47 protein-coding genes, 1 pseudogene and 1 riboswitch (1 of these 49 cut by a window edge) are annotated in these 57,671 nt (G+C 61.6%); of the genes and pseudogenes, 26 read left to right on the forward strand and 22 right to left on the reverse strand.

Features of this window, described 5'->3' with window-relative positions; all coding sequences use genetic code 11:
• Nucleotides 1–258 precede the first annotated feature (258 nt).
• Both P3T23_RS17180 and P3T23_RS17185 read left to right on the forward strand, forming a co-directional pair.
• The gene (locus tag P3T23_RS17180) at nt 259–1,050 is read left to right on the forward strand and encodes an SDR family NAD(P)-dependent oxidoreductase (protein ID WP_429317356.1); all 792 of its coding nucleotides are present in this window, start codon (nt 259–261) and stop codon (nt 1,048–1,050) included.
• Nucleotides 1,051–1,113: 63 nt separating this feature from the next.
• Nucleotides 1,114–1,413, forward strand: a complete 300-nt coding sequence (locus P3T23_RS17185) for a hypothetical protein (protein ID WP_429317357.1) — start codon at nt 1,114–1,116, stop codon at nt 1,411–1,413.
• 24 nt (nt 1,414–1,437) lie between these two features.
• Here the strand turns inward: P3T23_RS17185 and P3T23_RS17190 are convergent, their stop codons facing one another.
• Nucleotides 1,438–2,397 (reverse strand): GlxA family transcriptional regulator, encoded by a 960-nt coding sequence (locus P3T23_RS17190; protein ID WP_429317358.1) that lies wholly within the window; start codon nt 2,395–2,397, stop codon nt 1,438–1,440.
• A 281-nt stretch (nt 2,398–2,678) separates the two neighbouring features.
• Nucleotides 2,679–3,401, reverse strand: a complete 723-nt coding sequence (locus P3T23_RS17195; protein ID WP_429317359.1) for a hypothetical protein — start codon at nt 3,399–3,401, stop codon at nt 2,679–2,681.
• Between the two features lie 621 nt (nt 3,402–4,022).
• On the opposite strand from P3T23_RS17195, the gene P3T23_RS17200 reads away from it, so the two are divergent.
• On the forward strand, nt 4,023–4,697 hold the full coding sequence (locus P3T23_RS17200) for an HAD family hydrolase (RefSeq protein WP_429317360.1): 675 nt from the start codon (nt 4,023–4,025) through the stop codon (nt 4,695–4,697).
• Nucleotides 4,698–4,979: 282 nt separating this feature from the next.
• Nucleotides 4,980–5,357, forward strand: coding sequence for a DUF2917 domain-containing protein (locus P3T23_RS17205; protein WP_429317361.1), 378 nt, complete (start codon nt 4,980–4,982; stop codon nt 5,355–5,357).
• Between the two features lie 63 nt (nt 5,358–5,420).
• Here the strand turns inward: P3T23_RS17205 and P3T23_RS17210 are convergent, their stop codons facing one another.
• Nucleotides 5,421–6,122 (reverse strand): aspartate/glutamate racemase family protein, encoded by a 702-nt coding sequence (locus tag P3T23_RS17210; RefSeq protein WP_429317362.1) that lies wholly within the window; start codon nt 6,120–6,122, stop codon nt 5,421–5,423.
• Between the two features lie 194 nt (nt 6,123–6,316).
• Here P3T23_RS17210 and P3T23_RS17215 point away from each other — a divergent pair, with 194 nt between their 5' ends.
• The 6 genes from P3T23_RS17215 to P3T23_RS17240 all read left to right on the forward strand — a co-directional run bounded on the left by P3T23_RS17215 (nt 6,317) and on the right by P3T23_RS17240 (nt 12,117).
• Nucleotides 6,317–6,988 (forward strand): TetR/AcrR family transcriptional regulator, encoded by a 672-nt coding sequence (locus P3T23_RS17215; RefSeq protein WP_429317504.1) that lies wholly within the window; start codon nt 6,317–6,319, stop codon nt 6,986–6,988.
• Nucleotides 6,985–7,950: an HlyD family secretion protein gene (locus P3T23_RS17220; RefSeq protein WP_429317363.1), complete on the forward strand. Its 966-nt coding sequence runs from the start codon at nt 6,985–6,987 to the stop codon at nt 7,948–7,950. Before P3T23_RS17215 ends, P3T23_RS17220 begins: the two co-directional genes overlap by 4 nt.
• Nucleotides 7,947–8,936: an ABC transporter ATP-binding protein gene (locus P3T23_RS17225; protein ID WP_429317364.1), complete on the forward strand. Its 990-nt coding sequence runs from the start codon at nt 7,947–7,949 to the stop codon at nt 8,934–8,936. Before P3T23_RS17220 ends, P3T23_RS17225 begins: the two co-directional genes overlap by 4 nt.
• The gene (locus P3T23_RS17230) at nt 8,933–10,084 is read left to right on the forward strand and encodes an ABC transporter permease (RefSeq protein WP_429317365.1); all 1,152 of its coding nucleotides are present in this window, start codon (nt 8,933–8,935) and stop codon (nt 10,082–10,084) included. The genes P3T23_RS17225 and P3T23_RS17230 overlap by 4 nt, the downstream gene beginning before the upstream one ends.
• 12 nt (nt 10,085–10,096) lie before the next feature.
• Nucleotides 10,097–11,596 (forward strand): efflux transporter outer membrane subunit, encoded by a 1,500-nt coding sequence (locus P3T23_RS17235; RefSeq protein ID WP_429317366.1) that lies wholly within the window; start codon nt 10,097–10,099, stop codon nt 11,594–11,596.
• A gap of 89 nt (nt 11,597–11,685) precedes the next feature.
• Nucleotides 11,686–12,117 carry an HIT family protein gene (locus P3T23_RS17240; RefSeq protein WP_133666801.1) on the forward strand — a complete coding sequence of 144 codons (432 nt, stop codon included), beginning with the start codon at nt 11,686–11,688 and terminating at the stop codon, nt 12,115–12,117.
• A gap of 69 nt (nt 12,118–12,186) precedes the next feature.
• Here the strand turns inward: P3T23_RS17240 and P3T23_RS17245 are convergent, their stop codons facing one another.
• Complete coding sequence (locus tag P3T23_RS17245; protein WP_429317367.1) at nt 12,187–13,665, reverse strand: RNA polymerase factor sigma-54; 1,479 nt, start codon at nt 13,663–13,665, stop codon at nt 12,187–12,189.
• 328 nt (nt 13,666–13,993) lie between these two features.
• Here P3T23_RS17245 and P3T23_RS17250 point away from each other — a divergent pair, with 328 nt between their 5' ends.
• Both P3T23_RS17250 and P3T23_RS17255 read left to right on the forward strand, forming a co-directional pair.
• Complete coding sequence (locus P3T23_RS17250) at nt 13,994–14,332, forward strand: BON domain-containing protein (protein ID WP_429317368.1); 339 nt, start codon at nt 13,994–13,996, stop codon at nt 14,330–14,332.
• Nucleotides 14,333–14,655: 323 nt separating this feature from the next.
• Nucleotides 14,656–15,216: an FUSC family protein gene (locus P3T23_RS17255; RefSeq protein WP_429317369.1), complete on the forward strand. Its 561-nt coding sequence runs from the start codon at nt 14,656–14,658 to the stop codon at nt 15,214–15,216.
• Nucleotides 15,217–15,305: 89 nt separating this feature from the next.
• Here P3T23_RS17255 and P3T23_RS17260 read toward each other — a convergent pair whose 3' ends face one another.
• Nucleotides 15,306–16,355, reverse strand: a complete 1,050-nt coding sequence (locus P3T23_RS17260; protein ID WP_429317370.1) for an aldo/keto reductase — start codon at nt 16,353–16,355, stop codon at nt 15,306–15,308.
• 177 nt (nt 16,356–16,532) lie between these two features.
• On the opposite strand from P3T23_RS17260, the gene P3T23_RS17265 reads away from it, so the two are divergent.
• The gene (locus tag P3T23_RS17265; RefSeq protein WP_429317371.1) at nt 16,533–21,035 is read left to right on the forward strand and encodes a DEAD/DEAH box helicase; all 4,503 of its coding nucleotides are present in this window, start codon (nt 16,533–16,535) and stop codon (nt 21,033–21,035) included.
• Nucleotides 21,036–21,348: 313 nt separating this feature from the next.
• A complete protein-coding gene (pdeR, locus tag P3T23_RS17270; protein WP_429317372.1) occupies nt 21,349–23,352 on the forward strand; it encodes a cyclic di-GMP phosphodiesterase in 2,004 nt (667 codons plus the stop codon).
• A gap of 45 nt (nt 23,353–23,397) precedes the next feature.
• Here the strand turns inward: pdeR and P3T23_RS17275 are convergent, their stop codons facing one another.
• The 3 genes from P3T23_RS17275 to P3T23_RS17285 all read right to left on the reverse strand — a co-directional run bounded on the left by P3T23_RS17275 (nt 23,398) and on the right by P3T23_RS17285 (nt 27,742).
• Nucleotides 23,398–24,285, reverse strand: a complete 888-nt coding sequence (locus P3T23_RS17275) for a crotonase/enoyl-CoA hydratase family protein (protein WP_429317373.1) — start codon at nt 24,283–24,285, stop codon at nt 23,398–23,400.
• Nucleotides 24,286–25,075: 790 nt separating this feature from the next.
• A complete protein-coding gene (locus P3T23_RS17280; RefSeq protein WP_429317374.1) occupies nt 25,076–26,197 on the reverse strand; it encodes a malate/lactate/ureidoglycolate dehydrogenase in 1,122 nt (373 codons plus the stop codon).
• 81 nt (nt 26,198–26,278) lie between these two features.
• Nucleotides 26,279–27,742 (reverse strand): M20 family metallopeptidase, encoded by a 1,464-nt coding sequence (locus tag P3T23_RS17285; protein WP_429317375.1) that lies wholly within the window; start codon nt 27,740–27,742, stop codon nt 26,279–26,281.
• Nucleotides 27,743–27,897: 155 nt separating this feature from the next.
• On the opposite strand from P3T23_RS17285, the gene P3T23_RS17290 reads away from it, so the two are divergent.
• From P3T23_RS17290 to P3T23_RS17300, 3 genes are all read left to right on the forward strand, one after another.
• On the forward strand, nt 27,898–28,227 hold the full coding sequence (locus P3T23_RS17290) for a superinfection immunity protein (protein ID WP_429317376.1): 330 nt from the start codon (nt 27,898–27,900) through the stop codon (nt 28,225–28,227).
• Between the two features lie 29 nt (nt 28,228–28,256).
• On the forward strand, nt 28,257–29,411 hold the full coding sequence (locus P3T23_RS17295; protein ID WP_429317377.1) for an epoxide hydrolase family protein: 1,155 nt from the start codon (nt 28,257–28,259) through the stop codon (nt 29,409–29,411).
• 44 nt (nt 29,412–29,455) lie between these two features.
• Nucleotides 29,456–29,550: riboswitch (ZMP/ZTP riboswitch) on the forward strand.
• Nucleotides 29,551–29,584: 34 nt separating this feature from the next.
• Nucleotides 29,585–30,217: a LysE family translocator gene (locus P3T23_RS17300; RefSeq protein ID WP_429317378.1), complete on the forward strand. Its 633-nt coding sequence runs from the start codon at nt 29,585–29,587 to the stop codon at nt 30,215–30,217.
• Between the two features lie 123 nt (nt 30,218–30,340).
• Here P3T23_RS17300 and P3T23_RS17305 read toward each other — a convergent pair whose 3' ends face one another.
• The 4 genes from P3T23_RS17305 to P3T23_RS17320 form a co-directional block, all read right to left on the reverse strand.
• Nucleotides 30,341–30,628, reverse strand: a complete 288-nt coding sequence (locus P3T23_RS17305; RefSeq protein ID WP_429317379.1) for a YodC family protein — start codon at nt 30,626–30,628, stop codon at nt 30,341–30,343.
• Between the two features lie 660 nt (nt 30,629–31,288).
• A complete protein-coding gene (locus P3T23_RS17310) occupies nt 31,289–32,764 on the reverse strand; it encodes an MFS transporter (protein WP_429317380.1) in 1,476 nt (491 codons plus the stop codon).
• 68 nt (nt 32,765–32,832) lie between these two features.
• Complete coding sequence (locus P3T23_RS17315; protein WP_429317381.1) at nt 32,833–33,459, reverse strand: TetR/AcrR family transcriptional regulator; 627 nt, start codon at nt 33,457–33,459, stop codon at nt 32,833–32,835.
• Nucleotides 33,460–33,582: 123 nt separating this feature from the next.
• Nucleotides 33,583–34,008, reverse strand: a complete 426-nt coding sequence (locus P3T23_RS17320) for an OsmC family protein (RefSeq protein WP_429317382.1) — start codon at nt 34,006–34,008, stop codon at nt 33,583–33,585.
• A gap of 383 nt (nt 34,009–34,391) precedes the next feature.
• On the opposite strand from P3T23_RS17320, the gene P3T23_RS17325 reads away from it, so the two are divergent.
• From P3T23_RS17325 to P3T23_RS17335, 3 genes are all read left to right on the forward strand, one after another.
• Nucleotides 34,392–34,703, forward strand: coding sequence for a DUF4148 domain-containing protein (locus P3T23_RS17325; protein WP_429317383.1), 312 nt, complete (start codon nt 34,392–34,394; stop codon nt 34,701–34,703).
• Between the two features lie 233 nt (nt 34,704–34,936).
• Nucleotides 34,937–35,308: a helix-turn-helix domain-containing protein gene (locus P3T23_RS17330; RefSeq protein ID WP_429317384.1), complete on the forward strand. Its 372-nt coding sequence runs from the start codon at nt 34,937–34,939 to the stop codon at nt 35,306–35,308.
• On the forward strand, nt 35,308–36,615 hold the full coding sequence (locus P3T23_RS17335; RefSeq protein WP_429317385.1) for a type II toxin-antitoxin system HipA family toxin: 1,308 nt from the start codon (nt 35,308–35,310) through the stop codon (nt 36,613–36,615). Before P3T23_RS17330 ends, P3T23_RS17335 begins: the two co-directional genes overlap by 1 nt.
• A 76-nt stretch (nt 36,616–36,691) precedes the next feature.
• Here the strand turns inward: P3T23_RS17335 and P3T23_RS17340 are convergent, their stop codons facing one another.
• The 7 genes from P3T23_RS17340 to P3T23_RS17370 all read right to left on the reverse strand — a co-directional run bounded on the left by P3T23_RS17340 (nt 36,692) and on the right by P3T23_RS17370 (nt 45,281).
• Complete coding sequence (locus P3T23_RS17340) at nt 36,692–37,246, reverse strand: carboxymuconolactone decarboxylase family protein (protein WP_429317386.1); 555 nt, start codon at nt 37,244–37,246, stop codon at nt 36,692–36,694.
• A 161-nt stretch (nt 37,247–37,407) separates the two neighbouring features.
• Entirely contained in the window at nt 37,408–38,268 is an 861-nt protein-coding gene (locus P3T23_RS17345) for a MurR/RpiR family transcriptional regulator (RefSeq protein WP_429317387.1), read from the reverse strand.
• A 104-nt stretch (nt 38,269–38,372) separates the two neighbouring features.
• Nucleotides 38,373–40,655: an amylo-alpha-1,6-glucosidase gene (locus tag P3T23_RS17350; protein ID WP_429317388.1), complete on the reverse strand. Its 2,283-nt coding sequence runs from the start codon at nt 40,653–40,655 to the stop codon at nt 38,373–38,375.
• 278 nt (nt 40,656–40,933) lie between these two features.
• Nucleotides 40,934–42,238 carry a citrate synthase gene (gene gltA, locus P3T23_RS17355; protein WP_429317389.1) on the reverse strand — a complete coding sequence of 435 codons (1,305 nt, stop codon included), beginning with the start codon at nt 42,236–42,238 and terminating at the stop codon, nt 40,934–40,936.
• Nucleotides 42,239–42,440: 202 nt separating this feature from the next.
• The gene (locus tag P3T23_RS17360; protein ID WP_429317390.1) at nt 42,441–43,238 is read right to left on the reverse strand and encodes an alpha/beta fold hydrolase; all 798 of its coding nucleotides are present in this window, start codon (nt 43,236–43,238) and stop codon (nt 42,441–42,443) included.
• 114 nt (nt 43,239–43,352) lie between these two features.
• A complete protein-coding gene (locus P3T23_RS17365) occupies nt 43,353–44,399 on the reverse strand; it encodes a rod shape-determining protein (protein WP_429317391.1) in 1,047 nt (348 codons plus the stop codon).
• Between the two features lie 222 nt (nt 44,400–44,621).
• On the reverse strand, nt 44,622–45,281 hold the full coding sequence (locus tag P3T23_RS17370; RefSeq protein WP_429317392.1) for an alpha/beta hydrolase: 660 nt from the start codon (nt 45,279–45,281) through the stop codon (nt 44,622–44,624).
• Nucleotides 45,282–45,556: 275 nt separating this feature from the next.
• Between P3T23_RS17370 and P3T23_RS17375 the strand changes: the two genes are divergently transcribed.
• On the forward strand, nt 45,557–47,158 hold the full coding sequence (locus tag P3T23_RS17375; RefSeq protein ID WP_429317393.1) for a DHA2 family efflux MFS transporter permease subunit: 1,602 nt from the start codon (nt 45,557–45,559) through the stop codon (nt 47,156–47,158).
• Between the two features lie 27 nt (nt 47,159–47,185).
• On the opposite strand, the gene P3T23_RS17380 is transcribed toward P3T23_RS17375, so the two are convergent.
• Nucleotides 47,186–47,935 carry an AraC family transcriptional regulator gene (locus P3T23_RS17380; protein WP_429317394.1) on the reverse strand — a complete coding sequence of 250 codons (750 nt, stop codon included), beginning with the start codon at nt 47,933–47,935 and terminating at the stop codon, nt 47,186–47,188.
• A 135-nt stretch (nt 47,936–48,070) separates the two neighbouring features.
• Here P3T23_RS17380 and P3T23_RS17385 point away from each other — a divergent pair, with 135 nt between their 5' ends.
• From P3T23_RS17385 to P3T23_RS17405, 5 genes and pseudogenes are all read left to right on the forward strand, one after another.
• Nucleotides 48,071–48,985 (forward strand): glutaminase, encoded by a 915-nt coding sequence (locus tag P3T23_RS17385; protein ID WP_429317395.1) that lies wholly within the window; start codon nt 48,071–48,073, stop codon nt 48,983–48,985.
• Nucleotides 48,986–50,167: 1,182 nt separating this feature from the next.
• On the forward strand, nt 50,168–50,377 hold the full coding sequence (locus P3T23_RS17390) for a hypothetical protein (RefSeq protein ID WP_429317396.1): 210 nt from the start codon (nt 50,168–50,170) through the stop codon (nt 50,375–50,377).
• A 433-nt stretch (nt 50,378–50,810) separates the two neighbouring features.
• Nucleotides 50,811–51,221 (forward strand): annotated as a pseudogene (locus P3T23_RS17395) (transposase); the annotation flags it as partial.
• Between the two features lie 375 nt (nt 51,222–51,596).
• Entirely contained in the window at nt 51,597–53,096 is a 1,500-nt protein-coding gene (locus P3T23_RS17400; protein ID WP_429317397.1) for a P-loop ATPase, Sll1717 family, read from the forward strand.
• Nucleotides 53,097–54,197: 1,101 nt separating this feature from the next.
• Complete coding sequence (locus P3T23_RS17405) at nt 54,198–56,345, forward strand: ATP-binding protein (RefSeq protein ID WP_429317398.1); 2,148 nt, start codon at nt 54,198–54,200, stop codon at nt 56,343–56,345.
• Here P3T23_RS17405 and P3T23_RS17410 read toward each other — a convergent pair.
• Nucleotides 56,318–57,022 (reverse strand): response regulator transcription factor, encoded by a 705-nt coding sequence (locus P3T23_RS17410; protein WP_429317399.1) that lies wholly within the window; start codon nt 57,020–57,022, stop codon nt 56,318–56,320. The two genes, P3T23_RS17405 and P3T23_RS17410, sit on opposite strands and share 28 nt — an antisense overlap.
• 626 nt (nt 57,023–57,648) lie before the next feature.
• On the reverse strand, nt 57,649–57,671 hold the 3' end of the coding sequence (locus tag P3T23_RS17415) for a lipocalin-like domain-containing protein (RefSeq protein ID WP_429317400.1). 424 nt of this gene lie beyond the right edge of the window; only the last 23 of its 447 coding nucleotides appear in the window; its start codon lies off the right edge, out of view — the gene reads right to left on this strand; it ends in the stop codon at nt 57,649–57,651.

Here is a 57,671-nt window from a genome sequence, read left to right on the forward strand (position 1 = left end):
TGTCTCCAGCGGGGCCGGCCGCGGCAGTCAGATGGCCGAACCGGATGCAGTGTCGCGACACTGTACATTCGTACAGGAGTTTGCGCAAACGTTCCAATAAAGGGGGTGTATCGGCTACGCCACGCCCAGTCACGTCCCACGCAGCCCGTTTTTCATGGGCGCGAGCCACCCCCATCGGCCGGAAAATCAGTGCAGAATCGGGTGTCTCGTCGGGGATGGAACGCAAACCGACCTGCCAATCAATCAGGAGACAAACCCATGGACCTGAAACTGCGCGGCAAGGTCGCCGTCCTGACGGGCGCGAGTGTCGGTATCGGACTCGCGGTGGCGGAAGCTTTCGCAGCGGAAGGCGTGAACCTCGTGCTGGCCGCGCGCCAGCACGACCGGCTGGCCGCGGCCGTGAACCAGATCACGGCAAGCTACGGCGTGCAGGCGATACCTGTTGCGTGCGATGTCGCGACAGTCGCGGGAGTCGACGAGCTGGTGCACGCGACAACCCAGGCCTTCGGCGGTGCGGACATCCTGTTCAACAATGCCGGCACCGGCAGCAACGAAACCATCATGGACGCGCCCGACGAAAAATGGCAGGCGTACTGGGACCTGCACGTGATGACGGCGGTGCGGCTCGCGCGCGGCCTCGTGCCGCCCATGAAGCAGCGCGGCGGCGGCGCGATCCTGCATAACGCGTCGATCTGCGCAGTGCAGCCGCTCGGTTACGAGCCGATCTACAACGTGACCAAAGCCGCACTGATGATGTTCTCGAAGAACCTCGCGAACGAACTCATCAAGGACAACATCCGCGTCAACACGATCAATCCGGGTCTGGTGCTCACGCCCGACTGGATCAAGACAGCGAAGCAACTGACGCAGGATTCCGGCGGCGACTGGGAAGCCCACCTGCAGCAGGTCGCCGATGAGCACGCACCCATCAAACGCTTTGCGAGCCCGGCGGAACTGGCCGATTTCATCGTTTTCCTGTGCTCGGAACGGGCGTCGTACAGCGTCGGCGCGACCTATTTCGTCGACGGCGGGATGCTGAAGACGGTGTGAAGCGCAGCGTTGCGCATGACGTAGAATCGTCGAACGCGCGAAACTCCCGACAGGAGGTGAAGCATGCCGAGCCCAACCGGATCGGTCGTGGCGATCAGTTCGGCCGCATCGACTGTGTTTTCGATCGGTATTGTCTTCCTCGGTTACTGGGGCGTCCACGAGGATACCCGCTGGTCCGCCGTTGACATCTTGATCGCCACGATTGCGCTGCTGGGTTTCGTGTGCCTCGGCCTCGTGCCGTGGATGGCCACGAGTCCCGTGGAGCCCGACACCAGCGACGCAAGGATCAGGGTCGCCCGCCGCCTGTTTCTGGCGGGAGTCAGCGCAATCTGGCTGGCCGTCGCGACGTCGATTGTGCTTTGAGCCGGAGCGAAGGCGCGACGCGGTTCAACCCGAGCGGAACCGCTCGCGATACTGCATCGGCGTCACACCAAGACGGCGCGCGAACACCATCCGCATCCGATCAGCCGTGCCGAATCCACATTCCCAGGCGACCGTCTTGAGCGGCGCATCGCTGCTTTCAAGCTGTTTGCGCGCGGCGTCCACCCTTGCCCGCTCGACGAATTCATGCGGCGTGATGCCGGCCTGCTGCACGAACACCCGCGCGAAGGTGCGCTCGCTCATGCCGGCAACGTCCGCCAGTTCCTTCACCGTGAAGCTGTCGTGCATGTGCTGCATCACGTGCGCCTGGACCTTTGCGACCGGCGACGTTTCGTCCGCCGGGGCAGTGAGGTATGGGCTGAACTGCGACTGGCCGCCCTGCCGCTGCGCGAACACGACCAGCCGCTTCGCGACCGCGAGCGCAACCTGCGGACCCTGATCTTCGGCGACGAGCGCAAGCGACAGGTCGATGCCGGCCGTCACGCCCGCCGATGTCACCAGCCGTTCGTCGCGCAGATAGATCCGGTCGAAATCGACACGCGCCTGTGGAAACTGCTCCGCGAGTTGCTGCGCGTGCTGCCAGTGCGTCGTGACCTGCCGTCCGTCGAGCAGCCCAGCATGGCCAAGGGCGAACGCGCCCGTGCAGATCGAGCCGTAGCGTTCGCAACGTGACGCCACGTTGGCCAGCCAGTCGACGAGCCTCGCGTCGGGCGCGCCATCGGGCAATGACGGTCCGCCCGCCACGAGTGCAAGATCGAAACCAGCGTGAGCATGATCGAACGTGTCGTCGGCGGCGATCGACATGCCGTTCGATGCGCGTACCGCCCCCTCCTCTGCACCCACCAGCGTCACGCGATAGCGGCGCTCCGGTGCAACGAACTGATTGGCTTCGGCGAAGACATCGACGGGGCCCGCGACATCGAGCGCCTGCACGCCAGGGAAGATCGCAATCGCGACGGTATGCATCGACCAGCCTCTTTGAAAACGTATTCTGATTGCCTGCGGACTCCAGCACAGCGGGTCAGTGTCGAAAACGCGCCGCGCAGCGAGAAGGACGAAGGTGAACACATTACACCCGCCCGATCTCTCCGCCCTCGCAAACCATGCGCGAACCACAGTGCCGCGCGTGGCCGTATCGGCCACGCGCGGCTTCTTTTCTCCCGGGTCGATCCCGATGACTTCGTGCGTTGCGCGCAGGCACGTGGCCGCTGCTGACGGCGGACCGGACGGGATGGTCGTATCCAGCGTCAGACGGGTCGGCGCAGACCGGTCGTTGTGGTGCGCTCCGTGTAAGTGGTCGTCGTGACAGGCACGGACACCTGTTCGGCTACTTCCTCCTCGACCCGCGGTTGATGCCGGAAGCCGAGTTGCCCCGCCGCGCTCGCGATGATGGCGCCGAGCACCAGCAACGCGAACGACCACCACGTAGCACGCGCAACCTGTCTTGCGGCCGAATCCGCGTTTTCGCGCATCTGCGTATCCGATTGCGGCGCGGTAGACGAAGGAACGTTGATACCGTGCTGCTGCAACGTCTGCTTTGCGGAATCGATCAGCGAGTTGGCTGCGTTCCCGACGCTGCTATTGCTGGCCGCGGCCGTTGCAGACGCCGCGACATTGCTCACCGTGCTGACCGTGTTGCCGACGACAGAGCTGGCCACGTAACCGATGAAGAGCACCACTACCGCCCACGCAAGCACGCCGTGCAACCAGCCGAGCACAGGCGCGCAACGACCCGCGAAGTAGGAGCCGGTGAGCACGGCCGCAACTGTCATGAACACCATCCAGATGCCGGTGCCGAAGGCGAAGCCGTGCGTCGGGTCCTGGTACTTCAGCGGCGCGAGCGCCGATGCGCCGATCGCGGCACCCAGCACGCCTAGCGCCAGAAACACGACCAGCGAAAGAATGATGCCGGCGAACACTGCGCCCCATGAGATACGGGGAAGCCGGTCGTGCGTAACAAGAGTCGTCATGGTTGCCTCGCTACAGTGAAAATCGTGATTCGTTCACGACTTGAACGCGGGCGCTGTATCGGGCACCTGCGCGTTTGACCATTCGTAGAGCACTGGAGCACGACCGGAGGTTTGCCAGGCAACGGTAATCCGGACCGGTCGGCATGGGGTGCATCAGTGGAAAAGCAGATACAGCAACACCAGCACGATCAAAGGGACACCAAGGAACCATCCAAGGATGTACGGCATGATCACTCCTCCATCTCGGGTTTATTTCGATATGCTCGTCCGTCGTCGCGAACCAAGCCCATGACGAGGATTGCGCAATAAGCGTGCCGCACAGCAAGCGCCCTTGGCGGGTAAGGGTTTCGCGGTCGTGAAGAGCAAAGATGTGGCGCTGCGAGCGCCTGGAATATCGCTGTGACACGTCGCTTTTACGTGTCGTGGGCAAAACTTCCATTGCTGCGGTGCCAGGGCTCTCTGCCCGTTCCTGCGCCGCGAGACCGGTTGTCAAAAGAGGCGCGTCCGCAAGAACAGGGCAGGGTTGCCGTGCCGCACGGTTCGATCGATACTCACCCGTGACAGCCGTCATCCCCTCGCCACGAGGCCTTGCCTCGACATCCCCCTGCGCCGGAGAACATCATGCGAATCGAAACAGCCTTCCTGTTCGACCTCGACGGTACGCTCGTCGACAGCGTGTATCAGCACGTGCTCGCGTGGAAGGAAGCGCTGGACGCGGAAGGCATTGAGCTGTCGGTATGGCGCATCCATCGCAAGATCGGCATGAGCGGTGGCCTGTTCACAAACCAGTTGCTGCGTGAAACCGGCGGTGATATCAGCCAGGAACGCGTCGAGCGGTTGCGTCGCATCCACGCCGAAGCCTATAAGCGGTTACGGGCGCAGGTCTGCCCGCTCCCCGGCTCCCGCGAACTGCTCGCCGCACTGACGCAGGCGGGGACGCGCTGGGCGATCGCCACGAGCGGCCGGATGGAAACAGCGGCGGTGAACCTCGAAGCGCTCGGCGTCGATCCCGCCACTGCCGTCGTCGTCACGCGCGATGACGTCAAGTATGCGAAGCCCGATCCCGATCTGTTCATTGCGGCAGCGGAGCGGCTCGGCGTGCCGATCGAACATTCGGTCGTGGTGGGCGACAGCATCTGGGACATGCTCGCTGCGCGCCGTTGCCGCGCCCTCGGCGTCGGTCTGCTGTCGGGCGGCTACGGGCTCGAGGAGCTTGAACGCTCGGGCGCCCTACGCGTGTACGAAGATCCGAAAGACCTGCTGGTCCATCTCGACGAAGTCGCTGCACGTCCCTAGCTCGCCACGCAAAGCACAGACACCCCCGCCTCGTCTCAACAAATTCGTCTCAACAAATTCTTGACAAGCGTTGCGCCTCCGAAGACACTCATCGACATGCAAACGTTCCTGTGTATCGCCAACGCGATTAACCACCCAATGAACGCCATCTCAGGCGGGTCATGGGCAGGACGCGTGCGCTAGTTTCACCGTTACACGTAGATTCCCAAGGCCCCGCCGGAAACGACGGGGCCTTTTTCTTTGCATGCGTCCCCGTTGTGCCGGCATCAGACGGAGACGATGATGGACGAGAGCAGTCAGCGCGAACGCAGATGGTTGAGCGGTTCACTACGCGCGGAAGATCAGCAGGAACAGCAACGCCGCTATGTCGTGCAGTTTGCGATCGTCGCGGGCGAGACGGTGTCGTTGAAGGTACGCCGCGATGTGGTCGTGTCGGTGGCCGGTGCGCGCCTGTGGGTGACACGCGCCGGCGACGAGTGGGACTACTGGCTAAAGCCTGGCGAAACCCTGGCGCTCGCGCGCGGCGAGCGCGTGTGGGTCACGGGCGACACGGACCCAGGCGCTGTAACCGCTGTGGACACCGAGGTGACGATCACGACCTACCTCACCCGGCGTCGTGCGCGATGGAAATGGATACGCCAGCCGGCGTTCGCGCTATAGATGCGCGCACAACCGGCGCGCACCGCAGCGCCGTGTGCGCGGGAGCCTGCTGCCGCCTGCTTCTTATTGCGGCAGGTTCCAGCCGCGCTCCACCGCGAATGCCACCGTTGCGCGCGCAAGTTCCAGTGAGCTGTCGATCAGCGTGACCGACGGTGCGGATAGCTGCCGCGCCGCGAGCGGCACTTCCGTGCAGCCCATGATCGCCGTGCGCACGCCCTGCGCGATCAGCACGGCGAGCGCTGCGGATAGCTGCACGGCGCCCTCATCCAGCTCGCCCGCTTTCGACGCGCGAATGCAGGCGTCGATGCGCGCCTGCGCGACTTCATCCGGCAAGACAGGTTCGATGTCGCGGGCGGCGAGCGTGGTTTGATAAAAGCCTGATGCGAGCGTGCCACGGGTGGCCAGGATGGCGACACGCTGCACACGAGCCGGGATGGCCGCTATGCTCGCCTCGGCGATGCTCAGCAGGGGAGCCTCGCTGTGCGCCCTCAACTGTTCGTACCAGTGATGGGCCGAATTGCACGGAATCACGATCAGCCCGACGTCGTTGCGGTTCAGAAGATCGATGCCGGCCAGCATGCCCGGCAGCGGATCGCTTCCGCCATTGAGAATGGCAAGTGAACGATCCGGGATATGCGGCAGGTTCGCGACCAGCATCGGCAGATGCTCCTGGTCGCGCGTGGCGGGTGTGAGCCGCACGACCTTGTCCATGAAATCGACTGTTGCGAGCGGCCCCATCCCGCCAAGGACTCCGATCAAAGCCATCTTTGGGCTCCTTTTTCTTCAACGTAGCGTGCCGGTTGCCGGCATGGCTGTGGCAGCGCGCAGCCACGAGGACAACCTGCGCAGCATAGCTCAGATCCTGGCATTTGCCAGGAAAAACCATGATACAACAAGGACTTGAAACTAACTAACTCATCAATTAGCATCTGGACATGCCTGCCTCCGTCCGCTCCACGATGGGTCGCCGTCCGCGCCCGCCTGATTTCGACGCCCGTGAGCATCTGCTCGACGTCGCCATCGCACTCTTTTCCGAACGCGGCATCGCCAACACCACGGTGGCGCAGATCGCCGCCGCCAGTGGCGTCACGTCGGCGATGGTGCACTACTGGTTCCAGACGCGCGAAAAACTGCTCGACGCCGTCGTCGAAGAAAAACTGGCGGTCGCATTCGGTGCGATCTGGGCTCCTGTCGATACGGAACACGGCGAGCCGCTCGCCCTGACGCAAGGCATCGTGCAGCGCATGTTCGACGTCACTGAAAAGATGCCGTGGCTGCCGTCGCTATGGCTGCGCGAGATCATCAACGAAGGCGGCCTGCTGCGCGAGCGGGCCTTCCGCCATATCCCACTGCAGAAAGTTGCGGCGTTCGCGCAGAACATTGCGCGCAGCCGCGCCTCGGGCGAGCTGAATCCGCAACTGGAACCGCTGCTGGTGTTCAACTCCATTCTTGCGCTGGTCATCCTGCCCCAGGCTACCGCAAAGATCTGGCAGCGCGTGAACCCCGGCTTCTCGTTCGACCGCGCGACGCTGGAGCGCCATGTCGTGGGGTTGCTGATGCATGGCATGAGCGGCAAGCCTGCGCAGGCCGCGGCTGCTCCCGCGCGCCGCGCAAAGAGGAAGACATCATGAGCGCGTCGCCGCCGCTTCTGCGGGTTGCTGCCGCGCTCGCGATAAGCATCGCGTGTACGGGCTGCTCGAAAGAAGCGCCCGGAACGTGGCAAGGGTATGTCGAAGGCGAATTCGTGTATCTCGCTTCGTCGCAGGCGGGGCAGCTCACAGAACTCTCGGTATCGCGCGGGCAGACCGTCGCCGACCACGCGCCGCTCTTCACGCTCGAAGCACAGAACGAAACTGAAGCCGTGGTAGAGGCGCGTGAGCAGTTGCGCGCGGCACGTTCGCAACTCGCCGACCTCAACACCGGCAAGCGGCCACCCGAAGTCGACGTCACCGAGGCGCAACTCGTGCAGGCACAGGCCGACGCGGCACGCGCCGCGACGCAGTATCAGCGCGACGAACTCCAGTTGCGCGCGGGAGGCATCGCGCAAAGCCAGCTCGACGATTCCCGCGCCACGGCTCGGTCAACCGCCGCGCGCGTGCGCGAACTGAAGAGCCAGGTGGCCGTCGCGCGCCTGCCGGGCCGCATCGAACAGATCCGCGCACAGAACGCCCAGGTCGAGGCAGCCCAGGCGGCGCTCGCGCAGGCGCAATGGAAGCTCGACCAGAAGAGCTTGCGGGCCCCGCATGGCGGTCTCGTGTTCGACACCATGTACCGCAGCGGCGAATGGGTGCCGGCCGGCAGTCCGGTGGTGCGGCTCTTGCCGCCCGCCAACGTCAAGGTCCGCTTCTTCGTGCCCCAGGCGGTGGTTGGGTCGCTTGTGCCGGGCAGGCACGTGCTCATCCATTGCGACGGCTGCACGGCGGATGTGCCGGCTGTGCTCAGCTTCATCTCGGACCAGGCGGAGTACACGCCGCCCGTCATCTACAGCAACGAGAGTCGCGCGAAACTGGTGTTCATGGTCGAGGCGCGGCCCCAGCTTGCCGATGCGCCGAAGCTTCGTCCGGGTCAGCCGGTTGTGGTGAGGCTGCAATGAGCGCAACCGATCGCTTCACGGCTTCCGGCGGCCCCAACGGCGCGAGTGATGCAATCGACGTCAAGGGGCTCAACAAGCACTTCGGCGCAAAGCACGTCGTCAACGATGTGTCGCTACGCGTGCAGCGCGGAGAAATCTTCGGCTTTCTTGGGCCGAACGGCAGCGGCAAGACCACCTGCATCCGCATGATGTGCGGCCTCCTGACGCCTGATTCGGGCAGCGGCACGTGTCTCGGCTATGACATCGTGCGCGAGAGCGCACAGATCAAGCGGCGTGTCGGCTACATGACGCAGCGCTTTTCCTACTGGGAGGACCTGACGATCCGCGAGAATCTCGACTTCGTCGCGCGCATCTACGAGATGAAAAATCGTCGCGAGGCGGTCGACCGCGCACTCGAGCAACTGGGTCTCGCGAGCCGCGCGCAGCAACTGGCCGGCGCGCTGTCGGGCGGCTGGAAGCAGCGGCTCGCGCTCGCGGCGTGCATGCTGCACGAGCCGGAACTGCTGCTGCTCGACGAACCGACCGCCGGCGTCGACCCCAGCGCGCGGCGCGATTTCTGGGAAGAACTGCATCGCCTCGCCGCCCGCGGCATTTCAGTGCTCGTCAGCACCCATTACATGGATGAGGCGGAACGCTGTCACAAGCTCGCCTATATCGCCTACGGCAAGCTGCTCGCGCAAGGCACAGCGAAAGAAGTCGTCGAATCGCAGGGACTGGCCACGTGGGCCGTGTACGGCGCCGACCTCGTTGAACTCGGAGAACGCCTGCGTCGATCGCCGGGCGTCGCGCAGACTGTCTCGTTTGGCTCTTCACTGCACGTCAGCGGCCCGGACAAACCGGAACTCCATACGACGCTCGAACAGCTCGCAGCATCCGACCCGGAGTTGCGTATCGAAAGGCAGGAGACGGGTCTCGAAGATGTCTTCATTTTCATGATGAACCGTTCGACCGACAACTACGCGGCGTCCGCGGATAAAAAATCATGAAGGCCGCTCGCCACCTTTTGCGCTTTTCGCTGACGCGCTGGTGGAGCATCGTGCGCAAGGAGTTCCTGCAACTCAGGCGCGACCGCATCACGTTCGCGATGATGATCGGTTTGCCGATCATGCAGATGACGTTGTTCGGCTTCGCGATCAACACCGATCCCAAGCATCTGCCGACCGCCGTGATTGCCGCCGATCACAGCGAATTCACGCGCAGCTTCGTTGCGGCCATGCAGAACTCCGACTACTTCGACATCGTCTCGACACTGCCGGATGAAGAATCGGGCCGCCGCGCGCTTGCGCAAGGCAAGGTGCTGTTCGTGCTGAACGTTCCCGTCGGCTTCACGCGTAACCTCGTGAAGGGTGCGCGTCCGTCGCTCCTCGTCGAAGCCGACGCGACCGACCCGACCGCCGTGAGCACCGCGCTCGGCGCGTTGCCGTCGATCGCGCAATCCGTGCTGCAGAAGGACCTCACCGGCCCGCTATCGGCGCTGGCTACCGGCCCCGCTGCTTTCGACGTCCAGCTGCATCGCCTCTACAACCCTGAAAGCGTCACGCAGTACAACGTCGTGCCCGGCTTGATGGGCGTCATCCTGACGATGACGATGGTGATGATGACCGGCCTCGCGATCACCCGTGAACGCGAGCGCGGCACGATGGAAAATCTGCTGGCGACGCCCGTGCTGCCCATCGAAGTGATGACGGGCAAGATCGTCCCCTACGTGGCGATCGGCCTGATTCAGGTGAGCATCATTCTTGCGGCGGCGCGTTTCGTGTTCAACGTGCCCTTCGAAGGCAGTCTCGTGGCGCTGTATCTGTCTGCGCTGCTGTTCGTCGCGGCGAACCTGACGATCGGCATCACGTTGTCGTCGCTCGCGCAGAACCAGTTGCAGGCCATGCAGCTGACGATGTTCTACTTCCTGCCCAACATCCTGCTGTCGGGATTCATGTTCCCGTTCGCGGGCATGCCGCAGTGGGCGCAGGCAATCGGCAACCTGCTGCCGCTCACGTATTTCAACCGGCTCGTCCGCGGGATTCTGCTCAAAGGCGTCGGCTGGGCGGATATGTGGCCGCATGTCTGGCCACTGCTGATTTTTCTGTGCGTCGTGATGGGTATCGCCGTGAAGTTCTATCGACGCACGCTCGACTAAGGAAGGGATTCGATGCGCCACGCCCTCGTTTCTGCTTTCCGTGCGCGTTTCGTCGCTGCCTCCGCTTTGGTGGCAGTTGTGGTTGTCGCATTGTGCGCCTGCACGGTCGGCCCTGATTTTCGTACACCCGAGGTGACGTCAGTGGCGACGTACACGGCGAATCCGCAACCCTCGACGACCGAAGCTTCCGCTGGCACCGCCGGAGCAGCCCAGCATTTCGTGCCCGCCGATCTCCCCGGCGACGGCTGGTGGCGCGCGTTCGGCTCCCCCGCGCTCGATGCGCTCGTGCAACAGGCCCTCGACGACAGCCCGACGCTCGCGCAGGCCCGCGCGAAGCTGCATCAGGCGCAAGAGGACTACCTCGCGCAGTCCGGTGCCACCGAGTGGCCGCAGGTCGATGCGAGTCTGTCCACCACGCGCGAGAGAATCGATCCTGAGGCGCTCGGCATCGGCGACCTGGCCCGAGGCCAGTCGTTTGCACCGTTCACGCTGTACAGCGCGAAGGTCAGCGTGTCCTATACGCTGGATCTCTTCGGCGGGAATCGCCGTGCCCTGGAGGCGGTTGCGGCACAGGTCGACTACCAGCAGTACGAGCTCGATGCCGCACGCCTCACGCTAGCCGGCAACGTGGTGACCTCGGCGATACGGCGCGCGTCGCTTGCCAGACAGATCGCGCTCACCGATACGCTGCTTGCGATTCAGACGAAGCAACTCGATATCACCAGCCGCCGCTATCAGGCTGGGGGCATTTCTCAGGTGGATTTGCTGAGCCAACGCACGCAGGTTCAGCAAACGCGTGCACTACTGCCGCCGCTGCATACGCAACTGGCGCAGACCGACCACCAGCTGGCCGTCTATCTTGGCCGGGCGCCCGCCGAACTCACAACGCCAGGCGGCCCCGCCGCGCTCGATCTCGACACGCTCGTTCTGCCGACCGACCTGCCCTTGACGCTGCCCTCGACCCTCGCACGGCAGCGCCCCGACATCCGCGCGTCGGAGGCCCTGTTGCATCAGGCTAGCGCGAACATCGGCGTTGCGACTGCGAACCTCTATCCGCAGATCACATTGTCGGGCAGCGCCGCAACCGAACGCGTCGACATCTCCGACCTGTTGAAGGGCTTCAACGTGTGGAGCTTCGGAGCCGGTCTGACCCAGCCGCTCTTTCATGGAGGCGAACTGCACGCGCGCAAGCGCTCTTCCGAGGCCGCCTATGAAGCCGCACTTGGCGCCTACCGGCAGACCGTGCTGCAAGGATTGCAACAGGTAGCCGATGCAATGCGCGCACTGGACCAAGACGCGATCGCCTTGCAGGCGCTCGACGAAGCGCAACGCAACGCACGGCGAAGCGCGGATATCGCAGGCGAGCGCTATGCCACCGGCGGCGTCAGTCAGTTGACCTTACTCGACACGCAGCGTCAGGAGCTGCAGACCTCACTCGATCGCGTGAAAGCTGCAGCGCAACGTTACGCCGACACGGCGGCCTTGTACCAGGCGCTGGGCGCACGTCCCTGAACGGTTTGCGTCGCAAGGCCCTGCGTCCGCTACAATTCGGCGAATCAAAGGCGGCACCAGAAGAAACCGTAACGCGCTGGAGGATCACCGTGGAATATGACCCGCAGAACCCGTTTGCCCGCATTCTGCGCGGCGAGTTGCCTGGCATCAAGGTGTACGAGGACGAACTGACTGTCGCAATCATGGACATCATGCCGCAGGCTGACGGACACGTCCTCGTTCTGCCCAGGGAAGCAGCCGCTGAGATATTCGACCTCTCCGAAGACGGCGCCGCGGCGTGCATCCGCACGACACAACTCGTCGCGAAGGCGGTCAAGGCGGCGCTGAATCCACCGGGTGTGCTCATCGCCCAGTTCAACGGGCGCGCGGCGGGGCAAACGGTGCCGCATGTTCATTTTCACATCATCCCCCGGCGCGAAGGCGAGACGTTGAGGCCTCACGGCGCCGTCCCCGCCGACCCCGAAAAACTCCGTGAAATCGCCGCACGGATTGTCGCTGCGCTTTCAGGGACAGCAGCGTAAGCGCAGCGAGTCAAGCCAACCGGCTGGCGGCGCCCATGAGCGCGCCGCCGCAATCGATACCGCACGCCCTTACATCTGCCGGCGCAATTCCGCAGGCGGTACTTTCATCAGATGTCGATACTTCGCGACCGTGCGGCGCGCGACCAGCACACCCTGATCCGCGAGCATCCTTGCCAGCGTGACGTCGGAATGCGGATCGCTCGTATTTTCAGCAGCAATCATTTCCTTGAGCAGCGCGCGCACGGCAGCAGCCGAGCAGGTGCCGCCGCTCTCCGTACCGAGTTCGCGCGGGAAGAAATGCTTGAACTCGAAAATACCGCGCGGCGTCGCCATATATTTGTTGCCCGTCGCACGCGAAATAGTCGATTCATGCAGACCGAGTTCGTCCGCCACATCGCGCAGCACGAGCGGCTTCAACGCGATTTCGCCGTACTGGAAGAAGGCCCGCTGATGCGCAACGATGCTTTCGGCGACCCGCTGGATCGTGTCGAAGCGCTGCTGTGCGTTGCGAATCAGCCAGCGCGCCTCCTGCAATTGCTGCGCGAGTGGCGAGCGGCTGGCACCGGCTGACTGCGCAAACAGCTCAGCGTACTTTCGATGGATGCGCGCACGCGGCATCACCGCCGGGTTGATCGTCACGACCCACTTGTTACGCACCTTGTGCACGATCACGTCCGGCACGACATAGCTATCTTCGGCGTAGCCGTAAAAATTGCCCGGCCTGGGGTCCAGCTTGCGCACGAGTGCGCAGGCAATCCGCAGCTCGTCCGCGCTGCAGCCGATCTGCTTTTGCAGTTCCGCCTGCTCGCGGCGCGCAAGCCGCTTGAGATGATGTCCGACGACCTGCAGCGCGACGTCACGACCCGGTGTGTCGTCCATCGCCTCCAGTTGCAGCTTCAGACATTCGGATAGCGAGCGGGCAGCGAGCCCTGGCCGGTCCAGCGACTGCACGAGCCGCAGCGCCACCAGCAGTTCCTCTTCGGTGAGGCGCGGCTCGACGTCGACGACGTCGACCAGGTCCGCGAGATCCTGGCGCAGATAGCCGTCGTCATCGAGCGACTCGATGATGAGGCGCGCCACCTCCCGGTCGCGTTGATTCAGCGGATACAGACACAGTGCGTCATGCAACTGCTGGTGAAGGGTCGGCTGCGTATGCGCCCAGTCGGCGGGATCGCTTCCTCCGCTATCGCCGTTGCGACGCGACGAGCCGCGTTCGAACGAGTCGCCGCCGTAATCGCCACCCATCTCGTCGGGCAGCGGCGCTTCCGCACTTTCCTGCGCAGGCGACCCGGCAACCGCTTCCGTGCTGGCAGGCGCGGACATGCCTGTTTCGTCGCCTGCTTGCTGGGAAGCAGGTGAACTATCCGTTGCCAGGGCAACGTCTTCGGTTTGCGACGGGTCGTATTCGAGGAACGGATTGGTGTCGAGTGCCGTGCGCAGTTCCTGCTGGAATTCAAGCGAAGACAGTTGCAGCAGCCGGACCGACTGCTGCAGGCGAGGCGTGAGTAAAAGTGACTGCCGGGTGCGTAGCTCGATGGAAGGCGGCATTGTAGGGTGGTCCTGTAAAGAGTCCGGTTCAGACACGATAGGTTTTCGCCACATAGAGCAAAGCCCGTACCAGTTCTCGCACGTCACTGTTTTTACAGCACTTTGGATGCCCGCCCGACAGCTTTGCGTCACCCGTTCTCCGCCATTTTTACAAGTCTCCGGAAAAAAAGTGGCCCCCAGCTGCTTCGTCTTTTGGGCCGTCGCGTGAAGGCCGGTTATCAGCCGAAACCCTCGCCAGTCAAAGGCCCGGGCCGATGAAAACGAGATTGCCGCGGGCGGTGGCACGTGGGTTGCGCCTACCCCTTCAACCACCCGTAAGGAGAAGTCCATGAAATCGATCCAGTTCCTCAAGGCCGCCGGCGGCATCGCATGTGTCGCGTTCGCCCTGAACGCAACGGCGCAGACGAGCGCCTCCGCGCCGCCGGCCACCTCGGAGACCGTGGGCCAGCATATCGACGACGGCACACTCACGACGAAGGTCAAGGCCGAGTTGCTAGGCGCAAAGGACGTGAAATCGACCCACATTCACGTGAAATCGCGCAATGGCATTGTGTGGCTGACGGGGTCGGTGCCGTCAGCAGAGCAGAAGACCGCTGCTGAAGACGCGGTGAATGGCGTATCCGGGGTCAAGGGCGTGAAGAACCACCTGAAGGTGGCGGCTGACTAAGCTCTTTTAGTCACGCCTGCCTTATGCAGGGCTGACGCTTCTGGCCGAGGCCCGCGCAACAGGAAAGCCATCCGCGTACGCGGATGGCTTTTGTCATCGGTTGCCTCTATGGCACGATGCGGGCGGGGGGCAGCAGCCTGATGCCGCTGCCCGCCCGGACCCGATTACCTCACTGCGACGTATTGATCCCGCAGATCGCGGACGCGGTCGTGATTCTGCAATACCCCTTGATACACTCAAACACGGCAGCCCGACCGTCATCATTCCGCTCGTCCCGCTGGCGCTCGCGATGAACATTGAAATGGCTTCGGAGAAACGACACGATGACGCAGTCCAACAAAACGACCCGCGCCGATCGCAAGCTCGCCGCCCGCTCGCTCATCGAGATGATCAAGGCGCAGCCGCTCAGCGAGCGTGTCTCCGAAGGCGGGATGATGGCGCTACAGGCAGTCGGCGGCGCCACGATGGCGTATCTGATCGCCCGCGCGCTGCACCCCGAGCAGGCGTTCTGGGCCGCGATCACCGCGATTGCCGTGTCGCAGCATAGCTATGCCGATACCCAGAACCTGTCGCGCGACCAGTTCATCGGCGCGATGGTCGGCGGCGTCTGCGGGTTCGCCGGCGCGATGCTGGGCGGGGGCTATCTGATCGCCTACGTGGCGGCCGTCGCGGTGGCGATCGTTGTCTGCTGGTGCGTCAATGTGGGCAGCGCGGCGCGTCTGGGCGGCATTACAGCCACCATCATGTTGCTCGTGCCCGGCATCGGGGCGCCGTGGGATGTCGCATTGACGCGGCTTGGCGAAGTGACGCTGGGCACCGTCAGCGCGCTCTTTGTCTGCTGGGTGATCTCCCGTATCGAAACGCTCTGGCTGGCGCGGCGATGAACATTGCCATGCGCCTCGCCATGAACGTTCCAATCCACACGCCGATACTCCAGCAAGCCCCCCCTTAAACGTGTCAACAGACGCGCCGTTCAGCCCGCGTGGCGCGTCTGTGCCAACTGTTCGCGACGTGGCTCACCCTGACGCTCGAGCATCCATCCCGGATACTCGGAAGGCAGGCGGCTGACTTCGTCGAGCCTGGCCAGTTCGTCGACGTTCAGCTCGACCTCGGTTGCCGCAATATTATCGTCCAGCTGCTCGAGCTTCTTCGCGCCGACAATCACGCTCATCACGGCGCGCTGATGCAACAGCCACGCCAGCGCGATCTGCGCCACCGACACCTTTTTCACTTCCGCGATACCGCGCATCACGTCGATGCAGTCGTAAGCGCGCTCGCGGTTCACCGGCGGAAAATCGAACGTGGTGCGGCGGCTGCCGGCTTCGCCCAGCTGCTCGCGGCCGTACTTGCCGCTCAACAGGCCGCCGGCCAGCGGACTCCACACCATCAAACCGAGCCCTTCGCTTTGCAGCATCGGCACAAGCTCGCGTTCGAGATCGCGGCCGGCCAGCGTGTAGTACGCCTGCAGCGTTTCGAAGCGCGCGAGGCTCAGACGCTCCGCGATGCCGAGCGCCTTGACGATCTGCCAGGCGGCCCAGTTCGACACGCCGACGTAGCGCACATGGCCGTGCTGCACGAGCGTATCGAGCGCGCGGACAGTTTCCTCGATTGGCGTGGCGGGATCGAAGCCATGGATCTGGTAGAGATCGACGTGATCGAGCTGCAGGCGTTTGAGACTCGCCTTGACGCCGTCGATGATGTGATAGCGCGATGCACCGCGCGCATTCGGAAAATCTCCGGTCGCGCCGAACACTTTCGTCGCGACGACGACGCTGTCGCGCGGCACCTTGAGGTTTTTCAGCGCGTTGCCCGTGATCTGCTCGGAGAGGCCTTCTGAGTAAACGTCGGCGGTATCGATGAAATTGATGCCGGCATCGAGCGCTCGCCCGACGAGCCGCTCCGCATCGGCCTGCTGCAGATCGCCGATTTGCCGCCAGAAACCTTCGCCACCGCCGAAGGTCATCGTTCCCAGACACAGTTCAGAGACAAACACGCCGGTACGGCCAAGCTGGTTGTATCGCATCGTCAGCGCTCCATCGCGGATGGTGAGCCTGTGAGGATACTGCAGCCATCGCGATTCTTCAGACGCACGGCAAACGTGAAAGGCTACTGAAAACCGCACGCCTGGCACGCCTCGTCAAAACCTGCGAGACTTTGCACTTGACCACCGAACGGACGGGCGTCGAGACGCCCTCTGGAAATGGCACGTCGCGCCCCAAATTATGGTTGCATGACCTCCGGCTCCCCCGCAGCCGGCGCGCTGGCCGATTTCCATCCGGCCGTCGCTGCCTGGTTCCTGAAGACCTTCCCCGCTCCCACCGACGCCCAGGCCGCCGCCTGGCCGGAGATCCGCCGCGGCCGCTCCACGCTCGTCGCCGCGCCGACGGGCTCCGGCAAGACGCTCACGGCGTTTCTGTCGGCCATCGACGAACTGGTCCAGCAGGGCCTCGCCAACGACGGCGCACTGCCCGACGAGACCCTCGTCGTCTACGTTTCGCCGCTGAAGGCGCTGTCCAACGACATCCGGATCAACCTGCAGACGCCGCTGGAAGGCATCGCGAACGAACTCGCCGAACGCGGCCTGCCCGCGCTCGATATCCGCACCGCCGTGCGCACCGGCGACACCACGCAGCAGGAGCGCAACGCGCTGCGCAAGCGCGCGCCGCATATTCTCGTCACGACGCCGGAATCGTTATACGTGCTGCTCGGTTCAGACTCCGGTCGACGCATGCTGTCGACCACGCGCACGGTGATCGTCGACGAAATCCACGCGATCGCGGGCAGCAAGCGCGGCAGTCATCTGTCGCTCAGTCTCGAACGGCTCGACGCGTTGTGTGGCCGGGGCCTGCCGCGCATCGGCCTGTCGGCGACACAAAAACCGATTGCGGCCGTCGCGCGCTTTCTGACCGGCGGCGCCAGCTTCACCGACGATGCGCCCGCCGATTGCGCGATCATCGATGTAGGCCATGTGCGGGCCCGCGATCTCGCGCTCGAATTACCACCCGTACCGCTCGAAGCGGTGATGCCGAACGAAGTGTGGGACCGCGTCTACGACCGGCTCGCGGAACTGGTGGCACTGCATCGGACGACACTCGTCTTCGTCAACACGCGCCGCATGGCCGAACGCGCGTCGCGGCATCTGACGGAACGGCTCGGCAAGGAAGCGGTGGCCGCGCATCACGGCAGCATGTCGAAGGAACATCGCTTCGACGCCGAACAAAAGCTCAAGCGCGGCGAATTGCGCGTGCTGATTGCGACTGCGTCGCTTGAACTCGGCATCGATATCGGCGACGTCGATCTGGTCTGCCAGATGGGTTCGCCGCGCGGCATTGCGGCATTCTTGCAGCGTGTCGGGCGTTCCGGGCACCAGGTCGGCGGCATGCCGAAAGGCCGGCTCTTTCCGACCTCACGCGATGACCTGATCGAATGCACCGCTCTGCTCGACTGCGTGCGGCGCGGCGAACTCGATACGCTCGAGATCCCGCGCGCGCCGCTCGACGTGCTCGCGCAGCAGATCACCGCCGAGGTGGCAAGCCAGGAATGGAGCGAGGCTGCGCTCTTCGATCTCGTGCGGCACGCGGCGCCCTACGCGGACCTCACGCGCGAACAGTACGACGCCGTGCTGCGCATGCTCGCGGAAGGCTATACGAGCCGCCACGGGCCGCGTGCGGCGTACGTGCATCGCGACGTCGTGGGAGGGACGCTGCGCGGACGGCGCGGCAGCAGGCTGGTCGCCGTCACGTCGGGCGGCACGATTCCCGAGAATGCGGATTACGCGGTGGTGCTCGAACCGCAAGGCGTCAACATCGGCACCGTCAACGAGGATTTCGCAGTCGAAAGTCTTGCCGGCGATGTGTTCCAGCTCGGCAATGCGTCGTACCGGATCCTGCGTGTGGAAACGGGGCGCGTGCGCGTCGAGGATGCGCACGGACAGTCGCCGAACATCCCGTTCTGGCTCGGCGAAGCACCGGGACGGAGTGACGAACTGTCGATGGGTGTTGCCCGTCTGCGCGCGCAGATCGACCGGTTGCTGACGCAAGCCTCTGAACCTGCGTTCGCCGGACGGCGGGTTGCGGCGCTTGCGGCCGTTGCGGATCTTGCGGGCGGTCAACCCGACGGCGCCGCAGTCGCCGAACTCACGGCCCCGGCCATGCTCGCGGCGCACATCGAACACGCGATCGACTGGCTGATGGAGCACATCGGCATCGACGAACCGGCCGCCCGGCAGATCGTCGAGTATCTGGCCCGCGCGCGTTCCGCGCTGAGCGTGCTGCCGACGCAGGACACGCTTGTGATGGAGCGCTTCTTCGACGAATCCGGCGGCACGCAGCTTGTGATTCATGCGCCGTTCGGCAGCCGCCTGAACCGTGCATGGGGCCTCGCGCTGCGCAAACGCTTCTGCCGCACGTTCAATTTCGAGTTGCAAGCCGCGGCGACCGAGGACGCGATCATCCTGTCGCTGACCGGCAGCCACAGCTTCGCGCTCGATGAAGTCTGGCGCTATCTGCATTCGAATACGGCTGAACACCTTCTGATCCAGGCGCTGCTAGACGCACCGCTCTTCGGCGTGCGCTGGCGCTGGAATGCCACGACCGCGCTCGCGCTGCCGCGCTATAGCGGCGGACGCAAGACTGCGCCGCAGATCCAGCGCATGCGCAGCGACGATCTGCTCGCGGCAGTGTTTCCGGACCAGGCGGCGTGTCTGGAGAACATCGTCGGCGAACGCGAATTGCCGAATCACCCGCTCGTCGATCAGACCGTCGACGACTGTCTGCATGAAGCGATGGACACCGATGGCTGGCTGCGCCTGCTACGCCGGATCGAACAGGGCAACGTGACGCTGGTTGCGCGCGATCTGCCGGCGCCCTCGCCGCTTGCCGCCGAGATCCTGACCGCGAAGCCGTATGCGTATCTCGACGATGCCCCCCTCGAAGAGCGTCGCACCCAGGCCGTGCTCAATCGCCGCTGGACCGATCCCGCTTCCGCCGACGATCTCGGCGCGCTCGACCCTGAAGCGATTGCGAGCGTGCGCGACGAAGCGTGGCCGCAAGCCCAGGGCGCCGACGAAATGCACGAGGCGCTGACCGGCCTCGCGTGCATCACCGAAGCGGAAGCGCAGCGCAACGTCGGCTGGCCCGCGTGGCTGGAAGCGCTGGCTTCAGGTGGCCGCGCCACCCGCATGCAGGTGGCCGCCGACAACGCGCTCTGGCTGCCGGCCGAGCGTCTGACCTGCCTGCGAGCGCTCTTCCCCGACGCGCCGGTCGAGCCGTCCCTGCGCGCGCCGAAAGGCTTTACGGAACCGTGGAGCGAAGACGAAGCCCTCGTCGACGTAATCCGCGCACGCATGACCGGGTTCGGCCCGTCACCCGTGACGCAGATCGCAGGCGCGCTGGCGTTGCCAGTTGCGTCGGTGACGCAGGCCTTGATGCAACTCGAAGCGCAAGGCTATCTGATGCGCGGCCGCTTCACACCCGGTGCCGCCGAAGAGGAATGGTGCGAACGGCACCTGCTCGCGCGCATCAACCGCTATACGGTGAAGCGTCTGCGTCGCGAGATCGAGCCGGTGGAGAGGCACGACTTCATGCGCTTCCTGTTCGCATGGCAACATTTGACGCCCGACACGCGCGGCGAAGGACGCGATGCGCTCGCTGCGGTCGTCGATCAGCTCGAGGGTTTTCAGGCGCCCGCGGGCGCATGGGAAGAAGACATCCTGCCGGCCCGTCTCAAGGACTATTCGATCACGTCGCTCGATGAACTGTGCCGCTCGGGCAAGGTGGTGTGGACGCGTTTGACGGAACGCTCGCGCGCCGCCAGCGCGCCGGTTCGCAGCACGCCGATCGTGCTGCTGCCGCGGCGACATGTCGGCATGTGGAGCGCGTTGATCGACCAGTCGAAATTACCCGAGCTTTCGGCGCGCGCCCAGCAGGTGTATGACGTGCTCGCCGCGCACGGCGCGATGTTCTTCGACGAACTGCTGTCGGACGCGCGGATGCTCAAGATCGAACTGGAAAACGCGCTGGGCGAACTGGTTGCGGCAGGGCTCGTGAATTCGGACAGCTTCGCTGGATTGCGCGCGCTGCTCAAGCCCGTGGCAAAGCGCAACGCGTACTACGGAAGCCGGCGTCCGCGCGGCGCCGGTGCGCTGATCGGCGGCATGGACGATGCGGGACGCTGGGCGCTGGTGCGGCGCCGGCCGACCGCTTCGGCTGACGAAGCCTCCTCCACCCACCGCCCGCCGCCGACCGATCCCGACGTGCTCGAACACATCGCGATGACGTTGCTGCGCCGATACGGCGTCGTATTCTGGCGTCTGCTCGAACGCGAAGCCGACTGGCTGCCGCCCTGGCGCGAACTGCTGCGCATGCTGCAAAAGCTGGAGGCGCGCGGGCTTGTGCGCGGCGGCCGCTTCGTCAACGGGCTGGCTGGCGAGCAGTTCGCCCTGCCCGAGGCGATCCCCCTGCTGCGCGAAGTGCGCCGGCATGCGAACGACGGCGCGTTTGTCTGCGTGTCGGCCACGGATCCGTTGAACCTTGTCGGCACCCTGTTGCCGGGAGACAAGGTGCCGGCAGTGAGCGGCAATCGCGTGCTGTATCGCGACGGCGTGCCGGTCGCGACGCTCGTGGCCAGTTCGTTCGACTTCCCGGCCACGCTCGATGCCGATATCAGGGAGCAAGCGCGGGTGCGATTGGCGAGGCGCTACTGACCCACGGTAGCGGCCAAAACCCCGTCGCCTCGCTCTGGACCCCGCGGAGCACGCTTCACAGCGCGCCGCCTGTCCCGCCTGCACAACCGATTATGCGCCATGCATACACAACATTCGGGTCAGCTTACAATACGCAGGCGTTAGAATGAACACTCACTAAAGAATCGGTGCAGACAGCCGTTAACTCGAGCGAAGCCCGCAATCTGGCCGCGTGGATACAATGAAGCCAACCTTCGACGGAAGACCGTTTGCCGCCCGACAGCTCGCCTGCGTCAATAGCGGGCCTGACGGCTCAGCCTGCCCGGGGGACGCCATGAACGACGACCAGCAGCATCAGACGCTTTATGCGCACTTCGGCACGAGCAGTCCGTGCTGGCGCCTGTCGAGCGACAGCAACGCGCTCGAACTGACCGCAGACACGGGGCCAGGCCCGGCCGACGTTGCGATCACCCTCACCGTCCAGCAGGCCGGGCAGATCCGTCGGCTCACCGGCATTACGTCGCACCTCACACTCGACATCAAACTGTTTGGCGAACCTTTGCGCCTGCATCTGGTTGGCAAGAAGCTCAACGGCAGGTCATGGGCCGGCACCGCCTCCGCCTACGCCGATACCGAATCCGTTGCGCGGGACCTCGTGCACGGCCTCTCGTTTGCCGAGCAGGTCGTGTCGGAGGTCAATTCCCTCGTCGTGATCGTCGACCAGAACGGGAGGATCCAGCGTTTCAACCGGCTCGCCGAAGAACTGTCCGGCATGAAGGAAGAAGATGTGATCGGCCGCAACGTCTGGGCCCTCTTCATGTCGTCCGAAGACGGCGCGGCGTCGAGCTACAACATCAGCGGTTTCTTCAATCGCGGCGTGTCCTACGAAGTCGAACGGGTCGTCAAGACCGTTCACGGCGAACGCCTGTTCCTGTTTCGCAACAAGTTCGTGAAAAGTGGCAGCGGCGTCGACGAGCGCTTTCTGATCTGCTCAGGCACCGACATTACCGAAGAACGCCGTGCGCAGGCGCGCCTGTCGGAACTGGCGAATACCGATTCGCTCACCGGCCTGCCGAACCGCAATGCGATCCAGGACAAGATCCGCGCGGCGATCGAAGCGGCGGAAGAAGGCACCTCGGTCGGCATCCTGTTTCTCGATCTCGACAACTTCAAGAAGGTCAACGACCACTACGGCCACGTGTTCGGTGACCGGCTGATCAAGGATGTGTCCGCTGCGATCCACGGCTGTCTCGGCGAAAGCCAGACCATTGCGCGCCTCGGCGGCGACGAATTCATCGTCCTCATGACCGGTGCGACGCGCGAGTTGCTCGAAGCCACCGCCGCGCGCATTCTCGAGCGCCTGCGCAGACCGTTCAGCCTTGGTCTGGTCGAGGTCTATACCGGCTGCTCGATCGGTATTTCGCTGTACCCCGAGCACGGTGACAGCCTCGAATCGGTGATCCGCTCCGCCGACACCGCGATGTACGTCGCGAAGGACGAAGGCAAGCGCACCTGCCGCGTGTTCTCGCCCGAGATGGACCGCAAGGTCGCCGAGTACATGTGGCTCGACACCAACCTGCGGCGCGGGCTCGACGAAGGCCAGTTTACGCTCCACTACCAGCCGAAGCTTGCGCTCGCCACCGGCGCCGTAGAGGGTGTCGAGGCGCTGGTGCGCTGGAACTCGCCGGAGCGCGGCCAGATCCTGCCAACCGAATTCATCGGTTACGCGGAAGAGTCGGGACTGATCGGGCCGCTCGGCCGCTGGGTCATGCAGACTGCCGCGTTGCAGGCCGCCGAATGGCAGCGGCAAGGGCTCGATCTGCGCATCGCCATTAACGTTTCGGCTCGCCAGCTGGTCGACACGGCAGTCGTCCGGCATTTCACGGAGGCGCTGCAGCGTGCGAATCTCGACACCTGCCTGATCGATCTGGAGCTGACCGAAAGCTGCCTGATCGAAGACGAAGCCGCCGCCATCGACCTCATCACGCAGTTCCGCGAACTCGGCGCCCAGGTGCACCTTGACGACTTCGGCACCGGCTACTCGTCACTCTCGCAGCTCGGCCGGATTCCGCTCGATGTGATCAAGCTGGATCGCAGCTTCGTGCGCTCGATCAACGCGGACGTGAAGGCGCAGGCGCTCGTGCGTTCGATGGTCGCGGTCGCGCAGGAACTGGATTTCAAGGTGGTCGCCGAAGGCATCGAGAACGAAACCGAAGAGCTCTTCATGAAAGGACTCGGAGTGGACTATGTGCAAGGCTACCTGTATGGCCGGCCCATGCCCGCTGCGCAATTCGAGCAGTGGCTGCGCGACCGGCAGAAGATCAGACTGATTGCCTGATCTTCCGCAATTGCTGTTTTTCACGCTACTTCCACTACCATTCCATCAGGCAACATTCGCACTCGGCGCCGGGCTCGCGCGCAGATTGGACGAGCGCCGGTTCTGCAGCATCACGAGGCGCTCCATATAGGCGAGATCTTTTTCCTCGATCGTGAAGGCCGACTCGACCCAGTCTTCCGTGATCTCCATCAACTCGGCGCGCGACAGTTGCAGCACGCGCTGACGCGCACGCACCATCGCCCGGATGCCGTTCAGCTTCGGACGCAGCGTGTCGATGAAGGTGCGCGTCGCGATGTACGCGTCGCCCGGTTCGAACAGCTGATCGACGAGCCCCCTCGATTCGTGCCATTCCGCCGTATGCGATTCGCCGCCCCCGATCAGTTCCTCGGCAAGTCGCATGCCCCCCTTGCGCGCGACCAGCGAATAACCGCCCATGCCCGGGAACAGATTGAACGCGATTTCAGGAAAGCCCATGCGCGCATCGTTCTGCGCCAGCAGAAAATGGTGCGCAAGCGCTGCTTCAAAGCCGCCGCCCAGTGCCGTGCCCTCGACCATCGCGATCGAGATCGCGCCGGTATCGAAACCACGCGCCGCGGCATGCACGCAATCGACGCATGAACGTGCATACGACATCAGTTCTTCACGCTTGCCCGTGCGGATAGCATCAGCGAAGAAGTCGAGATCGCCGCCAACGTTGTACATCGTCGGAATCAGCGAACCCGTCACCCAGAAGTCGATCGGCAAACCGGACTCGCGTGCCGAGCGCGCGAGCGCAAGGATGTCATGGACCACCTCGATGTTGAAACATGGCCGCGGCTGCGCACGCAACATCATCCACATGACATTGCGGCCTTCTTCATAGTAAGCGGAAATTTGTGACAGATTGCCAGCCTCGAGAAAGGGACGGCAGGCGTGATGGTTACGGAGATTCATTTTCGGTCCTTATCAAGTTTTTTAAACACAGGTAAAGCAATACGAGCCTAAAACAGACCTGAATTCCGTGGGGCGCGTTTGGCAACAGAAGAGTGCAAATCTCCATATGCGTTTTGCTCTTGAAGGTGTATGCGTATTTGCGGTTGGTGGCCGGGTGCGAGGCGCGCAAACGATTGCGAACCGGGGCAGTGGGTCGGATGCGTGGGTTGCGGCGCTGGGGGGCCGCTCAAGGAACGAATTGTGGGTTTACTCTGGAAGGCGGCGGGGCTGGCTTGCTTCACACCAGCGATTACTTTTTATTCGATTTGCATAAGGGATTCGCCCCGTTTTTGCTCTGGTGTGTCCGCAATCGAAGCGCCGAGTGTGATTTTTGATCATGGAGCATATCGAGCAAAAATTGCCGATCTCTATCTGCAATGGGACATGTCCGCACAGAACCATGCGTGCTCATGATCCTGAAGACAACGTCAGTCGTCGGCCGACTTTGACGATTTCTAGCCCTACGGTTCGAACGACCCCACACTGGAGTCGGCGCCACCAGATCAAGGCATCACGCAATAAAAAAACCGTGCATGAGGCGCGGCAAATGCGTAACAGTTGACCATGTTCAGCCCGAAAACATGATCCGTCAATTGATTCGTTTACCTAAATTAAAGCGACAACACAAACGGCACATCACGGGGCGCAAAAGCCTCGCTCAATTGCGGCAGACCGGGCTATTTAAACAACGATTCGAGCGGTCTCGCGCAGCGAGCCGCACGCGGCTGAAAAACCCGTCCTTCAACAACGTTCAGCTCACGCCATGACTCGACCGCGCCTTCCGGGACCACGCTTCGAGGTCACCCGCCGGCATGCCGGAATCGCGCGCGGCGTCGAGGATCTGCTGCCACGTCGCAAGATCAACCGGCACGCCCTTCTCGCCGCGTTCAGCCCGCATCGTCAGTTCCGGTTCACCTGGCGCGTAGATGTGATCGGTGCCAGCCGCAAGCGGCGACGCCTTGACCCATTCGACGAACGCGTCCGCTTCGGCCTCGGCGTTGGGCGCATCGAGCGCCTTGGGATCGAGGATCACCGACAGCATGCAGTTGATGATCGCGCTGGTCTTCTGAAGCGAGCCGGAATGTGTCGTATAGCCGCCAGACAGCGCGCCACCGAATATCTCGCACATCGCCGCGAGCCCGAAGCCCTTGTGGCCGCCCATTGGCATCAGTGAGCCGAAGGGCTCCTCCATCATCACCTTCGGTTCGATACTCGGACGCCCTTCGTGGTCGATCAGTGCTCCAGCCGGCGTGTGCTTGCCCTGGTTATAGGCGACACGCGCCTTGCCGTAGGCGATCGCACTCGTCGCGAAATCGAGCACGAGCGGCGGCTTGCCGGTGCGGGGAAACGCCGCGCAAAACGGATTGGTGCCGATGCGCCGGTCAGCGCCGCCAAACGGAGCGACCAATGGATCGCCCGCCACGTTGACAAAATGGAAGGACACTAGCCCTTCCTTCGCGCATTGCTCAGCCCAGTGTCCGATGCGCCCAATGTGATGCGCACCGCGCAGTCCGACCGCGCACAGGCCCAGCTTCCTTGCGCGCTCGATGCCGAGTTCCATCGCCTCGAAGGCTACAACCTGACCGAAGCCTTTGCCGCCTTCAATGGTCAGCACGGCGCCCGCATCCCGCACCACATCCGCATGCCGGTTCAGTTGCAGTTCGCCTTCGCGCAGCGATGCGACATAGCGCGGGATCATCCCCACGCCATGCGAGTCGTGCCCGGTCAGATTTGACGCAACGAGGTGATCGGCGACCAGTTCCGCTTCGCGCGGCGCGCTACCCGCCTGTTCCCAGATCGCCCGCACGAAGGCGTGAAGTTGATCGGCCGCGATGCGGAGCGACATTGACTGGGTAGCGTGCTGGTCGTTCATGCGTCGGCTTTACTCGCAAAAAAGAGAAGTGGGATGCGTAATGCGCGAGGTTCGTCTGGACCTGACGTCATGCGTCGTCGCTCAGGGCGCGGCGGCAATGACTTCCGCGACGGTCGCAGTGAGTTTCTTCGCGTATGGAACGTGGAGGAATTCATTCGGCCCATGCGCGTTCGACTTCGGCCCGAGCACGCCGCACACCATGAACTGCGAACTCGGGAAACCCTCCTGCAACACGTTCATCAGGGGGATCGTGCCGCCCTGCCCCATGTACGCACAGTCCGCGCCGTAATGTTGCTGCGACGCGCCGTTGAGCGCCGACGCAAGCCACGGGGCAAGGTCGGGCGCGCTCCAGCCGGTTGCCGCGCCCTGATCCGGCTTGAACGTCACCTTCGCGTTGTACGGCGGATCGAATTCGAGCAGCGCCTTCAGTTCGGCGACAGCCTTCACGGCGTCGATCAGCGGCGGCAGCCGCAGCGAAAGCTTGAACGCGGTGCGCGGGCGTAGCACGTTGCCCGCATCGGCAAGCGAAGGCAGACCCGATGCACCCGTGACAGACAGCGACGGACGCCATGTCGAATTCAGCAGCGCCTCTTGCGGATCTATTGTCGTGGGCAATACCTGACGGCCATCCTGGCCGCACGCCCACGGCAATTTTTTCCATACGTCGTCGCCCATGATGTGGGCTGTGGCCTCGGCTTCGAGCAGGCGGTTCGGCGGAATCGGGCAATGAAAACCCTTCGGCAGCAGATTGCCTGTCGAGGCATCCTCGAGCCGCTCGAACAGATGCCGCATGATGCGGAAGCTCGACGGCGCAATGCCACCGTATCCGCCCGAGTGAATGCCTTCGTCGAGCACCTGCACTTCGAGGTCGCCCGCGACGAGGCCGCGCAACGACGTGGTGAGCCAGAGCTGATCATAGTTTCCGGCGCCCGAATCGAGGCAGACCACCAGTCCGACCTTGCCGAGGCGGTCACGTAACGCGTCGACATAGGGCAGCAGATCGTAGCTGCCGGACTCCTCGCAGGTTTCGATGATGCCGACGCAGCGCGGGCGTTCGATGCCCTGTGCGTCGAGCGCCGCCAGCGCGGTGAGGCTCGCGTAGATTGCGTAGCCATCGTCCGCGCCGCCGCGGCCGTAGAGCTTGCCGTCTTCGAACTTCGGCGTCCACGGCCCGAGGTCGTTGCGCCAGCCTGCAAATTCCGGCTGCTTGTCGAGGTGGCCATACAGCACGATCGTCTCGGTGCTGTTTGAACGCGTTGCCGGCGTTTCAAAGAAAATCACCGGCGTGCGGCCCGGGAGGCGAACGATTTCAAGTTTCAGACCGCGCACGGGTTGTTGCTCGGCCCATTGCGCCGCGTCGGTTACCACGCGCTCGATGAAACCGTGCTCCGCCCAGTCGGGATCGAAAGCGGGGCTCTTCGCGGGCACCGCGATATAGTCAGTGAGCGCCGGTACGATCTCGTCGTTCCACTTGCGGTCGACGAATTCACGAAGCGCATCGTGATTGACCTGTTGAGCGTGCTGGGCGGTGTCGTCAGAGATCATGGTGGCGGTCCGTTACGTTCAAAACGACAATGATAGACCCGTTCACGAACGCCGGGCACTGGCCGGATGGCCGACTGGCGTCAAACGGGAAGCTGCGCGATTGTTTCATTCGAGCGACAATCTGACGATACGCACTACGCCATCGGGAGCCTCTCATGGGTGGCAACATCGTGGTTCAGGTCATCGCGGCGGCGGTCGCGCTCGCGCTCTACTTCCTGCCGTCGATCCTCGCGGACCGGCGCAAGCGCCACGACCTGCTGGTTATCGCGCTCTTCAACGCCTGCCTCGGCTGGACGGTATTCGGCTGGCTGCTCGCGTTGTTCTGGGCGCTGCAGCCCAATCCGAGCGCGAACGTTGCAGGCGAAGTCGTCGCGAACCGCCGCAACGTCGTGCTTCGCGTATTCTCGACGCAGCTTGTCGCACGCGTGCGGGCGCGCGCCACGCGCAATGCAGCGCGCGAAGGGAGCGAAGAATCCAGGAGATGAATCATGCAACCTGACAGGAGAAACGTGCGATGCAGGTGACGCCCTTCGAGATCGCCGTACCGGACACACAGCTCGTCGCGCTCAGCGCGCGTCTGAAGCACACGCGCTGGCCCGATCACTATGACGGCGCACCCTGGGCGCTCGGTGTCGATCCTGCCTATGTTCGCGAGCTGGCCGACTACTGGGCGACGAGTTACGACTGGCGCACCGCCGAGCGACGGCTGAACCGCGAGCCGCAATTCATGGCGCGGGTCGGCGGGCTGAACGTGCACTTCATGCATCGCCATGGCGTCGGGCCGCGGCCCTACCCGCTCATCATCACGCACGGCTGGCCCGGGTCGTTCATCGAATTCCTGGACCTGCTGCCTCATCTGTGCGATCCGGCGTCAGCCGGCGCGGACCCGGCCGATGCGTTCGATGTCGTTGTGCCCTCGCTGCCTGGCTTCGGTTTTACGGAGCGCCCCGTGAAGTCCGGCATCTCTGCCTTCGCGACCGCGGACCTATGGGTCGAATTGATGCGTGGGCTCGGATACGAGCATTTCGGCGCGCAAGGCGGCGATCTCGGCGCAGCGGTTTCGATCGCCCTTGCGTACCGGCATCCGCAGCATGTTGACGGCCTGCACCTGAATTTTCTGCCGGGTTCGTACGAGCCGCCACTCACCACGGGCGATCCGCCCGTGTCGCCAAAGGAGCAGGAATTCCTTGACGCGAAAGCGGCCTGGGCCGCGCTCGAAGGCGGTTACGCGCACGTGCACAGCACAAAACCGCAAACGCTCGCCACGGCGCTGAACGATTCGCCTGCCGGTCTCGCCGCGTGGCTCGTCGAAAAATTCCGTGCGTGGAGCGATTGCAATGGCGACGTCGAGAGCATGTTCTCGAAGGACGAACTGTTGACGAACCTGTCGCTCTACTGGCATACGCAAACCATCGGTTCGTCGATGCGCTTCTATTGGGAGATGCGTCAGCAGCCGCTGCGTTTTGCAGCCGGCCAGCGCGTGCGCCCGCCGCTTGGCTTTGCACGTTTTCCGAAGGAGATCAGCCGGCCGCCGCGGTCGTGGATCGAACGCGTGTTCGACGTCGCGCAATGGGCCGACATGCCGCGCGGCGGCCACTTTGCCGCGATGGAACAACCGGCTTTGCTCGCCGAAGAAATCCGCCGCTTCTTCCGGCCGCTGCGCCGCTGACATGCACGCCGGGTACGCGTCTTCCTGCGGCGTGGATATAATCATCCGGTCCGCGTAACTGGCGCTGAAGATGGAGACACCATCGGGGAACGTGGACCGCGAGTCCGCTCGCGTTCCGCCGCGCGCCTGGGCATTGCCTGATCGACCTGCTTCAATCTCTACGGAGCCATGCAATGCCGCACACTTCCAGTCTGCTGACCTTCGCACTCGTCGCGCTCGGGATGGCGCTCACGCCAGGCCCGAACATGATCTATCTGATTTCCCGCTCGATCTGCCAGGGGCGCACCGCCGGCCTGATTTCGCTTGGCGGGGTCGCGCTGGGCTTCGTGTTCTACATGCTGTCCGCAGCGTTCGGAATCACGGCGCTGCTGCTGACGGTGCCCTTCGCTTATGACACGTTGCGCTTTGGCGGCGCATTGTATCTGCTCTGGCTTGCATGGCAGGCCGTGAAGCCGGGCGGCCGCTCGCCGTTCCAGGTGCGCGACCTGCCCGCCGACAGCCCGCGCAAGTTGTTTACGATGGGCTTCGTCACCAACCTGCTGAATCCGAAGATCGCGGTGCTGTATCTGTCGCTGCTGCCGCAATTCATCGATCCGCAGCACGGCAATGTGCTCAGTCAATCGCTGACGCTTGGGGTCGTGCAGGTCGCGCTGAGCCTGACGATCAATTCGATCGTTGCGGTGACGGCAGGGTCGATCGCCACATTCCTTGCCAGGCGCCCGACATGGATCGTCATCCAGCGCTGGCTGATGGGCACCGTGCTCGCCGGCCTCGCCGTGCGGATGGCGACTGAGGCGCGTCGTTAGTCTGCGATTGCAGGAGCTTGTGTGCCGCGTGCCATCGCAGCGGCCGCATTTAAGGCGCGGATTGACCGCGGCTGCGTCAATGCAGCCGCGTAGCGCAACTGGAGCGGAGTGTGAAGGCTGGTGTCAGACGCGTCCGGAATATCCGAAGCGCGCGAATTTCTGCAACTGCACCGAGCCCGCCGGAATGGAGCGCGGCTCGAGCCGCACCCTGTGTGGCTCGAACAGTTCCTGGCGCAGTTCGCCATGATCGTCGAACCACTGGCATACGAGCCAGTCGCCTTCGACCAACGCGACGGGACCGACGTGCGTCACCGTCATGCGTGGGCCGCCTGACGTCAGCGTCACCACGTCGCCGACGCTGAATGACGCGGTTTGCGGCGTATCAGATGTGTCGATGGTAGCGGTCAGCATGGGATCCCCGGTACGAAAACATCATTGCGCCCCCTGCTGTCCCTGGCCGCGGCTTGCGCCGTTATGGCAACAACCGCGCGGCAAGACAGACTATCAGTCAGCCCCAAAAATGGGCTAACAGCACAGTTGACAGCGAGGTCGGAAACGCCCGGCCAGAAAACCGGTGAATGCCGATGATGAAAACCAGGAAGCGACCGATTGCGTGGGATAACCCACATTTCGTCCGCAAACCTGTTTATCACCGGACTCACGACCACCGGATAGGCGAGCGATTTAAAAGACGAGTCAAGATTAACAATTGAATTTATTCGAAGCAAGTGATTTTTAAAGATACGGTTTTATTGCTGCGTGGATTAGCCCTCCGCCGCGCCCAAAACCTCTGACGCACCGCCGCACGGACCACCGGGCCATCACCCTCAGAATAAAAACAAACCACCCGGTTACTTTTCAAAGTCGTAAAACATACTGCTGTCATTTGTCAGACATGCGAAACCAGACGGCCTTGAAATCGATATTATTCTGAATCGATACCCCCTTTTTCATCATCCATAAATACCTGGTGCATCAATGATCCCAGCAAACCGCAATTATTTGATTAGATGAAACGCTGAAAACGTTTCCGCATTGCAGTATCCGCGGAGGGATACTGCAACACGTCCGTCAGCGATCGGATTGGGCTCGCTGCAATGCAGCACGTTGATGCCTCACCAGCACCACGCTCAAACCAATGCAAGCGACCAGCAACGCCGCGGTGATGCCGATACAGAACTGGAAGGCCTGGGCGTATGCCTCTGGCGTCGCGCGCTGCCCCAGAACACCGAAGAACGCGCCGCTGATCGCGGCCGTACCGAACGCGGCGCCTATCTGCAGCGTCGACGAAACGACGCCCGACGCCAACCCGGCCTTCTCCGGCACGACTTCAGCGAGCACGATGCGCATGAGCGAAGGCAGCACGAGACCGTGTCCGATGCCCGCGCACACGAGGCTCGCGTAAAAGATCAGATCGGGCAAGGCACTCTGGCCTGCGGCCCACGTCGTCACGGAAAAACCGACCGCCAGCATCGAGAACCCGAGCGTCAGGATGTGGGCACCGATATGCCGCACCACAACCGGCGACAGCAACGGACCGACGATGAAACCCGCTGCGAACGGCATGATGGCGATACCCGACTCGAGCGGCGTCCAGTGCAGGCCGGTTTGCAGATAGATACCGTAGGTCAGAAAGAACGCGCTTTCACAATAGAACAGGAACGCGAGCACCAGGCCGATCGCAAAAGCCGGGTTGCGGAACAACCGGAGATCGACGAGCGGATGGCCGTCTGTGCGCTCGATTCCGCGTTCCGTCGCGATGAATAACGCCAGCACGGGCAGGCTGAGCGCGAACATCATGAACGTCCATGCAGGCCAGCCAGCTTCCCGCCCGTGGGTCATCGGATAGATGATCAGCAAGAGCAGCAGCGACAGGAGCGCAACCCCCTTCAGGTCGACACCCGTGCGAACGGCCGGCTGACTTTCCGGCACGAACTTCCACGTTCCGAAGAACGCAACCAGCCCGACCGGAATGTTGATCAGAAAGATGATTCGCCAATCGAGGCCGAACGGATGGTAAGTGATCAGCGCGCCGCCGCCGAGCTGGCCCGCGATCGACGAGAGTCCGAAGACAAAGCCGTAGAAGCTCATCACCTTGGTCTGCTGGTGCGCCGGAACGACGGCCCGGATCGTGGCGAGCACCTGTGGCGCCATCACGGCCGCCGCGATCCCCTGCACGATTCGCGACAGCACAAGCGCGTGGCCGCTCGTTGCGAAGCCGCACAACGCCGACGCGATCACAAACCCCGCCATGCCGGCCATGAATATCCGCTTACGGCCGAACAGGTCGCCAAGCCGGCCGCCCGTAATCAGCAGAACCGCGTAGGCCGACGCGTAGGCCGAGACGATCAGTTGCAGCTGCGCGTCGGTGGCGCCAAGGCCGGCGTGAATAGACGGCAGCGCCAGGTTGACGATGAAGTAATCGAGCGGCGCCAGAAACGCGCCGATGAAGAGCACGGCCAGCGCGAGCCCCTGCCGCTCGAAACGCTGGGGAGACGCGGCAGGCGGCGCGCCTGCCACGGACCGGCTGATTGCAGGCACTGTCATACCGGCTCCGGCGGACTTCAGGCATTCACTATTCATGACTGATCGTTCAAAAATTATCCAAAAAAATTTCAGACCAACGCACGCATCGCCAGATCGACGATGGCGGTCAACTGAGCTTCGTCGCGCGGCACCTTGCCGAGCACACGCAAGCCTTGTGTGATACACAGCAGAAAATCGCCGACGGCTTTTTCATCGAGACTGGAACTGAATACACCACTGGCCTGCCCGCGGATTACCGCGGCTGCCAGCAACGTGGCTGTACGACGCTGGATCGATTCGATGCGCGCACGTAGCACCTCATCGTCAGGCAGCATTTCGAGGGTGGCGTTCGTGATGAAGCAGCCACGTTGTCCGCTTAGCGCCGAAGCGGCCCGGGCGTAATGCATCAGTGCGTTGCGCAATGCCTCTTCCGGCGGAACGTTGGCATTGAGGCGCTCGACAAGCCGCGCAACCGAACCATCTGCGTAATGATCCAGCGCCGCCAGCATGATGCCGTGCTTGTCGCCGAATACACCGTACAGGCTGCCGCGCAGCACGCCGGTGGCCTTGCAGAGGTCATCGATCGAGGTGGCGTGATAGCCGTAATTCCAGAACACCTCGCTCGCATTCGCCAGCACGGTTTCCGTATCGAACTCGCGAGGGCGGCCGCGGGCGCAGGCAGCGGTGGATTTTTTCGAAGCAGCGGGCTTGTCCATCGAACGATATTATGACTATCCGTTCAAGAATTCAAGCCCGCTTTTTGACGTGAGGCAAAAGAGCTGCCCCACGTCTGCGACGCTTTCGCGAACAGTTGACCTGACAGGTACGACTGGCCGCGCTCAGGTTTCGAGCTTCGCTTCCATCGTGATGGTGGCGTTCAGTACCTTCGATACCGGGCATCCCGCTTTGGCGTCGGCAGTGGCCTTGTCGAATGCGTCCTTGTCGCCGCCTGGAATCTTGACGTTCACGTCGAGATGGACCGCCGTAATCGCGAAGCCGCCATCGGCCTTGTCGAGCGTGACAGTCGCGGTCGTGCCGATGCGTTCGGGCTTGATGCCGGCCTTGCCCAGTTCGGCCGACAGCGCCATGGAGAAGCAGCCCGCGTGCGCCGCTGCGATCAGTTCTTCAGGGTTCGTGCCGATGCCGCTTTCGAAGCGCGTTGCAAACGAATACTGGGTGTCCTTGAGTACGCCGCTATCGGTGGAGATCGAGCCTTTGCCGTCCTGCAGGCCGCCTTGCCAGACTGCTGATGCCTTACGCTTCATCGTCTTCTCCTGTTGTGCCCGTCTGCGCAGCCGTGATCCCACCTTCATGCCGGGCGCAACGGTCTCGCCCGAGAGATTTGCGGTTCGGCATGCGTCACGTGCGCCGCGCGTCGCGACAGGCGCGGGCGTGGACCGGCTTTCATCATAGGCCGTTCGCAGTGTCAGCGCAGTGAAGGTGAGGTGAAAGGCCAGGGCAGATGCCGTTGCATATTCCGCCTCGCAGGCCACGCTTTCCAACCCACCATCTATTTTCTCAAGATTCGCAATAATTCATATCTGAAATCGTGATTTATCGCCCATGAGACGAGGAATAAACTTGATTCAACGGTTCAGGCAAGGCGATTAAGCCGAAAAGAACCAATAATCAAACCTCGGAGGTTGTCATGAAGTCAGTTCTTTCCGCAGCACTCATTGCGTCGGTTCTCGCTATTCCGGCTGTCTCGTTCGCGCAGCAATCGAATGGTCCGGTGACCCGCGCCCAGGTTCGCGCCGAGGTTGTCGAAGCACAAAAGGCCGGCCTGCTTAACCAGAACGACACGAATTACCCGAAGCTGTACGCGGCACAAACCTCAACCCCGGACTCGGTTACGCCGCAGCAAGGCGAAGCAGTCGGCGGCGTGAACACCGGGACGTCGCAAGCGGGTGCCCGCCCGACGATCGAAAACCGGATCTTCTCGACCTATCGCGGGCAGTAAGTTCAGGCGTAGGTTCAGGCAGCGAAGCAGCAGACTAACGAGAAACGCCCCGGCTGGCAGCGCCAGTCGGGGCGTTTTTCATATGACTTTCGGGCGCTCAGGGCGTTGGTTTAGCCGCCAGAAGCAGGTATTATCGGTCACATAAGACCTTTTATATCTGTGAAAGGTCACATATGCGTTCATAAAATGGACCGCGTTGGCATCACCGCGTTTCGTGATCTATAATCGGTCACATGAAACCCGAAAACGCACCAAACGAGTCATTTAAGACCTCCATCAGCGAGCGGCTGCCGCTCCCCGTTCGCCGGGGCCTCGAGAAGCTCGGGCACGATATCTCGTTGGCGCGTCGCCGCCGGCACATTTCCACCCAGTCGATGGCTGAGCGGCTTAATGTGTCGCTCAAGACCTTGCAGCGACTGGAAAAAGGCGACCCGACGGTGGCAGTCGGAACCATTGCAACGGCGATCTTCGTTCTGAACGAACTCGACCGCCTTGCGAACCTGCTGGACACGGCCAGGGACGACGTCGGCCTGGGCCTGATGGATCTGGCCGTCCCCAAACGGATTCGCCGCCGGAAAGATACCTCGCCAGCCGGGGTAATCTGATGGCGCCGCCCGTCGAGCGTGTCGTGCGCGTGGCGCTAGGGGCATCTGCGCTGCCACTCGGTCAGTTGGCCTACGCGAAACAAGGGGCTCGCGAGAGTTCGGCATTCGCCTACGCGCCTGGCTGGCTGCAAAACAAAAGCAGCTTCAACATCTCTCCCGATCTCGCGTTGACGACGGAACGCCAGTTCCGCAAGGCGCCGACCAGAAGCGATTCGGTGTTTCACTTCGCCTTTGCGGATACCGAGCCCGATGGCTGGGGTTGCCGCGTCATTGCACGCGACCATGCGAAGCGGCGCAAGCTGGCACTCGACCAAGGCGAATCGTTCGTCGGCGGTGCGCTTACGGAGATGGACTATCTTCTGGGTGTGGACGACGAAAGTCGTATCGGCGCGATCCGTTTCACAGACGACCACGGCGGATTCCTGCGCACGATGGAAGACGGCGGTCGTCGCGCGCCTCCCCTGCTCGAGTTGTCGCAATTGCTGGGGGCGTCCCAGGCGATCGAACGCGGCACGGAAACCGAGGCTGACCTGCGCTATCTGCGTGGCCGCGGCACATCACTCGGCGGCATGCGCCCCAAATGCACGATCGTCGACGACGATGGCCACCTCGCGATAGGCAAATTCCCCAGCATCAGCGATGAACGCGCCGTCACGCGTGCAGAAGTGCTGGCGCTACGCCTCGCACGCAAGGCCGGCATAGAGGCCTCCGATGCGCGCATCGTGCTATCCGACGGAATCCCGGTTGCGCTCGTGCGCCGCTTCGACCGCCACGATGGCGGGCGAATTCCGTACCTGTCGGCGGCATCCATGCTGCAGGCGTCGCGCGAGGAAGACCACGCCTACACCGAGATCGCGGAGCGCATTCTGGTCGTGAGCGATGCCCCCCGGCGCGATCTTGCCGAGCTATGGCGTCGCATCGTGTTCAGCATGCTGATCACCAATGTCGACGATCATCTGCAAAATCATGGCTTCCTCCACGTCGGCCACGGCCAGTGGCGCCTTGCCCCGGCGTTCGATATCAATCCGATGCCCGACAAGGATCGGGAACTCAAGACGTGGCTGACCGAAGATTCAGGGCCGAGCGGCTCCATCGAAGAAGCGCTCGGCGCTGCCCGGCATTTTCATTTGACGCGTCCGCAAGCGCTCGACGTACTGGCGTCTGTGTACCGCGCAGTATTGAACTGGCGTGATGATGCGCGCACGCCGCACGTGGGCATGACGGCGCGCGAAGTCGCCGAGTTCGAGCCGGCATTTGAACATACGGAACTCGCTGCAGCAAAACGGCTCGTGGAAGGCGGCCGATAACGCCCGCCTGCCTCGCCGCCTGCTCTCTACCTCACGCGCGAGGCGCGTGCAGGCACCTTGAAGCAGGTACCTGTCGCTACTCCGCAAACGGCAGCGTCTCCTGCCCTTCCGCTCGCATGCCGAACACGTTCAGCGTCATCGCAACGAGCGCGTAATAACCGAGCAGCGCGACGAGATTCATCGTCACTTCATGCCCAAAGCGCGCGACCGTTTTTGCATACGTCGCGTCCGACACACGTTTCGCGTCGTACAGCTCGCTGGCGAAATCAAAAATCAATGCATCGTCGGCATCGGCTAGAGACGGCCGCTGGCCCTGGCGGATGGCTTCAGCCACCGCTTCCGGCACGCCGGCCTTCAGCGCGATCGGGTAATGGATGTACCACTCTGCCTGAGCCTGCCAGCGCTGAGCGGTCACGAGGATCGCCAGTTCCGAAAGACGCAGCGGCAAGCCCGTCTCATAGCGGCAGAACGCACCCAGCCGCTGCGCGTGCTGCGCGAGTTCCGGGCTGTGAATCCAGCCGAGGAAAGGCCCGTTCAGATTGCCGCGCGGCCCCGACAGGATCTCGTCGAGGACGGCTTTCTGTTCGGGCGTCGCTTGCGACGGGTCGAAGGGAGGTAAACGATCGGTCACTGCCAGGGTCCTCGTAACGGTTCAACGCGCATCGCGGTGCGATCGACGTGGCTCCGACGCGCCATCAACACGCGATGCACACTTATATATTACCGCAACATATGTTGTCAAAACGGAAGCAGCAGGAAGAGACGCGATCCGCCTGCGGGACCGGACAGGGATCAGATCACGTAGGCGCCTCTGGAATGCAGCGAGCGCTCCACCTTCTCGAGTTGCTCGACGGCGTCCGCACCTTCGAGTGCGAGCAGATGGGCGACGAGCGACTCCGCGATCGCCGTCGCCGCGACGAGCGAAGGAAAGAACGAAGGACTCTCGTGCGAAAAGATCAGCACCTTGTCGGCGTTCAGCGCGATTGGGGAAACGGCGCTGTCGGTGATCGCGATCAGCTTGCTGCCCTTCTCGAGCGCTGCCTGGGCAACGCGCACCGCTTCGACCGAATACGGCGCGAAGCTGATGACGATCGTGGCGCTGTCGCGATCGACGCCGCGCAGTTGCATCTCCAGCGTGCCCGCCTCGCCCGTCAACAGCGACACCGACGAGCGGAACAGCCGGTAGCCGTACACCAGCCCGAACGCGACCGCATAGCATGAGCGGAATCCCGCCACATGCACATGCGGCGCGCGGCGCAGCACACGTGCCGCTTCGACTGTCACGCGTGCGTTGTGCGCAGCGGTCAGTTCAAGGTTGTGTTGTTGCGCGACGAGCAGATCCTGCGCCAGCGCGTCCCGCGCGTTGGTCTTGACGAGCGAACGTGCACGGCTCGTGAGCGGCTCCGGCCGCGTACGCACCCGGGCGACGAACAGATCGCGCAGTTCGTTCCAGCCGGGAAAGCCGAGTTGCTGCGACAGCCGCACGAGCGACGCCGGCTGCACCAGCGCACGCTCGGCCACCTTGCGCATCGACGAGACCGCGACTTCGTCCGGGTGATCGAGCAGGAATGCCGCCCCCGTCTGGAATTGCGGACTCAGTTCGGAGAAGCGCGCCCGGATCAGGGCGGCAAGCTGGTCGAAACTGTCGGGCATGCGATGTACCGGGAACGAGGTTGGCGATGGGTTAAACAACAACTTGAACGACAAGGTTTAACCGCAAATGTTACCACCCGATGCATCGCACGCGACCCAGGTTTCTACAGCAACGCGATCACCCTCACGTCGCCCTGCTCCGCCGACGCGACCACCTTGCCCGCCACACGCCGGAACGTGATCGACACCGTCGAATCGCCCACCCGCAGATCGCCGACCTCGAGCCAGTCGATGCCTTCCGGCAGCATCGGCTGTTCGATGACGACCTCGCGTTTCGCGGCATCGATCGTGAGGCCGAGACACGCTTCGAGCATCATGAACGGCGATCCTGCGGCCCACGCCTGCGGCAGGCAGGCGACCGGATACGCAGTCGGCGGCTCGCCACGTCGGCGCGGAAAACCGCAGAAGAGTTCGGGCAGCCGCATGTCGAAATTGACGGCCGCCTGGAACAGCGCCTGCAACAGGCGCACGGCCGCCGCCTTTGCGCCGTAGCGCGCAAGGCCGCGCGCACACAATGCGTTGTCGTGCGGCCAGACCGAGCCGTTGTGATAGGCCATCGGATTGAAGCGCGCCTGACCCGCCGCAAGCGTGCGCACGCCCCAGCCCGTGTGAAAGAGCGTCGATTCGAGCCCGCGCGCGACCGCCTCGCCACGCTCCTTCGAAGGCAGCCCGAACGCCAGCAGATGTCCCGCGTTCGATGCGAGCACGCGACACAGTTCGCCGCGACCGTCGAGCGCGATGCCGTAGAAGCCGGAATCTTCCATCCAGTATTTCTCTTCGACGCACGCGCGAATCGACGTTGCGCGCTTTGCGTAACGCGCGGCGTCGTCGTGCTGGTCGCGCAACGTGGCGAAATGCGCCATCGTGTCGAATGCGGCGCTCGCGTAGGCCTGCACTTCGACGAGCGCGATCGGCCCGTCCGGAAAGTGGCCATCCGCGTGAAAAACCGAATCGTGACTGTCCTTCCAGCCCTGGTTCGCGAGACCACCGTCGGAGGCGCGCTGATAGTCGAGCAGCCCTAGACGGTTCCTGTCGCACACGCCCGCGACCCACTGCGCCGCGCGCTGCAACGCAGGCCACAATTCGTCGACGAGCCCCGTATCGCCCGTGCGCGCGACGTAAGCGCCCGCCAGCACGATAAAGAGCGGTGTGGTGTCCACGCCGCCGTAATAGAGCGCGAACGGGACTTCGCCGGTGGCGGCCATCTCGCCCTTGCGCATCTCATGCATGATCTTGCCGGGTGCGGCATCGCGAAATGCGGAATCCTCGCGCGCCTGATGCTCGGCGAGAAAACGCAGCACACCGCGCGCCAGGCCTGGTTGCAACCACAACGTCTGCAACGACGTAATGACGGCATCGCGGCCAAACGGTGTAGAGAACCACGGAATGCCTGCATACGGGTACGGGCCCGTGGCGAGATCGGTGGTCAACAGACCGAGGTCGGCAAGCGAGCGGTCGATCCACGCATTGAACAGAGGATTGCTCGAGCGCACGCGGGCGGTTGCCCGGCGGCGTTCGCGCATCACCAGGTGAGCATCGACGAGCGCCGCGCGCACGGCAGCCCGGCCCACGCGCGGGCGCACCGTATCGATCTGCGACAGATGCAATTCACTCACGCCATGCGTCGGCTGCGAAACATCGACGCCGCGCGACGACGCATCGCGCCCCTGCACCTGTACCGCCACCGACAGATAGATCGATATGCATGCCTGTGCGGGCAGGTTCACCGAATAGTCCGCGCGATCCGCGAGCAGTTTGGGCGGGGTCGGCGAAAACGCAAGGCGCACGCCGCGCGTGACGTCGTCGAGACCGATGTACTCGAGCAGCACTTCGCCATTCTCGATGCGCGGCGCCTTGATCGTGCCCTGCTTCGGCCGTTTCAGACCGCGCACCTCGAACATGTCGCGAAAGTCGCTCGAAAACGAGATCGACAGGGGCACCACTGCATCGCTCGTGCCGTAGTTGGTCAATTCGATTGCTTCGTTGAGCACCGTGCCTGACAGCACGCGGATGCGTTGCACGTGAATCACGCCTTCCGGCGTGCTCGTGCCGCCGAGCGGCGGCAGCGGCCGGTTTGTCAGGTGCGCGGTGAACGCGGTGTTGTCGCTGCTGACGCTGCCCGACAGCAGCGAGGGGGCACGGCCGCCGAAGGTGAGCCGCAAGCCGGACAGCACGCGCATATCGTTGACGAACAGGCCATCGTCGCGGCCTGTGATGTCGCCGAGCGGATCGTTGACGATAAACGTGTCGCCCGATTTCAGCACGTACTGGTTCGCGCTGGCGACGTTCAGATTTTCAGTCGGGATGAATACGGCGTCCGGGTCCGGCGCCGTCAGGTCCGGCTTGCCTGCATGGGTCAGTCCACCGAGTGCTTCTGGATCCTGCATCAGCTTGCTCCTTCCTGTTGGCTTCGTACCGATTGTAGAAGGTCTTCGGCGATCGCACGAGTTTAGAGCGGCTGCGCAGCGTGAATGGTGATGCGTTCAGGCGTCGGGAGTAGCGGACAGGGCAACGCGGCATCGAGTGTGCCAGCAGGCGCGTTTCCCACCGCGGTGCCCCGCACGGGCGCGCGCCACGGACAGATGACAACGGGCGCTTTTCCCTGTTCACGGAAAAAGCGCCCGTCTGTTGCGGCCCGAAAACGCGATTGAAGTGCGGTGACTGTTTAAGCGCGCTTTGCAATCGGCTTTGCTTCACGCGGCGTTTCGCCGACGAAAAGCTGACGCGGACGGCCAATCTTCTGCTCCGGATCGGCAATCATCTCGTTCCACTGCGCAATCCAGCCGACCGTGCGTGCCATCGCGAAGATACACGTGAACATCGACGTCGGAATGCCCAGCGCGCGCTGCACGATGCCCGAGTAGAAATCGACGTTCGGGTACAGCTTGCGCGACACGAAGTATTCGTCTTCCAGCGCGATCTTTTCGAGCGCCATCGCCAGCTTGAACAGCGGGTCGTCGTGCAGGCCCAGTTCTTCGAGCACTTCGTGGCACGTTTCGCGCATCAGCTTCGCACGCGGATCGTAGTTCTTGTACACACGGTGACCGAAGCCCATCAGCTTCACGCCCGAGTTCTTGTCCTTCACCTGTCTGATGAACTCAGGAATGTTGTCGACCGAGCCGATTTCTTCCAGCATGTTCAGCGCGGCTTCGTTCGCCCCGCCGTGCGCCGGACCCCAAAGACAGGCGATACCCGCGGCGATACACGCGAACGGATTGGCGCCCGACGAGCCGGCCAGACGCACGGTCGAGGTCGAAGCGTTCTGTTCGTGGTCCGCGTGCAGGATCAGGATGCGGTCGAGCGCGCGCACCAGCACGTCGTTGACCTTGTACTCTTCAGCAGGCGTCGAGAACATCATGCGCATGAAGTTCGCGCTGTACGACAGGTCGTTCTTCGGATACACGAACGGCTGGCCGATGCTGTACTTGTACGCCATCGCGACGAGCGTCGGCAGCTTGGCGATCATGCGGATCTGCGACACTTCGCGGTGACGCGGATTGTTGATGTCGAGCGAGTCGTGATAGAACGCCGACAGTGCACCAACCGCGGCGACCAGAATCGCCATAGGGTGCGCATCGCGACGGAAGCCGCGGAAGAAGAACTGCATCTGCTCGTGCACCATCGTGTGCTGCTTGACGGTGTCGACGAATTCTTTCTTCTGCTTCGCGTTCGGCAGCTCGCCCTTCAGCAGCAGGTAGCAGGTTTCGAGGAAGTCGGCGCTTTGCGCGAGGTTGTCGATCGGGTAGCCGCGATACAGCAGTTCACCCTTGTCGCCGTCGATGTACGTGATCGCCGAATTGCACGCCGCCGTCGACATGAAGCCCGGATCGTACGTGAACTTGCCGGTCTGGCCGTAGAGCTTGCGAATGTCGATGACGTCAGGGCCTTGCGTGCCCTTGTAGACCGGCAATTCGACCGTCTGATCGCTGTCGGAAAACTTCAGTATTGCGTGTGTGGTCGAGTCGTTCATCTGCGCGTGTCCTTTTCACTGTGTCATCGCACGAGTGCCGGTTCGCATGAGGAGCATGCACCGGCTCTGGCAACGCATTCTACGGCTCGGAACGCGATAAATTGTGTCGATGGAACGCAACACTCCATCTCGGCGTCAGCAACATTCATCTGGCTTTCACCGCGCTACAGCGCCGGCACACGCCGCAAACCGGGGCGGGACCTCAGCCTGCGTGGCCTTCGCCAGCGTTCCGGATGAATTCGTCGACGTAGCGGTTGAACGCCGCCGGATGCGCGAGATTCATGCCGTGCGACGCGCCATTCACCGTCTGGCGCCGGGCATCGGGCAGCCAGGACGCGAGCGCTTCGGCAGTGCGGCGGAACATCAGCGGACTCTTCTCACCATCGATCAGCAACACGGGGCAGCGCACCTCGGCGGCCTCTTCTGGCGTGTATGGCGGCAATGGATCCCGGAACTGACGCGCCAGCGTGTGCGCGTTGTCGATCGCCATTCGCCGGAAGGCCGCCGTGCTCTTCGCCCAGAAACCGGGACGGCTGACCGAATCGACGAAGAGTTGCAGGCCGGCATCGATGTCGCCTTCTTCGATCAGTTGCGCCGCGCGGGCGCGCAGCGCGTTGACGGGCTCCGGCAACTTCGCGGGTGGCCGGCCCGCGATCTGCAGTGGACCGCCGGGATCGGCCAGCGTCAGCGTGCGAACCTGTTGCGGATGACGTCGCGCACAATGAAACGTCACGCACCCGCCACGCGAGTGACCGACCACATGAGCCGGCCCCGCACCGAAGCGCCCGATGAACTCAGCGACCTCGTCAGCGTGCCGGCTCCAGCTGAACGGCATGTCGGCGGGCGTGTCGGTAGCGGGCCAGTAATGCGTGAGACTGACCGCGACGCATTGATAGTGCTTCGACAGCCCGGATACCTGCGGCTGCCAGTAGCGGAAGTCGCACAACGAACCATGCACGAACAGCAGCAACTCACCTTCGCCTTGAACGACGTACGGCATACGCAGACCATTCTGCAATTCGATGAAAGACGGCGAAGAAACGGGATCGGGATGAGTCACGGAGGAAAGGTGGAGACAGAGACCGGGACGGACGCAGCGCGGCTGCGCCTTGCATCAGTCGAACGCGTGTGGGTCGAGCACAGCAGAGGCGGCGCCAGCGCCGCGCACGGCGCACGTCAGCGGCTCGTCGGCAAGCCGCACCTCGAGACCGATCTGGTCGGACAGACAGCGGTCCAGATTACCCAGCAGCGAGCCGCCGCCCGTCAGCACGATACCGGCGTCCGCGATATCCGTGACGAGTTCCGGCGGCGCCGATTCGAGCGCCGCCTTCACCGCGCCGATCACATGGGCGAGCGGCGACGCGATGGCTTCCGCGATATCGTGATTGGTTAGCTGGACGGTGCGCGGCAGGCCGTCGTCGAGACTGCGCCCGGTCGCATTGATGCGTTCGGTGGGCACGTCGCGGATCGCCGTGCCGATGGTCTTTTTCACATGCTCGGCAGTCTGGTCGCCGAGCACCACGCCGTAGACATTGCGGACGTAATTGACGATGGCCAGATCGAACTGGTCGCCGCCCACGCGGATGGAACCGCTGTACGCCATGCCGCCCAGCGCGATCACGCCGACTTCGGTCGTGCCGCCGCCGATATCGACGACCATCGAGCCGGTCGCCTCCGATACCGGCAAACCGGCCCCCACTGCCGACGCGAGCGATTCGCCGATCAGGTTCACTTTCCACGCTCCGGCCGCGACGGCCGCCTCGCGGATCGCGCGCCGCTCGACCTGGGTCGCGCCGGCCGGCACGCAGATCGTGAACGACGGACGCCGGCCAAGACGTGTACGCGTACTCGACATGTCGACGAACTGGCGAATCATATGTTCGGCCGCGGCGAAGTTGGCGATGACGCCGTGCCGCATCGGCCGCACCGCTTCAAGGTTGACCGGGACACGTCCAAGCAGTTGCTTGGCTTCCTTGCCGACCGCGGCGACGCGCTCGCGCCCGATCGCCGCGTGCTTCTGGAAGCAGACTACCGAGGGCTGGTTGAGCACGATGCCCTGATCGTGCGTATAGATGAGCGTGTTGGCGGTGCCGAGGTCCACTGCCACATCGTGGCTGAACAGACGTTTGAAAAATGAAGGTTGCGGCATCGCTCTGGCCATGGGCGGCTCTACTGGTTTCGGTGCCGCCCGTTGCCGGGCCTGCACAAATGGTCTCCCCGGCTACGTGTCGCGCCTTGGCGGGCACAACGTCGATCGGCGCGTCGGGTGCTTTTTTCGCGGCTATTGAACCATTAACGGCACCCACGCCAAAATCTTTAGGCTTCGTCTAACATTACAGATGGTTACAAAAGGTCAAACGCTGCCGGACCCAGCCCAAAGCGATCAGCCGCGCGCCGGCCCAGCGAACACCCGCATCAGTGCATCGCGCCCAAGTGCGACGCCGTCCGCCGAAATCGTATGACCGACGCCCGGTAACGCATACGCCTCGACTGCGAATCCTGCGTCGCTGAACGCGAGCGCGGCGCGCTCCAGTTCCTGCGCCGGAATGACCGGATCGTCTTCGCCATGGATCAGCGTGAGCGGCGTACGACTCTTCGCGGTTACCCGCGATGCCAGCCGTCCCGAATAGGCCACCACGGCCGCCGCGCCCTGCGGATTCGTCGCGACGTGATGCATCGCCATGATGGCCCCTTGCGAAAAGCCGACCAGCGCCAGCCGCGCGAAATCGAGCTGCCAATGCGCAAGTTCGGCCGTCAGGATCTTTTCGACCGCTGGCCATGCATCGGCGACGCGCGCCGCACGCAGACTTTCATCTACGTTACGCACACTAAACCACTGGCGGCCGCCGAACCCGCCATCGAACGGCTCACCGCCGTCGAGCGAGGCGAAGGCCGTCGACGGCAGCGCTTGGCGCCAGACATCGGCGAGCGGCAGAAGATCGCGCGCATTGCTGCCTACGCCATGCATCAGCACAACGAGCGATTGCGCCGGTGCGTTGGCCGGCTCGAGCCGCCAGCCATGTTCGAACTGCTCCCAGGCCATGTCGGGGTCCTCTTCTGATGGGTTTTTCGGTGGTTTCCGGCTGTGTCGCGGGCGGGTCCGCGAGCACATCCGGGGTGCGCTACAAGACGCATCAAGTGCGATGCCGCGAGCATACCTTCTGCATCGTGATCGTGCTGCGGGCGAATGCCCATGCCGCCCGCCCAATGCCGCGTTCGACGACATCGGCGCACGAATGAAGGTATCCTCTCCCAACCCGTTTGACCGTCTGACCGCCGCGCCGCGTGCACCGTGGCAGGCCCGATCCGGAGAATTGCTTGAGCCAGCCACCGTCCGCACCCGGTCGTCCCGACGGCGCCCTGAAGCCGCCCGCCCCTCCCGCGCCTCCGCCTCCGTTGCATGGCGGCCAGCTCGTGCTGGCGACCATCGCGGTCGCGCTGGCCACCTTCATGAACGTGCTGGACACGTCGATCGCCAACGTGGCGATTCCGACGATCTCGGGCAACCTCGGCGTCTCTGTCGACGAAGGCACCTGGGTCATCACGGTGTTCGCGGCAGCCAACGCCGTGTCGATTCCGCTTACTGGCTGGCTCACGCAGCGTCTCGGCCAGATCAGGCTGTTCGTCGGCGCGATCCTGATGTTCGTGCTGGCGTCGTGGCTGTGCGGCGTGGCGCCGACCCTGCCCATCCTGCTCGTCTCCCGTGTTCTGCAAGGCGCGGTGGCCGGCCCGCTGATTCCGCTGTCGCAGGCGATCCTGCTCAGTTCATGGCCGAAGGAAAAATCGTCGACCGCGCTCGCGCTCTGGGCCATGACCGCCACGGTCGGCCCGATTGCCGGTCCCGCGCTCGGCGGCTGGATCACCGACAGCTATTCGTGGTCGTGGATCTTCTACATCAACATTCCGGTCGGCATCTTCGCCGCGGGCGTCACGTGGATGATCTACCGGAACCGCGAAACACCCACCAGAAAACTGCCGATCGACGTGGTCGGGCTGGGGCTCCTCGTCGCGTGGGTTGCATCGCTGCAGGTCATGCTCGACAAAGGCAAGGATCTCGACTGGTTCTCGTCGCCGTTGATCGTCACGCTCGGTATCACGGCGGTGATCAGTTTCGCGTTCTTCCTGGTCTGGGAGCTCACTGAAGAGAATCCGATCGTCGATCTGCGGCTTTTCACGCAGCGCAACTTTCTCGGCGGGACGATCGCGATTTCCGTCGCCTACGGCGTGTTCTTCGGCAACCTCGTGCTGCTGCCGCAATGGATGCAGGAATACCTGAACTACCGTTCGGTCGATGCCGGTCTCGTCACCGCGCCGCTCGGCATTTTCGCGGTGATCCTTGCGCCGGTGATGGGCCGCGTGCTGCCACGCTCCGACGCGCGGATCATCGCCACGCTCGCGTTCGTCGGTTTTGCGATCGTCTTTTACATGCGCTCGCAGTATGTGATCGAGATCGACACCTGGCACCTCGTGCTGCCGACGCTGCTGCAGGGCATCCCGATGGCGATGTTCTTCGTCCCGCTGACGGCCATCATCCTGTCCGGCCAGCCGCCGCAGAGGATACCGGCCGCGGCGGGGCTGTCGAATTTCGTGCGGGTGTTCTGCGGCGCCGTGGGAACGTCGATTGCGGGCAATGCGTGGAATAACCGGACGGTGCTGCATCACGAACGGCTCACCGAACAGGCGTCGATCAACAACCCGGCGTTCACCCAGCAGATGGACGCCACACAATCGCTGCTGCATCTGAACACGTCGTCGGCGCACGCGCTGTTCGATTTTCAGCTGAACACGCAGGCTGCGATGATGGGACTGAACGACATCTTCTATGTGTCGGCGATCATTTTTATTCTGATCATTCCGCTGATCTGGATCACCAAGCCGGGCAAAGGCGGCGGCGGGCCGGGCGCGGCGGGCGCGCATTGAGATCTGCCCCCTCCGTCGGGACGCTCGTCAGCGAAAATACCGCGCAGGTGTCTCGCCCAGCGCCTGCCGGAATACCGCGATGAACGACGACACGTCGTGGTAGCCCACCCTGAGCGCGACCTGCGTGACGCTCTCGCCGGAGCCGAGTTGTTCGAGCGCAACCAGTAGCCGCAGTTGCTGTCGCCACTGGCCGAACGTCAAGCCGGTTTCCTTGACGAAGAGCCGTGCCGCCGTGCGCGCAGTCACGCCCGCCGCGCTCGCGAAGTCGTCGAGTACGCCGGTGTCCGCCGGGTCGGCCACCAGCGCGTCGGCGATGTGCTGGGTACGCGGATCCTGCGGCCAGTTCAGCGAGAGCGGCACGACGGCCAGGTCCGGAAGATGGTCGAGGAGCACGCGCACGATACGCGCCTGCGGTCCGTCCGGAGCATAACCAGCGCCGAATGTGGCCGCCTCCGTCAGCAGCACATCCGCCAGCGAATCGACCGCCACGACGCAGCAGTCTGACGGCACCACGTCGACATCGGCGTCGGCGTACAGCGAGCGCAAAGCCACGCCCACCGTCGACGACACCCGATGCAGCACACCCGGCAATACCCACACCGCGCACTTCGGTGGCGCGACCAGTCGGCCGGTTTTCGTGTGCAGGGTCAGTACCGTGTCGCCGGCGACGATGAGCCGGGCGCGCGGATTCGCGTGCCACATCTCCTCGGCGGACTCATACAGTTCCGACAGGACAAACACGGCACCGCCGTCCGCATCCTGATCGATGACGTTCATTGATTGTCCGTTTTGCCGTAAAAAATGTTAAAACGGAGCCAGATTAGCACGCGCAGCGCCCGCGTGCAGGCGCCGAAGAGCCGCGTCTGACACGCGCATTGCCGCTAGAATCGCGCCATCCAACGGTCCCATCTCATGAACTATTCAGGCATCCTCGACCAGATCCATCACGATCTCAAGCCCTGGCTCGGAACGGGCCGCGTGGCCGATTACATCCCCGAACTGGCGAAAATTTCCGCCGACCGGTTCGGCATGGCGGTCGTCACTATCGCAGGCGACGTTTTCCGCACCGGCGAAGCCGATACGCGCTTCTCGATCCAGAGCATTTCGAAGCTGTTCGCCTGCACCATGGCCTTTCAACTGCTCGGCGATGCGCTCTGGCAGCGCGTCGGTCGCGAGCCGTCGGGAACGGCGTTCAACTCGCTCGTGCAGCTCGAAGCCGAACAGGGCAAACCGCGCAATCCGTTCATCAACGCCGGCGCGCTCGTCGTGACCGATGTTCTGTGCCGCCGTTTCGTGCAGGCGGAAACGGCGCTGGTCGAATTCATCCGGCGGCTGACCGGTGAGCGAAGCATCGGTTACGACATCCAGGTCGCGCAATCGGAACTGCAGCACGCGCACCGCAATCGCGCGATGGCGCACTTCATGGCGAGCTTCGGCAATCTGGAGATGCCGCCCGAAGTCGTCGTCGATGCGTACTGCCGGCAGTGCGCGATTTCGATGAGCTGCGTGGAACTCGCGAAGGCAGCGCTCTTCCTTTCCAATCATGGCGTGGTGCCGTCGACCGGCGAGCGTATCGTCGATGCCAGTTCGGCCAAGCGGCTGTCAGCGCTGATGCTGACCTGCGGCACCTACGACGCGGCCGGCGACTTCGTCTATCGCGTCGGTTTGCCGGCGAAGAGCGGCGTGGGCGGCGGGATCGTCGCGGTGCTGCCGGGCGAGATGGCGGTGTGCGTCTGGTCGCCCGGGCTGGACGTGAATGGTAATTCGCTGACCGGCACGCTCGCCCTCGAATGGCTGACCACGCTTACCAGGCAGTCGATTTTTTGATAGCACTCGCGCAGAGACCATCCAAAGGTTTACTTCTGCTGACCGTAAGCACGATCGAAAGCGAACGTCATCCGGCTGACTCCGTTTAGGGTTATTCGATGCCTGCCATCGGCCATACGTGGTCGCGACGTTCAGCAAGCTTACCGGTCGCTCGTGGATCTATGGCCATTTCTGGGTCATCGCGCATTGCAGTGCAACGCGCTCGCGAGTCCGTTCCGTCATCGCCTCGCGGCCGCTTGCCCAGCCTCGACAGCGCGTACCCGAGTACGTTCTGGGTGATTGCCCAATCAAGCGGGACGCGCCCGCGCGGTAACGCGCCTCCAGGGCCTGGTGATACACACCGATAGCCCGCAACAACGCAGTGTTATCGCCTTTCTCGTCCCCACGGCCTGGTCTGCGGCAACCTTGAAGTGTTGCGCTGCCTGCAGGTAGTCCCAGGCGCGTCAGACTCAGCTCACCGCGTTCGATGCGGGTGCTCGCCGCATTGAGGCGTCGGCGGCTGGCGGCAGCCTGGGCCTCGAACGCCAGCGCTTCCGCCTGGTGGGTTCCCAACGAAGATGGCGCGTTGCGACCGACGTTTCGCGATCGCTACGCAGGCGCCTGTTCTCCATTTTTTGCAACATCGGTCGACGAGACCCGATCAATTCGCGCGAACGCCATCTGCAACTACATCGCCAGGCGGATGCATGATATATAAACGATTTCATAACTCACTTCTTATATATTTAAATAAAAATTATGAATTTTTTAAGACATCTCAAAAACCTTTCTTTATAGTCGTTTTACATATTGGAGATGGCCGATATATTTCGACCTTCTCCATGGTCCGTTATCGGTTTTTTTTTCAATGCTGGACGTCATCTGCGGAGGAATCAACATGCCCACGATGGAAGTCGATGTATTCGATGGTGTGATCACAGCGAACCCCGGAGCCCAGTCTTGGAGCTGGCAGGCATTCTCTTGGGAATACATAGGTTTGACGATCATACCGATCAGTTCAAACGGCAGTGTTCAGATTACAAGCCAGGGAGTGAGCTCAGATCCAAACGGAACCAGGACACTGTTCTTCGACACTCAAAACAATACTAACGATAATTTGTCATGCTTCGTGACTCTGACCTTACCGCACGATAGCGTCGATTAATGAACCAAGGATCATCCAGATTAAAGGAGTTAATTCATATGGCAAAGAAACTCAATGTCGCCTACGATGCCGACGGCAGCATCGTGTCAGCGACGGAGTCAAAGCACATTCCCATGCCGAAACACGGGAAAGGTTTGTCAACGGGCGAATTCGATGTTCCCGATAAGTTCGAAAACAAAAAGCCCCGCGAGTATCTTCACTCCCTTAAGGTCGATGTAAAAGCGCGCCAGCTAACAGAGAAGCAATGAAACACATTTACCGTGCAAACTTGTTAATACACGGCGGCGGCAGTGGTGCCGCATTGACCCACTCCGCCGGAGAGGCAGTTTTGAGCAAAGAACCCAGATTACTTCTGTCAAAACCGTTGCCACTCAAAATAGCGCGTTTCTTTCGTCTCAAGATCAGTGCACTGTCTCAGGGCAGGCTACATTGCATGTTCCCTCGATCATTCTATGCTACTGACGGGCGCAAACGTAACGCTCGAGGTAGTCGGTTTTAACCCGTTCTAACCCGGGCGTTACCGTCGGCGTCGATTCCGAAAAGAGCGACTCCAAACGCTGGTGGTAGTTCTACCCTGCCGCGAACGAATGACGGTTAGACCATTGATTGTGTTGAAAAAGTCGCCCGTGGTTTGGAATATTCGGTATCCTCGAAGACATTGATCGACGGGAGTGATTCGTCATGATGGGTCAATTGGGCAGCGGACAGGACAGACTCTTCTACTCGTTCAACCTCGATAATCACGTCCCTCGCGAGCACTTGTTGAGAGGCATCGATCACTTCCTCGATCTCCGTGATTTACGCCGGCATCTCGCGCCGTTCTACAGCCCGATGGGGCGACCATCGATTGATCCAGAACTCATGATCCGTATGTTGATCGTGGGCTACTGCTTCGGTATCCGTTCCGAGCGCAGGCTATGCGAGGAGGTACATCTGAACCTCGCATATCGATGGTTCTGCCGCCTGGGCCTGGAGGACGCCGTACCCGAACACTCGACATTCTCCAAGAACCGCCACCGGATGACAGCAACGGGTCGAAAGTACGCATCCGCTAGAAGTGATAGCCGCCTATCGATGCCGGTACCTGAATGTCGGGTGCGGCCGATCAACTGGCGCTCGCTTGATAGGTCGATAGAAGTCAATCGGGAAGCGGTTGCTCCGTTCGGCTGCTGAATCGTTTGAACGACGGTCGGCGTGAGTTCCAGGGTAGATCGGTTGGGACGGTGACTCAAGCGTCACTGGCCAGCGACCTGCCTTGATCGAGTTTTTGCGGAGGACAGGACCGTGAAGCGGACCTCGTGGTTATGCGGTACGAGCAGGTTGCATCGGAGCAGTAATCATCCTAATGTCATCCTTGTTGACGCAGCAATCCGATTGGCAATTGTTACCAGCCGCCTTCGGCGGCGGCTGGCTTTCCTATGAATGTGTGTGTGTCGCCGCTGTTTGGAAACAGGAGAGTCGAGCACCATGGGAAATCAATTGGTTGATGTTCAGGTCAAGCTTGGAGACAGGACTCTCTTCGGGAACGACGCTGCGGAAGACGAAGATGCTCATATTCTCAACTCCTATTTTCTAAATCAGCCAAAATTTTCCCGATTTTTAGATCACGATGTTCGATTTATGATTGCGCTTGCCAGAAAGGGTATGGGTAAATCGGCGTTGTTAAATCACTTTGCCTATCAACTTTCCGAACTTCAGGAAAAACCCCTCATTGTTCTGACGCGGCCCTCAAGTTTAACCGGATTACTTCCTCCTCCAGATTCAAAAAACGATGCCATTTTGGAAAATTACTGGAGGCAGGTGATCTGCAAGGCAATTAATTTGGAATTGGCGGGAACGATTGGATTTGCATGGAGCGACGACTCCATGGCGCTCGTGGAAAATGCCGAGCTCGCCGGATTCAAAAATAAAAATTTAATTGGCGCACTTACTTCACGGCTCTTGGGAAAGATCAATTTGTTTGGTGCTATCGAGTTAAGCAAAAATTCTAGCCCTATACAAAACAACCCGCAGGTTCTGAGACGCATCCAAGATGAGTGTGGCAAGGTTCGCGAAGTCTGGTTTCTGCTCGATGACATTGACGCGAACTTCACAAATACTCCGGAACAGCAGGCCTACATTGCGTCGTTTTTCAATGCGAGCCGAAATATTGTCCGTGACATCCGAGGAGTGTCCATCCGCGCGACAGTTCGCACGGACGTCTGGGCGGGTCTTCAGTTAATCGAGTTTTTGGATAAATCTGATCAGTATCTTTGCGAAATAAAATGGTCGATTAAACAGCAGGAAGATCTGCTTGTGCGTAGAGTTTCTGCATATGTAAATCGAACCTTCCCCAATTCTCAAGTCGCTCGAAAATGGACAAATGAAAACAATAAAAGCGATTATCTCGAGCTGGTTTTTGCCAAGAGACTCAAATGGGGAGATTCGGCCGCACCGCCGATTAATGTCCTTCGATCGTTCGCTGCTGGGCGCCCCCGATGGATGGTTCAGCTCTGTCGTCTCGCTGGAGATGAGGCCACAATAAACGGCGTCACGCGAATCGGTTCAAACGAAATAAATTTAGTGATGCCCAGCTTTGGGAGACTTCGACTTTCTGATTTATACAGGGAGCATCAACGTCAGTTTGAAGATCTGAAGAAAGTAGTGGAGTTGTTCAGCAATGGATCGAGCAGGTTTGATACCAACGAACTGCTTGAAAAAATATTCAAGCTGTACATTAAACGCCGGAGCGCCGCGTCGATTCCCGATGTCGATGGGGAACCTTTTAAGGATTCACTCCAAATCGCTCGCTTTTTGTTCAAATGTGGTTTCATAGTCGCGCGAAACCCAAAGGAAGGAAGTTTAGAGGCGCCAGCATTCGTGTCCTTCGAATTGCGCCCGGATTTGCTGTCGGTCGACACAAATCTTGACGACGGCATGAGTTGGGAAATACAAATTCCTTACCGGAAGGCGTTGAACATCCGATAAGGGTGGATGCGCAACTCCGCCCGCGGTAACGCGATCCGATTGATTAGGTGCATGGCGAGCGCCGCGATCACGATGGGGCGTACCTGATAACGTCGTCTGGTGATTTGGCTGCAGTGGGTTGAACCGTCGGTCCGAGGCGCTTCGCGGGTGTTGGTGGCGTTTTCAGGACACCATCTCGGCTGGTTGGCTGCGTGCGGGTCGAATACTCTCTTTTGGAGATGCCTTGGAAAATTTGGCTCCTGCGACTGTCGCCGGGCAATCCCTCAGGTCCACGGGTGCGGAGTGTTGACGACGGTATTCTGAATTTCGCAAAACCGGCTCACGGGATGCGAGAGCGCGGATGCCACCGTCTGTTCGCCCCGAAGAATCTGAGCCAGGCGACGCGTTCGCGCATGAGTGTCGGCGCATACGCACACATGCACCTGCATTTTGCGTTCGAATGTGGCGAACTGCGGCTCGATATCTGCGAGTTGTTCGATGCTACGAACATTTGTTAGTGATGTTCGGAGTTATGTTATCTATGCCTGCGGCGAACACATGACACTATTAATACCTTGCGTGAGCGACGATACTTAATTTAACGAACAACTGCTTCACAACGAGATACGGTGGCTATCATGAAGGTCAATACAACTTTTCAGCATGGCAGCAACAGGGTCTGGAGGGCTGGCACCACCGCCGATACGAACGATCGGGGCTTGCGGACGAGTTTCCGCCCTACATCGGGTATTGCGGAGTTGCGGCAAGGGGGAAGTGGTGAATCGTACGATGAATATCTCGTCGCATGGTTCCCCCTCGAACAAAGCCTGGTATGCAGCTAACAGATGGTGACTAACGCCATCTTTCGAGTAAGAAAGTTGAACCACGTTGATTGGTTTAACAGATGGCAATAGTAAACGCCATTTTCGAGATCGTCTTTGATATAGCAAACGAATATTAACGTCAAACTCTAGACGATTAGTTCAACCATAACTTAATTCGGTAAGCGAAGCGTTAGATATTTGAATCTGACACTTCGCATTTTCTTCAAAAACAATCCATCGTTGCAATTGTGAGTTTTGCGCCCCTAATCGAATCTATAGAATCCTTGGCGAGAACACAATGGAACCTCATGCTCCAGGACCTGACGTTTCGCCAATTTCCTCGAATTTCGGAGTGTCTCCGAAGCGGCTTCTCAAACCATCAACGTGGAAGGTGGGTGTCGGCGCGAGAGAAATCAAGGCAGATTTGAAGGTACAAATTGTCGGGGCCTTGGCGCTCGGAGTTTCCCGATGGGTCGGAACCATTCTCGTCGCCAACTTTGCTTTGGTGACTGCAGCATATTACTTGCGCGCCAACGAAGCGCGTGCTCCGTACCACGGTGCATTTGACTTCACGATGTCGCTTGTTTTATGGTCAGCAGGAATCTGGCTATTTGCTGTCGTCGGCTATTTATTTAAACGAGCGACAAATGAGGCTATCCACAAGGAGGAACATCCATCGCTTGTGCTATTCCAAATGGGATGGTTCGGATACGCGCTGGCACTGTCTTTGTGGTGGACTTTTGGCATGTTTGCTTTGCAAAATCCTCCACCCACGAACCCTCCATCTTTTGTACTCGGGCAACGGACATTCATATGGATGACAGCGCTTGGGCATGTAGCCACCGTGGTTTTGCTGTCGACGGATTGGTGGCTACTGGCGGTGACGCTTTTGGGTGGATTCTTCGTACCGGTCGTCGTTTCGCTGACGCGCTCGCACGATCCATCAGCTACGGTGAGCGTCTTTTGGCTCAGTGGACAGATGAGCACCTACCTTTTAGTCGGCTTGGTTCTGAAGATTGACCAAACGAAACTTTTGGCTCGTCAAATAATAGTTGAGAGAGCGACACGATCGCTGATGAAGAGCAACATTCTGCTTGAAGAGAGGCAGCGCCGGATTTCGGTGCTTTTGAGCCAAGGCGAAACAGATCAAAGGAAGTTACAGAAAAGACAGCACGCACTAAAAGCGGAGCGTATCCGTGCAAATGAACTTTTAAGACAAAATGAAGTGGACCAAAAAAAATTACTCGCCAAGCAACTTATGCTGGAAGAGGAAAGAACGAGGGCGAACGATCTTCTCTATCAAAGAAATCATCTGCTAGCTTCATTCAGCCATGACTTACGCAGTCCCCTGACCGCTCTGGCAACAGGCCTTGACAATCTCACAGATAAGATCGCCCGGGGAATATCAAGATCTGATCTCGAACAGTCGGTGAAGAAAGCGGAAGCACAGGTTAGTGTCATGGCCGACATGGTCAACACTGCGCTGGATCTAGCTAGGGTTGAAGCAGGACAGTATCCGATCAGAAGGCAAGAGATTGATGTGAAATCCTTGCTCGAACATGTGGCGAGCGAAATACATGCTGAAGCGGAAAGAAAAGGAATCAAAGTAGTCGTCTTAAGCCCACCGTACATCGGATTTTCTGATCGGGATGCTTTGCTTCGTATTATTTGTAATCTTGCGGCTAACGCGGTCAAATACACCGAGTGCCAAGATGGTCGTGAGGGGCGCATTCTCATCGCGTGTCAGCGCCGCGGCGAGTATCTCCGGATTAGTGTTTTCGACAATGGAATCGGCATTGCAGTCGATGATCAAAAGGCCATATTTAGAGAATATGTTCAACTAGGTAATCCGGAGAGGGATGGTCGCAAAGGGATTGGGTTGGGCTTGTCAATCGTTGCTGCACTAGCCAAGTTATTGAATCATTTCGTGGATCTTGCATCCGTTCCGGGCAAAGGATCGAGATTTTCTGTAGCCATTCCGCTCAGCGGTCGTATGCCGATTAATCACGAATGTCCTTCGAACCTGAAGCTCATGTCGCCCGATTTGGACGGAATGGTCGTCGCAGTACTGGAAGACAATCGCGACGTTAGGGAGGCAATGACAGAGCGATTGCAGTCTTGGGGATGTGAAGTAGTGGCCTGTGGAAGCAAGGAAAGCCTGATGGCTTCTTTGGTAGGGAGGACGCAATCGGAACTTCCCAACCTTTTACTTGCTGACTATCGGCTAAGAGGTGGCAATACTGGCCTGGAAGCGATACGGAAACTAAAAAAATTATTCCCGAACGTTCCTGCTGTCATACTTTCTGGCGAAGTGAAAAGCACGGTGTTGGCGGAAGTCGCCGATGCAGGATTTATGTTTTTGTCGAAACCAGTCTCTCGTAACGAACTGATTGAGCTTCTCGTGCGTTTTCGCCCAATTCACAATGACGAATTACCGGTTCGCTGAGCCATGAATTCCCGCGCAAGCTGCGTTCGATTATCGACGGAAAATTTTTGAAGGATGCGACTTACGTTTTGTCGCACCGTACCAGGTTGCAATCCGAGCCTCTTTGCGACTACTTTGTCCTCCAGTCCCTCAGCTACAAGCTCCGCTATTTCATACTCGCGCGGCGTCAATCCGTTTGGCGCCTTTGAGCATTTTTCAGAAGGGGAGGACGGGCTAGCTAGCAGTCTGACAAGCTCTATTGGAACGAAGTCTTCGCCGGCAAGCAACCTTTCAAGACCAACAAGCATCCTGGCAATCTTGCCATTTTTCGGAATAATGCCTCTAACGCCGAATTCGCCAACCGCTCGTTGAAGGATTTCAAAGCTGGTCGGCGACAAAAAGTCCGTGCCGCTAAAAATGGCGACTGTCGTATCAACTTTGCTATCTTGTGGCACTGCCCGCGAGACGATGTCTCGAAAGCACTCAAGCGTTGCAATGCCCCTCGTTACACCGAGATCGAGATCTAAAATTACAAGTCTGGGATAGGGCGGATTGCGAAAATAATCACCAATGTCTGAAAGACGAAAAAGCGGCACGACGGTAAAGGGGCCGTATGAACTGGATGCGACTTCGCGCTCGATCTTCTCCGCAACGCACTCACAGACTGACGTCTCATCATCTACAACCAGGATGTCCATTTTTGCCCTCGGAAGTCGTGAAGTGCGCACAACAACTTGCTCGAACGATCCGTTAAAGTCAAACGATAGGTCGGATTCGGAAAGATTGTCAAAATTATGAACCCGCTAGCCACCTCGTAGGCCGCTGTGCTCAGTGAAGACGGCAAACGATATTGCCGACCCGGTTCATAAGTCGGGGCACTGAGGAGCGCCTCGCTGGGTGGCTCACACCATGTGCTGCGTCAGTACCTTTAAAACGCCCCTCCCCCTTTCGATTTTTAACAGTCTTGAACTGCTCGCGACCATGTCGAAACCAGATCAGATTGTGCCCCGATTTCCCGCTACGTTCGGTAAGGTAGGCGAAGGCTGCAGTCGATGTGTCGATGTGTCGATGTGACGTGGAGAATAGATTCGCGATTACTTCCTACGACCGAAACTGCTGATGTCAAGCCGCTCGCAAGAGCAAGCGACGCATCCGGCTGACTCCGGCCACCTACGGACGTCCACCCGTGCTTTCATACTGACATTCGAACGTCGGCTCCGCCCAGCCAGATCCTGCCCGTCACGTCGTCCGCCTTCGCAGACGTTCGCGACTCGCCCATCGCTCGAGTTGCGAATACCAGCTTCATGGTTCGCGAGAGCCTCGTCTAGCCCCGAGAGAACGTGACCT

Source organism: Paraburkholderia sp. GAS448 (assembly GCF_050435685.1).
Classification (GTDB): domain Bacteria; phylum Pseudomonadota; class Gammaproteobacteria; order Burkholderiales; family Burkholderiaceae; genus Paraburkholderia.

Bases quoted from the DNA above. Each gene is read 5' to 3' on its own strand.
- P3T23_RS17180 (WP_429317356.1), top strand. From the start codon at position 259: ATGGACCTGAAACTGCGCGGCAAGGTCGCCGTCCTGACGGGCGCGAGT.
- P3T23_RS17185 (WP_429317357.1), top strand. From the start codon at position 1,114: ATGCCGAGCCCAACCGGATCGGTCGTGGCGATCAGTTCGGCCGCATCG.
- P3T23_RS17190 (WP_429317358.1), bottom strand. From the start codon at position 2,397: ATGCATACCGTCGCGATTGCGATCTTCCCTGGCGTGCAGGCGCTCGAT.
- P3T23_RS17195 (WP_429317359.1), bottom strand. From the start codon at position 3,401: ATGACGACTCTTGTTACGCACGACCGGCTTCCCCGTATCTCATGGGGC.
- P3T23_RS17200 (WP_429317360.1), top strand. From the start codon at position 4,023: ATGCGAATCGAAACAGCCTTCCTGTTCGACCTCGACGGTACGCTCGTC.
- P3T23_RS17205 (WP_429317361.1), top strand. From the start codon at position 4,980: ATGGACGAGAGCAGTCAGCGCGAACGCAGATGGTTGAGCGGTTCACTA.
- P3T23_RS17210 (WP_429317362.1), bottom strand. From the start codon at position 6,122: ATGGCTTTGATCGGAGTCCTTGGCGGGATGGGGCCGCTCGCAACAGTC.
- P3T23_RS17215 (WP_429317504.1), top strand. From the start codon at position 6,317: ATGGGTCGCCGTCCGCGCCCGCCTGATTTCGACGCCCGTGAGCATCTG.
- P3T23_RS17220 (WP_429317363.1), top strand. From the start codon at position 6,985: ATGAGCGCGTCGCCGCCGCTTCTGCGGGTTGCTGCCGCGCTCGCGATA.
- P3T23_RS17225 (WP_429317364.1), top strand. From the start codon at position 7,947: ATGAGCGCAACCGATCGCTTCACGGCTTCCGGCGGCCCCAACGGCGCG.
- P3T23_RS17230 (WP_429317365.1), top strand. From the start codon at position 8,933: ATGAAGGCCGCTCGCCACCTTTTGCGCTTTTCGCTGACGCGCTGGTGG.
- P3T23_RS17235 (WP_429317366.1), top strand. From the start codon at position 10,097: ATGCGCCACGCCCTCGTTTCTGCTTTCCGTGCGCGTTTCGTCGCTGCC.
- P3T23_RS17245 (WP_429317367.1), bottom strand. From the start codon at position 13,665: ATGCCGCCTTCCATCGAGCTACGCACCCGGCAGTCACTTTTACTCACG.
- P3T23_RS17250 (WP_429317368.1), top strand. From the start codon at position 13,994: ATGAAATCGATCCAGTTCCTCAAGGCCGCCGGCGGCATCGCATGTGTC.
- P3T23_RS17255 (WP_429317369.1), top strand. From the start codon at position 14,656: ATGACGCAGTCCAACAAAACGACCCGCGCCGATCGCAAGCTCGCCGCC.
- P3T23_RS17260 (WP_429317370.1), bottom strand. From the start codon at position 16,355: ATGCGATACAACCAGCTTGGCCGTACCGGCGTGTTTGTCTCTGAACTG.
- P3T23_RS17265 (WP_429317371.1), top strand. From the start codon at position 16,533: ATGGCACGTCGCGCCCCAAATTATGGTTGCATGACCTCCGGCTCCCCC.
- pdeR (WP_429317372.1), top strand. From the start codon at position 21,349: ATGAACGACGACCAGCAGCATCAGACGCTTTATGCGCACTTCGGCACG.
- P3T23_RS17275 (WP_429317373.1), bottom strand. From the start codon at position 24,285: ATGAATCTCCGTAACCATCACGCCTGCCGTCCCTTTCTCGAGGCTGGC.
- P3T23_RS17280 (WP_429317374.1), bottom strand. From the start codon at position 26,197: ATGAACGACCAGCACGCTACCCAGTCAATGTCGCTCCGCATCGCGGCC.
- P3T23_RS17285 (WP_429317375.1), bottom strand. From the start codon at position 27,742: ATGATCTCTGACGACACCGCCCAGCACGCTCAACAGGTCAATCACGAT.
- P3T23_RS17290 (WP_429317376.1), top strand. From the start codon at position 27,898: ATGGGTGGCAACATCGTGGTTCAGGTCATCGCGGCGGCGGTCGCGCTC.
- P3T23_RS17295 (WP_429317377.1), top strand. From the start codon at position 28,257: ATGCAGGTGACGCCCTTCGAGATCGCCGTACCGGACACACAGCTCGTC.
- P3T23_RS17300 (WP_429317378.1), top strand. From the start codon at position 29,585: ATGCCGCACACTTCCAGTCTGCTGACCTTCGCACTCGTCGCGCTCGGG.
- P3T23_RS17305 (WP_429317379.1), bottom strand. From the start codon at position 30,628: ATGCTGACCGCTACCATCGACACATCTGATACGCCGCAAACCGCGTCA.
- P3T23_RS17310 (WP_429317380.1), bottom strand. From the start codon at position 32,764: ATGACAGTGCCTGCAATCAGCCGGTCCGTGGCAGGCGCGCCGCCTGCC.
- P3T23_RS17315 (WP_429317381.1), bottom strand. From the start codon at position 33,459: ATGGACAAGCCCGCTGCTTCGAAAAAATCCACCGCTGCCTGCGCCCGC.
- P3T23_RS17320 (WP_429317382.1), bottom strand. From the start codon at position 34,008: ATGAAGCGTAAGGCATCAGCAGTCTGGCAAGGCGGCCTGCAGGACGGC.
- P3T23_RS17325 (WP_429317383.1), top strand. From the start codon at position 34,392: ATGAAGTCAGTTCTTTCCGCAGCACTCATTGCGTCGGTTCTCGCTATT.
- P3T23_RS17330 (WP_429317384.1), top strand. From the start codon at position 34,937: ATGAAACCCGAAAACGCACCAAACGAGTCATTTAAGACCTCCATCAGC.
- P3T23_RS17335 (WP_429317385.1), top strand. From the start codon at position 35,308: ATGGCGCCGCCCGTCGAGCGTGTCGTGCGCGTGGCGCTAGGGGCATCT.
- P3T23_RS17345 (WP_429317387.1), bottom strand. From the start codon at position 38,268: ATGCCCGACAGTTTCGACCAGCTTGCCGCCCTGATCCGGGCGCGCTTC.
- P3T23_RS17350 (WP_429317388.1), bottom strand. From the start codon at position 40,655: ATGCAGGATCCAGAAGCACTCGGTGGACTGACCCATGCAGGCAAGCCG.
- gltA (WP_429317389.1), bottom strand. From the start codon at position 42,238: ATGAACGACTCGACCACACACGCAATACTGAAGTTTTCCGACAGCGAT.
- P3T23_RS17360 (WP_429317390.1), bottom strand. From the start codon at position 43,238: ATGCCGTACGTCGTTCAAGGCGAAGGTGAGTTGCTGCTGTTCGTGCAT.
- P3T23_RS17365 (WP_429317391.1), bottom strand. From the start codon at position 44,399: ATGGCCAGAGCGATGCCGCAACCTTCATTTTTCAAACGTCTGTTCAGC.
- P3T23_RS17370 (WP_429317392.1), bottom strand. From the start codon at position 45,281: ATGGCCTGGGAGCAGTTCGAACATGGCTGGCGGCTCGAGCCGGCCAAC.
- P3T23_RS17380 (WP_429317394.1), bottom strand. From the start codon at position 47,935: ATGAACGTCATCGATCAGGATGCGGACGGCGGTGCCGTGTTTGTCCTG.
- P3T23_RS17385 (WP_429317395.1), top strand. From the start codon at position 48,071: ATGAACTATTCAGGCATCCTCGACCAGATCCATCACGATCTCAAGCCC.
- P3T23_RS17390 (WP_429317396.1), top strand. From the start codon at position 50,168: ATGGCAAAGAAACTCAATGTCGCCTACGATGCCGACGGCAGCATCGTG.
- P3T23_RS17400 (WP_429317397.1), top strand. From the start codon at position 51,597: ATGGGAAATCAATTGGTTGATGTTCAGGTCAAGCTTGGAGACAGGACT.
- P3T23_RS17405 (WP_429317398.1), top strand. From the start codon at position 54,198: ATGGAACCTCATGCTCCAGGACCTGACGTTTCGCCAATTTCCTCGAAT.
- P3T23_RS17410 (WP_429317399.1), bottom strand. From the start codon at position 57,022: ATGGACATCCTGGTTGTAGATGATGAGACGTCAGTCTGTGAGTGCGTT.